This window comes from Myxosarcina sp. GI1 (genome assembly GCF_000756305.1).
Lineage (GTDB): Bacteria > Cyanobacteriota > Cyanobacteriia > Cyanobacteriales > Xenococcaceae > Myxosarcina.
Genome location: NZ_JRFE01000022.1, coordinates 173,015 through 230,685, shown reverse-complemented (window position 1 = coordinate 230,685; position 57,671 = coordinate 173,015). Strand labels below are relative to the sequence as shown.

The window sequence follows — 57,671 nt, the reverse complement described above, 5'->3', positions numbered from 1 at the left end:
TGTAGGAGAAGTTACTAGCGGTACGCTGTCACCGACTTTGGGTAAAGCGATTGCGCTGGCTTATGTATCGCGTCCTTTTAGTAAAGTCGGACAAAAACTACAGATAGAAATTCGCGGTAAAACCTATCCTGCTATGGTGGTAAAGAAACCCTTTTACCGTTCTCCTCATAAGTGACACATTGTTGTTTATAAGCATTAAACAAAGGATAGTGGATAAATTATATTCCACCAATCTCCCTTGCCCCCTGCTCCCTAGCAAAGCGATGCCCCCAATCTATCTAAGAAGAAAGCAGTGCTTTAGAGCTTTTTTGCCTGACGGAGAGGGAGGGATTCGAACCCTCGAACAAGTCACCCCGTTACAGCATTTCCAGTGCTGCGCCTTCGACCACTCGGCCACCTCTCCAGATTGAGCCGCAGTTTATAATTATACATGTTTAAATTTGCTTGTCAAAATGCTAAGTAATTTTTTAGACTGCATTAAGAACAAGATAAAAATTTAATGAGTAACTATCACAAGGTTAAAATTCGCGATCGCGCTAAAGACAAAGAATATACAGTAGAAGTACCAGAAGATCGCTACATTTTACAAACGGCAGAAAAACAAGGGAAAGAATTACCTTTTGCTTGTCGTAATGGTGCTTGTACTAGCTGTGCGGTACGAATTTTATCGGGGGAAATATATCAACCAGAAGCAATGGGACTATCGCCAAAGTTGAAGGAACGCGGTTATGCTTTGTTATGCGTTAGTTATCCTCGTTCGGATTTGGAAGTAGAAACCCAAGACGAAGACGAAGTTTACGAACTTCAATTCGGTCGCTATTTTGCCAGGGGAAAAGTTAGATTTGGGTTACCTTTGGATGAAGACTGAAATAAGTAGAAAGCGGCGAGACCCAGGGCGCACCCGCGCCGAGCCGTTTTGTCTGTTACTATTAAACGGCTCGCTCCTGTCGGAGCCTGAGGTTTCCTCCGCATGGGAACGCTCGCCAAGAAAGTATATTTTATTTTGAATCCTGTTGACATTTTGAAACGTGTCTTTCTCATAATTATTTTTTCAACTTTGCTACTTAGCTGTAGTTTAAAGCCAACCAACTCTAATTTAATCTCCGCTAAAGTTGAAAGAATCGTTAGCGGACAGACTTTAGAAGTTGTAGCGATCGCACCAGAGAATAGTTCTCAGACAACTAAAGTCAGAATTATCGGGATCGACGCACCAGACTTAAGACAATCTCCCTGGGGAGCAGCCGCCAAACAAAGATTGACCGAACTAATAGCAGATGAGACAGTCCAACTGGAATTAGAGGAGCGAAATACAGATAGTTTCGATCGCCTGCTGGCTCATGTCTGGCATAATAATATATCGGTTGGCGAACAGTTAGTTAAAGAAGGTTATGTTTTAGCCAATACCAGCTATTCCCACAAATATAGCCAGCGTTTTTTAAACGCCAGAGAATATGCTCGTTTGCTGGGGTATGGTATTTGGAACCCCCAACAGCCACTGCGACAAACACCAAGCCAATTTCGCTCTCAATATTCCCCATCATGAACCAACCCAATCTCGATCGACTGCAAGTTTTTTTAGACATCGCTACCGAAGCTGCTCTAGCAGGAGGAACGGTTTTAAAATCTCTGCGGGGTAAATTAGAAGATATTCAAGAAAAAGGAAGATCTGGCGATTTAGTTACCGAAGCCGACAAACAGTCAGAAGCCGAAATTTTAAAAGTATTGCACCGTCATCTACCCGAACATCAAATTTTAGCTGAAGAGTCGGGAGCGTTAGGCAATAGCGACAGTGAATATCTTTGGGCGATCGATCCCCTCGACGGTACGACAAATTACGCTCACAGTTTGCCCATCGCTTCAACGTCAGTGGGTTTGTTAATTGATGGCGTTCCTAGCGTTGGGGTCATTTACAATCCTTTGAGTGGCGAGCTATTTCGGGCTGCTAAAGGACTGCCTGCAACCTGCGATCGCCGTCCGATAAAAGTTTCTCAAACCTCAGAATTAGCCAATAGCCTCCTAGTTACGGGGTTTGCTTACGATCGCCGCGAAACCTCAGATAACAACTATGCTGAGTTTTGTCATTTAACTCACCTTACCCAAGGCGTACGCCGTCTGGGTAGTGCTGCACTCGATTTGGCTTGGCTAGCTTGTGGCAGATACGACGGTTATTGGGAACGAGGACTCAGCCCCTGGGATATTGCCGCAGGAGTGGTTATTGTCGAGGCAGCAGGTGGTACAATTACAGCTTACGATGGCAGTCCGTTCGAGCTTAATTCTGGGCGTATTTTAGCAACTAACGGTGCGCTGCACGATAATTTGAGTCAAGCTCTACTAGAAACACCTGCTTTGTCTAGTTGGAAGTAGTTTTAAAGAGAAGAATAAAAAAGATTCTCGATTTTTTAACTAAATACTAAGAAATGGTGAAGCCTGTTGAAAATGCCAAACAAATTATAGTCAAAACTAGACAAGATTTGAGAAACTGGCTGCAACAAAAACATCTGCAAACTGAAGGTATTTGGTTGGTGACTTATAAAAAAAATCATCAATATTACCTACCTTACAATGACATAGTAGAGGAATGTCTTTGTTTTGGTTGGGTAGATAGTTTGCCGCGCAAGCTCGACGAAAAACGAACGATGCTTTATCTAGCTCCTCGTAGACAAGGTAGCAACTGGTCGAAGGCAAATAAGGAAAGAGTCGATCGCTTAATTAAAAATGGTTTGATGCAGCCTGCGGGATTAACCAAAGTCGATCGCGCTAAGAAAGATGGTTCTTGGTCATTTCTCGATGATGTTGAAGCACTTATCTTGCCAGAAGATTTAAAAATAGCTCTTTCAACAGATCGAGCAGCAAACATGAATTTTAATGCTTTTCCACCCTCAACTAAACGAGGTATTTTGGAATGGATTAAAAATGCCAAAAAACCAGAAACTCGTGCCAAGCGTATTTTAGAAACAGTCGAAAAAGCCGCGCAAAATATTAGAGCCAATTATTAATTGTCGTTTTTAAAGTAACAATTTTAACAGTAGCGAACCGACTCCACCCATAAATTTACCAACGTTGGAAGCACCCTGTTCTCGTTCTCTAGCGTTGGCTTCTGCCTCACGAATAAAGTCCATTTTTTGCTGAAAATTCTGTACTGTTTGATAGCCTAATTTGTGTTCTTGAGTTTTAAACAACTTGGAGGCAATTTGGGCATTTTTTCTCGCCGCAGTTTCGTTATCGAATTGATATTGAATTATTCCCAAACCCAAATAAGCGGGGGCAAATTCGGGATCGAGACGAATTGCCGTTCGATAATGAGCGATCGCCGCATCGTAATTGCCTAGTTCTGCTTCTCTGACACCCCAACGATGAAACTGTTCTGGAGTGGCGGCAGTATCTGCTAAATTTTTAACTCCATCTACATAAGCAGCATCGAGATCGACATTGGTAAGAGTAGTATTGCCCATGTAGGCATCTCGCAAATCCGTACCGTTGAGAATTGCTCCAGTTAAATTTGCCCCCGTCAAATTGGCACCATTTAAAGAAGCACCAGTTAGATTAGCACCGCTTAAATCCGCACCCATCAAATTAGCCTGACTAAGATTGGCACTGACTAAATTTGCTTGTTGTAACTGCGCTCCTGCTAAGTTTGCCATCACCAAACCAGAGCTACTCAGCTCGCACTCAGAACACTCTTTAGTACTGAGTAGTTGATTGAGATCGCTGAGGTTTTCTGCTTGAGTAGGAAAGGATACTGTAGCTGATAATGCTGCGATCGCAGTTACAATTGTCAATTTCATAAGGTTTACTTCATCAGAGCGCGAAGACCCCGCTATCATAACCTCTCAAATTAAGAGTGACCAGTAATCTGTGACCAATCAATGAACAATGAACAGTGAACAATGAACAATGAACAATGAACAGTGAACAATGAACAATCTTTCATTTACCGACCTCAAATTCAGCAATCAAAATTTATTGCTCATTGCTCATTGATAAATGTTAAATGATAAATGAAATTAAGTTTACTCCACTTGTGGATAGAATTCGCTAGGAAAATATTCGGCACTAATGCAGGTTTCCATTGCCTCAGTTACAGATAAATCGGGAATATTGCTCTGTAAGCCCAAAGTGCAGTCAGCATAGCGAGTTGGTAACAAAGAGCGACGGCAATTATCGAGTGCGGCAGTTGGTTTGGCATCTTCTAAATTACCGCTGATATCGATGACGCAACTGGATAACTCTTCTGGTCTGCGAACTCGATAACATCCTGCAAGAGCATCTTCAACAGCAATCTCTGTATTACTCTGAATATCAGAGACACAAGCCGATAATTGTTGTGGTTCTAAAGCGTCCGCACAGGCGACCGCTGCTGCTTCTCCAGCAACACCATCAGCCACCAAACTGGAAGCACAACTACTAAAGTCACCTCTGGAAGCTCGATAATCTCTGGCTGTAGCTTCGCTAGGAGAGAAAGTTAAAAATAAAATTGCGGGTAGAGAAACTAAAGTAGAGGTACGAATAGTGCGTTCGATAATTTTCATCGTGGTTAACCATATATTCTATCTACACCTATTATTAAACGAGCAGATAGCTAAAATGGCTAGTCTTTAAAGTTGGGTAGAAGTTGAAATAGTAAAATCATTAATATCAATTAAATTTTTGGATTGAAGTAATTGCTAAACTTTTTTCTTCTTTAACTATTGAATAAGAAACGATATCAGTTAAGCTTTGAGCGCTCGCTTCACTCGCTCTCAGTAAATATGATATTTAATTTGACTATAATCACCATAGTCAATAGTCAATAGTTACTGAAGCTACGCTACAATAAGTTTTTAATTTGGCACTAATGTATAGTTAAACTAACTAAAAGCCAGCAGTTCGAGTCGGGAAAATTTTAATTTATTTAATATCGTGTCCGAACCAACATCATTATCCGATCGCTATTTTCAATTAATCGATCGCATTGTAGACAATACTCTTAAAGGCAAAATTGCCTCTACAGAGCGAGTCTATAGAATGTTATTACAGTCAGTAGAGGTAGGTACGGGAGAAATATTTGAACGCTGTCTGGCGCAGAGAATTAGCACAACTCAAACTCAGTTAGCTTCTAAGCTCAAGGCAACGCGAATTTTGAAAGCTTTAGAAACAATCGAAAAACAGTGGCAGAGGTGGCAACAGGAAAATCAAGCCACTGTAGAGGTAACTACCGCTGTAGAACAAATTTTAGCAGCAGAAAGAGAGCAATACTTTCAGGCGATGGTTGAAGCGCTCGATCCCAACCGAGAGCGACCTCTAAATCAAGATAAATTAGCAAAACTAGGGCAAGAGCTAAGTTCAGCAGCAAAGCGAGAAACCGATAGTCAGTTAGCCTCAGATTTACAGCAGTTAGCTGCTGGTATCGAGCGGGGTGTGCAATCTTTTACAGCTATAGAACCAGATTTAATAAGCTGGATTTATGATTCGGGAAGTCGCTTTAGTGGCTTTGGTGCCGAAAAACCCAACCCTTGGCGCACTTGGTCGCAAAAAGTAGATAGTCTGCTACCAAAACAGCTATTTCAGTGTTTGGCTCAAAGTCAACCTCTAACTAATATCGGACAAGTAGCGAACAATTTAGAATTAAAAGCCTGGGTGGAACTAGCAGTTTTGCTGCAATATTTGCAGCGAGGCTTAGTTACTTGGTTTGACAAACAGCCTTATAACTCTAAGTTTGGCAAACAGCTTTCTTACAGTACGTTTTTGACTTTTGCGGTTGTTTGGTGCGAGCTATGGCAGATGCTTATTAACAGTAGAGGGAAATTAGCACGGGGTTGTTTTTTAATGATGCTGCAAATTTTACGAACTTTTGCCCGACGGGATGATTTTCCTCTTTATAGCGGTGTATTTGTCTCGTTTTCAGGAGAATATTTACAAAACACTTTAGAATATTTTGACGAACCCCTCAAACAAGCGGCAGAAACTACTGAAAAAGCTCGTATTTTAACTTTACTTGGTTATTCCCAAAGAACTGTAGGACAGTATGCCAAAGCAGCAATCTTTCACGAAGAAGCTTTGGCGATCGCTAGACAGGCTAAAGATCTTGACTGTGAAATAGCCAATCTCAATCATCTTAGCCGTACTTATGCCAATCAGAAAGACTATAGCGAAGCGATTAATTCTAGTCAAAGAGCTTTAATTTTAGCGAGACAGGTAGGAGATAAATTAGGTGAAGCTAATGCGCTAGTAAATTTAGGTTACAGTCAGGTTTTGTCAGCGCGTCAGCTAGATAGCATAAACTCTGAAGTTTACAGTGAAGCCATTCAGTATCTAGAACGAGGCGTAGAACTCGCCGATTGGCAGGGGGATTTTCAAAGTCAGGCTTTTGGTTATAGCAGTTTGGGTATAGCATACGTAATTTTAACTCGTCCCACCGAAGCGAGCGCCGCTCTGACTAAAGGTGCAGAGTTAGCGCAATATTCAAAGGATGTCTATCTACAGGGACTGAGTTTTTCCTATATGGCTGAGGCTTGCTATACGATTGAAAATCGTGCCAATGCAGTGGGTTTTGGCAGCGTAGGAATGTATCTTCTCAAACAGATTAACTCTACAGAGTGGCGACAGGCTGCTGGTTTATTGACAATTTTACAAGGACAAATCGGAGAGGCAGAGTTTAATAGTTTATTACAGCAACAGCGATCGCAAATTATAGCTTTAATCGGCGTAGATGGTTATGACTACGTACCAGAGTTATTAGCAGAGTATCGGCAAAGATAATTCGATTGGCATTAGATTCAATAGCTTTTAAAAATTTTCCCGTACGGACAAGGCGCTGCTTTGCCTCTACCAAATACGCTACATTTAATTTGGTTCGATCGCACTATAAAAGATTTTGACTGCTAAAAGACGACTGCGAGACATTTTAGTTAATGCCCCTCAACTATTACGCCTAGTTTGGCAAGCTACACCCAGATACTTGTTACTTTCTTTAGGAGTAACTGCCTGTAGCTCTTTACTACCTGCCCTCATGTTGCTAGTCAATAAAGCGATCGTCGATTTAGTAGTTGCTAATTGGGGCAATAGCAATTTTGTTTGGCAACCCTTAGTCAAGCTAGTATTAATGCGCTTGGGGCTGAGCTTATTGCAAAGTATTTTGACACAAGCCAATCTCTATATCGCGCAAATTTTTAACGATCGCTTTGTCTTTCATGCGAATAAAGTATTGCTAGAAAGAGCGGCAAGTTTGGATTTAACTCATTTTGAATCTTCAGAATTTTACGACACTCTCAATCGCGCTCAAAACAGCGGTAGCGTCTATCCTAAAAGAGTAGTTGAAGTCTTAAATTCTCTGTTCGGACAGGGAATAACTCTAATAAGTCTTTTAGGTTTACTGCTACAGTTTAACTGGGCAATCGTGCCGCTTTTGGTGCTGACTTCTTTACCTGCTTTCTGGACGAGTATTGTCTATTCGGGTAGACGCTTTTGGATGATGCGCCGCGAAACCGAAAGCGGTAGATTATCAGATTACTTACAGCATGTTTTAACCGATCGCGCTTTTGCCAAAGAAGTTCGTTTATTTAACTTAGCCAGACATCTACTAGAACAGTGGCAGAACATTCGCACCGATTTTAATCGCAAATCTGCGGCGATCGCGGCTGAATACACCAAAATGCGTGGTATTTCGGGAATTTTAGTTAATCTGGGGTTTTATTTCGCCTATGGTTGGACTTTGGTTCAAACCATTAGAGGAGAGATTACTATAGGCGACTTCACTATGTACACTGGTGCTTTTAGTCAAGCACAACAGGTTTTTCCCAGTATTTTAGAAAGTTTGGCTCGGGTGTACGAATTTAATCTTTATGTCTCGCAATACTTTGAGTTTTTGAGCCTAAAGCCACGAGTAATCGATACCGTTCGTCCCCTATCTTTCCCCCAACCCATACGCCAGGGTTTGGTTTTAAAAGATGTTTCCTTTACCTATCCTGGAGCAACTCAACCTACATTACGTAACTTAAATTTAGAGGTAAAACCTGGGGAAAGTATTGCTTTGGTAGGATTGAATGGTGCGGGTAAAACTACTCTCTTAAAATTAATTACTCGTCTTTATGATGTCAGTTCGGGAGTTATAATCCTTGACGGTATTCCCTTACAGCAAATAAGCCTAAGCGAGTTACGCGATAATATTGGGGTACTAAATCAAGATTTTGCCCGCTATCAACTTAGTGCCAAAGATAATATCAGTTTTGGCAATCTATCGCGGCGAGACGATCTCGCCTCTATCGAACGAGCGGCAGTAGCCGCAGGTGCAGATCGAGTAGTTGCTTCTTTGGAACGGGGTTATCAAACTATTTTGGGCAAAATGTTTAAAGGCGGAATCGATCTTTCAGGGGGACAATGGCAAAAAATCGGTATGGCAAGAGCGTTTATGACCGATGCTCCAATTCTAATTTTAGACGAACCCACTGCCGCCCTCGATGCGATCGCCGAATACGAGCTATTTGCCAAATTTCGCGCTCTTACCGCAGGTAAAATGACCTTTTTTGTCAGCCATCGTTTTTCTACGGTACAGTTAGCAGATCGCATTGTAGTTTTAGAACAAAGTCGCATCGTCGAAGTAGGTTCCCATCGCGAACTAATGGCTCGTTCTGGTTTATATTCGCAGATGTTTCAACTACAGGCAGAAAGCTACAAATTAGATTGAATTATCTTTTCAACAATTGTCAATGAACAATTAAAAGTAGCAAGTAGCAATTTGCTTGTATTCACTTTGTCTATGAAGCAAAAACTTAAGTAGAAACGGACGCTGGAGCGTCCCGACGTTCTCCGAACGGCGGCGAGGATCGCCGCGCTACTTGTTATCTGTTAATTTCTTTAATTGCTCATTGTTCATTACTCATTGCTCATTGATATAGCGATCGCCAAGCTTAATTTTTACCCAATTGTTCGATCCATTGTAATAAAGGGAACAATAAGAATATCACGATTAAGTTTATTGACCGATCTAAATTAATTTTTACTAAATTCTATGTCCTTTGCGATCGAAAACGGGCTATTCAAACTCAAAATAACCGACTATCATGCAATTTTAGCGGTGTCATTGGATGCAGATGCCAAACAAATACGTTTGAGGTATTTAAAAATCGCCCAAAAATTACATCCCGATACTTGTAAAAGCAATAAACAGCTAGCTAGTGAAATTTTATCCAAGCTAGTCAATCCAGCTTACGAAAAATTATCTCGTCAAAATACTTTTGCCGAACATCAAATAGTTTTAACTCAGTTAGGTAAACGTTTGGCAGAAAAAAAAGACCAAATCGCCATATCTAACGAGTTTGCTAAAGAGCTAGCTCAAGCAAATGATAAATTAGAGACTATATACGATCGCCATTTAAAAAGTCTTGCTGCAAAACAATATGAATCGTTAGAGCAAGTATCGGAAAATATTGCGCTATTGAGCGAACTCAATCTAGTTTATTTGATGCTTAAGTGCGAGCGCGATGTTAGCCGAGAAGAGAAAGTAAAGCGACAACAACCAAAACCCAGTGCTTCACAACCAGCACCGACAAAGATTCAAAAAAACCCTACTCAATCTCCAACTGAGGAAACAACAGCTGAATCGATTGTCGATTCTTATTTACGTCGCGCCAAACAATATTTGGAAAAAAATAGTATTTTAGAAGCAATTGCGGAACTTCGAGACGCACTTAAAATAGAACCTCAGAACAGTTCGATTCACGCTTTGTTGGGTAAGGCATATCTTCAGCAAAGACAACTAACAATGGCAAAAGTACATATCAATAAAGCTTGTCAGGCAAACCCCAAAGATCCTGTAGCTCTAGAAAGTAAAAAAGAATTAGAAAAGCTAACCAAAAATACAGATAAATCTAAATCTACCAATCCAAATCTGAAAAATAAATCTGATTCATCTAATAGTAATGGATTTTTTGGTGGTTTATTTGGCTCGAAGAAAAAGTAGCTTTATGGGAGACTGAGAGACTAAGAGTTTCACTATGCTAGAGACTTCCCCCAGTCCTCCAGTCCCTTGTCTTTCGCCTAGAGCCTATAAATCTTGCTTTTCACTGTCTAAGGCAATTACTCCAAGATTTTTCAACTGAAATTTCTCAATTTGGTCTACGGCTTTTATTACTGAAGACTTTTGAGTTTGTCCAACTTTGACAACCATAATAATTCCATCTGCATGAGCGGCTAAAAAGCTAGTGTCCATATAAGTAAGAAAAGCTGACGTATCGTAAATTACCAGATCGAACGTTTCCTGAAACTTTTGGTTTAAATTTTGCATGCGATCGGAAGCCAGCATTCTGGTTGAATTTGGCAATACTTCTCCTGAAGTTAACACAAATAGATTTGCTCTTTGGGGATCTCGCTGAATAAAATCATTAAAATCTAAATCTGTTTGCTCGCAAAGCAAGTCGCTCAATCCTGTATTATTAGCAAGATTTAATTTGTAATGAATACTAGGAGTGCGGAAGTTGGCATCGACGAGTAAGACTTTTTGACCCATTGCTGCTGCTGTTTCGGCTAGAAGTAGTGCAATAGCAGATTTTTCATCTTTTTCCGATACAGAAGATATTATCAACGAATGTATTTGTCGGTCGTTGAAACGCAACTTAATGTTTGCATAGAGTGAGTCAAAAGCATCTAGAACTGAATAGTTAGAATTAACCTCTTCACGCTCGTCTTCGCTATTAAAAGGAATCACACCTAAAAGAGGTGAATCTACCTGCTCTACAATATCTTCGGCACTATAAAAAATATCGCGAGATTTTTCAAAAACAACGCTAGTTCCAACTCCCAAAAACAAGCTGCCCATAAACAGCATCATTAGTTTCTTTTCCGAGTCTCCAGGAAGCGGAGCGGGATTACCTGTAGCATCACTTAATAATTGAGGAGAAGATACGATTTCCCAGGGAACTTGACTTTGTGCTAATTCAACTCTTAAAGCATCTCTTTGAGTCAAAAGTTGCTCTAAAGTTTGGCTGGCAATAGCTAATTCTTTTTTAACTTCAGTGTATTGGCGAGATACTTTGGGTAATTGCTGTGACTGTTGTTCTAGCTTACTTTTAAGGCTTGCTAAAGAACTAAGCTGAATTTCTAATAGTTTTGCTTGATTTGTAGCTGCCACTAGCTGCTGAATCATATTTGAATTAACTGAACTTTGAAATTTCAGCAAAGGAGAATTTTGGAGTTTGCTATTATAGCTCTGTCCTAAAATGCGCTGGGTTTCTCTATCTAATAAAGTAAGCAGCTTTTGGCGTTCGTCGTACAGCGTTTGTAATTGAGGACTATCGTTTTGAAATAACGCTGTTTTGGCAGAAATATCAATTTCTAATGTCTTTAAACTGTCCAAAAGTTTTTGGTAGTTAGGACTTTCGCTAAGGGTGAGTGCTTGAGTCGCTTCTTGAGGACTCATATTTAATTGTTGCTCTAGATTTCTTTTTAGTGCTTTTTGCTGTTCTAATTCACTTTGAGTTTGTAAAAACTGCAAATTTGCATTATTGATTTCTTTAAGTAAATCTTCGCCTTTAGCTTCGGGATCGATAAATTTATTTTGTTCTCTTAATTGCTGTAATTTTATTTGTAGATTACTTACACGCTGATTTAGTTCTGGCAGTTGTTGTTCGATAAATTCAACACCCTGACTAATTTCGTTTTTGCGATCTTCAAGAGAGTAACTTAAATACTTTTGGGCAGCTTCATCTAAAACCAAACTCACCAATTCGGGATTTGAATCTTCATAGCTTACTTCGATAATTTTGGTTCTATCTAACATATCTTCGTCTTCTATGTTAAGTCTTTTTATTTTTAAATTATCTCGAAGTTCTTTTTGAGTAAAAGATGGATACTGAAGCCGCACGCGATCGCCAATAGAAGCCAGCATTGCAGGACTTTTTAAAATTGTGATTACCGTAGAGTAATCCATTTCTAAAGAACCTACATTTCCTGCTTTACTAGAACTAGTAAGAGTGCTAGGCTCAGAATATTTCGCTTCTGATGTCACTGGCTCTACCAAGAGTTGAAAATCGCCACTATAGGTAGGTAGAGTAGAACTGGCGAGCCAAGTAACCAAAGTTATAACGCCAGAAATTCCTGCAATAGGTAAAGCATTTCTTTTGACAGTTTTTAATAAACCAGAAAAATTAAATCCCTGCTGAACTGGAGCAATTGGTTCGTTTTCAAAATCATTAAGTAAGTTTTGCATTTTTTTATATATAACTTAGATTTTTTCAAGTAAGGCGTAACTTTTGTAGAAAATAAATATGTAGTTAAATTGTAACTTCATTTTTTTGTAACATCATTCCCGAGTTAATTGGATCGAAATCTTTGGGAAAAATAGTTTGATGGTTATATTTTGCTCTGTCTATACGTACTGCTTTTAAAATGGTTCCTTGAAGATTGGTTCCTCTAAGGTCTGCATATCTTAAATCGGCCCGCCAAAGATTTGCCTGTACTAAATTGGCATTTTTTAAATAAGCTTTTTGTAAGTTAGCTAAAGATAGATTAGCTTTCCATAAATAAGCATTTTTGAGGTTTGCCTCTTCTAAATTAGCTTCCTCTAAATTAGCTTGTCCTAAATCTACAAACCACATTTGGGCTTCTTTAAAAGTTGCTTTTTTTAAGTTGGCATAACCAAAATCTGCTTTATATAAAAAAGCTTTAGATAAATTTGCCTCTCTCAAGTTAAATCTGTTGAAGTTGGCTGATTCTAAATCTGCTTCTATCAAACTAGTTTTACTTAAATCGTTAACATAAAACAAATTTTCGTCAGTATTTTTATTATTGACTATATATTTTTTAAATAACTGCTCTATATGTTGCTTCATCGATAATTTATTATGTTTTAAAATAGTAGTTTAAATTTTTGACTATTGAAAAGACGAAAAGAGATATACGATGTCGGAAGTGTTGTTAATAGTCTCGATCGATAAAAACCAATTAAGTTCTGGCGGTACTTTTTGAAAGCTGACTGTTTGGAACCTCTCGTTCTGTCCGAATCCATTGCTGCTGAGGTTGATTGAAAAAAGCAAAATATATAGGAAGCTTCCAAAAGACATAGACAGGTATGCTTAACAAAGCTTTTAAAGAAAGTATTTGACGACCAAATTTAGCCCAGGCTGCCAAAATAGCCACGACTAAGAGTATTCCTTCAAAGATTGTCAGATAAATACCAAGGTTCCACTGTCCTTGTAAAATTCCTGCGGTTATTCCCATTACTGTCACCACGAACCAAATAGTAACCAAAAGAGATAGAGGAGGAACGGATAGATCCAATGCCATAAAAACTAAATCTAAACGTCGTTGCATCCATGCTTCTTTAAGTAGACGAGGAACTTGAGTGCGTAAAGTAGATAAATGACCGTGTTCCCAGCGAGTTTTTTGAATGGTAGCAGCCTGGCTTCTGCGAGGCAAAGCACCTATTACTTTTGCTGTCGAACAAAATAGCGGTGAATACCCCGCAATAGCTAAGTCTATACCAAGCTGCATGTCCTCAACTAAATTATCGTCAGCTAGTGGAACTTGACTAATAATTGACCAGGGAAAAGCCATACCCGAACCCGTAAGTAGGCAATGATATCCCAGACGATTTAAACCAAGCAGACGTACGAAGTTTTTGACCGTCAGAGCAAACATAGAAATACGGTCTTTGAGACTGGTTTCATCTGGCTGTTCCATTAAGTAAGTAGCTTGAACTGGTCTACCCGTAGCGATCGCTTGTCTTGTAAGGTGTTCGATAGTGTTTGGCGCGATAATACAATCTCCATCGAGAATTATCACAACTTCTGGGGGAAGCTTGCTAACAAACTCAATGCCGCAGTCTAACGCATATCCTTTTCCTCTATGAGAGGTATTTTTTCGTTCGATTACTGTAGCAGTATATTCTCTTGCTATTTCTACCGTGCGATCGCTGCAATTGTCGGCAATGACTATTAGTTCGTCTTGCTTGGTTAGCTGAGGCAGCACCGAAGCAAGAGTTTTTCCAATTAAGGCTTCCTCGTTATATGCTGGAATCAATACAGCAACTTTTGGTCGTGATTTCAAACTAGCTGCCTTTAGGTCAACTTGTTTTTGGTTGGGTAACAAAGCAGCCAGACATTCAATAAATAAAACCGCGATCGGTATTAATAATGCTAAGGCAAGCAAAATATAAATATGCTCTACCGATACTAATTGTGTGTAACTTAAATTCATTTACTTATAAATATAGATAGTAATTACAATAATGTTTTTGCGTTTGAAGTAAACCAAAACGCTTGCTTTTTAGTTAATTTAAAATTAACTTTTGGTTTTTAGATTTTGCCAAACAAATTTGTCAAACAAACAATATATAGACATGAGATCGGCAAAAAAATATATTTTTCATTCTCTTGTCTTAATTTGGCTTTAAAAGCTCTCACCAAAGTTTTTGCTTAAGTAATATACGTATGGCGTTTTAATTTTTGTTTTTTGTTAAACACTTTATAGGTGACAAAGTTTATCTACCTAGCCAAAAAATAACTGTATAGCTGCTCGTATTCGATAGATAGGGTTGGTTTGTATTTCTATTAAGACATATTTTTTTGAACATTCAAATGAAGATTCGATAAAAAGTGTTTGTAAAATATGTCGGCAATTAATGCTCGAAATATATTAAATTCAAGATAAATGATGGGTTTGCGGCATATACTTAAAGCTTTACAAAATCGATATGAATTCCGCCAAATAATAGGTTTTTAAAAGCTAGATAAATTTTTTTAATTTGCTTTATTCGTATTTTTACCTGAATTATGCAAAAGTCAATTAATCAGTAGCTTTGCAGTTTCGACTTGTAAAATTAAAACTTTATATAATTTTTATACAACTAAAATATACAAAATCATCGGTTACGATGTTTGGTATCAATCTTTTAATTTAATAACTATTAAGCACGTAGTTAAAAATAATAACTATTACTAATATTTCGTGATGAAAATTGCTTATTTAATAAATCAATATCCTGCGGTTAGCCATAGTTTTATACGACGAGAAATTCAAGCCCTAGAAGCAGAGGGATTTGAAGTTTTTCGATTTTCGATTCGCCGCTCTCCTTCTGAAATAGTCGATCGCGCTGACAAGTTAGAGTTAGCCAAGACTAGATTTGTCTTAGAAGTAGGCATAGTTGGTTTGCTTGTAGGTTTATTGCGGGTAGCCATAACTAGACCCAGACGATTTTTAATGGCAACCAAGTTAGCGATCGCCTGTGGTTGGCATAAAGATCGGGGAGTTTTAGTTCATTTAGCTTATCTAGCAGAAGCTTGTGTACTGCTAGGTTGGGTGACAGATGCAGGTATAGATCGCCTTCATGCCCATTTTGCCTTCAATCCTACCGCTGTAGCCATGTTGTGTCGCGTCTTAGGAGGACCGCCATACAGCTTTACCGTTCATGGACCAGAAAGCATCGATCGCGCAGTGATATTGTCTTTAGAAGAAAAAATTAAACGAGCGAGTTTTGTCGTAGCCATTAGTTCTTATTGTCAGAGCCAGCTTTATCGTTGGTGCGATCGACAATACTGGTCGAAGATACACATCGTTCGCTGTGGTTTAGACCGCTCCTTTTTCGAGCGAGAGATAACCCCCGTACCAGAAACTTCACAGTTAGTTTGCGTCGGCAGACTAAACGAACAAAAAGGGCATTTATTATTGTTAGAAGCAGCCCATCAGCTAGCTTTAGAAGGAATTAAATTTAAGCTGGTTTTAGTAGGAGATGGCGAACTAAGAGCGCAAATTGAAAGCGCGATCGCTCGATATAAGTTACACGATTGCATTACCATTACTGGCTGGGCAAACAATGATGAAGTCTGCCAACAGATGCTTAATTCGCGAGCTACAATTCTGGCTAGTTTTGCCGAAGGTTTGCCCGTAGTGATTATGGAAGCTTTAGCTTTGGGTCGTCCCGTAGTCAGTACCTATATCGCAGGAATACCCGAACTGGTAGAACCCGAAGTTTCAGGTTGGTTAGTTCCTTCTGGTTCGGCAGCAGCTTTAACTAAGGCGATGCGTCAGGTGCTGCAATTACCTACAGAGCAACTGAGTCAAATGGGTCGCAGCGGAGCGGCAAAAGTAGCTCGTCAGCATGATGTAGCGATCGAAGCTAAGAAATTAGCCGCACTATTTAGACAACAGGAATTTCAAATCAAACAGTTAACTACAGAAATAGCGATCGAGCGAGTACCAGTAAGTAGTTCTATTTAATCAATAATTCTTTTTTTTACTCATACACCCCACAACTACCCATGTCATCAGCTACTTTCAAAAAACGAGCGATCGCAGGAACCGTTTGGACTGTTTTTGGTTACGGAACTGGTCAAACCCTGCGATTGGGAAGCAATCTAATTTTAACTCGGTTACTCGTTCCAGAGCTATTTGGCTTAATGGCTTTGGTCAACGTTTTTATCATGGGGTTAAATCTCTTTTCCGATATTGGGATTGTTCCCAGCATCATGCAGAATAAACGAGGAGAAGATCCCGCTTTTCTCAATACTGCCTGGACAATTCAGATAATCCGGGGGTTTATACTCTGGCTTGGTTGTCTGGCAATCTCCTATCCAGTAGCTCAGTTTTACGAAGAACCCAGACTGCAATGGTTGTTGCCAATAGTTGGTTTAAATTCAATTATAGCTGGCTTTAACTCTACCAATGTTGCTACTCTCCAGCGTGAGATGGAAGTGGGTAAAGTAATCAGGTTTGAGTTGGGAGTACAAATTATTACGCTAACGGTTATAGTTATCTGGGCTTGGTTTAGCCCCAGCATTTGGGCTTTAGTAGCGGGAACTCTTACTTCAGCGATCGCAGAGTTAATCTGGAGTCATCGACTAAGCACTAAATTTTCCAATCGTTTTGCTTGGGATAAAGAAGCAGTCAAAGAACTTTCTTCCTTTGGTAGATGGATCTTTATATCTACTGCCATGACCTTTTTGGCTTCAGAAATAGACAGGCTGATGTTAGGCAAACTTTTTACTCTAGAAATGCTAAGTTTTTATATCATTGCCTTTACCTTTGCCGATATTCCCGAACAAATAGTAAGTAAAGTCAGCTTTCGAGTTTTATATCCTACGATCGTCAAATATGCCAGTCTACCCCGTAAGCAATTGCGCCGTAAAATTATCGAACAACGATGGTTAATTTTACTCGGTCAGGCAATCGCACTAACCATGATGGTTGGATTTGGCGATTTTCTAATTACCTTTTTATACGACGACAGATACGAGCCAGCTGCCTGGATTTTGCCCATTTTGGCACTAGGTCTATGGCCCTTGATGCTGTCGATTACTAGCGATAAAGCCTTATTTGCCATTGGTAAACCAAATTTTGTCGCCTGGGGTAATTTACTGAAGTTTATTTATATGGCGATCGCCTTACCTTTAGCATTTCAGTTTCAAGGTGTTTTGGGCGCGGTAATTGTAATTGCCTTTAACGATTTGCCCTTTTATGGCTTGACCGCTTATGGTTTATATCGCCAAAAATTATCTACGTTCAAGCAAGATATACTGGCGACTTTGGTACTTTTCGCCTTGCTAGGCGTAGTTTTGACAGCCAGATACATTTGGGGATTCGGACTTCCCATAGACAGAATTTTATAGTAAATAGGGATATTTTAAAAAATGAAAATTACATTTGTACTGCCTACTGTTAATCTTAGCGGCGGAATTCGGGTTGTAGCGATTTACGCTCGACTCTTACAACAGCGAGGACACAAAGTTTTTGTGGTTTCGGTAGCACACGAGCAGCCTAGCTTAACAGAGCAGTTTCGCTCTCTACTAAAAGGACAAGGATGGATCGATATACCCAAACATCTGCCCTCTCACTTCGACAATTTGGATGTACCCCACAAAATTATTCCTCAAGGACATCAGCTTGCAGATGAGGACGTACCAGATGCCGATGTAGTAGTCGCCACGTTTTGGTATACCGCCGAATGGGTAGCCAAACTTTCGCCACAAAAAGGAGCCAAAGCCTATTTCGTTCAAGGACATGAAGTTTTTGGTGGTGCTGGCGCGGCAACTTATCAGCTACCCCTGCACAAAATCGTTATTTCTCAATTTTTGCTCAAACTGATGCGAGATAAATACGGCGATCCCAATCTTTCCTTTGTCCCCAATAGCGTCGATCTCCAACAGTTTAATGCACCTATTCGTAGCAAACAAAAAGTTCCCACAGTGGGAATGCTTTATTCCACAGAAATAGAGAGGGGTTGCGACATAAATCTTCGAGCTATTGCTCTAGTACAAAAAGAAATTCCCAAACTACGTTTAGTTGCCTTTGGTGTTTCTAAGCCAAGTTCGGAATTGCCCTTACCGCCTAATAGCAAATATGTGCGACAGCCATCCCAAGATACGATTAAAAATATTTATGCACAATGTGATGCCTGGTTGTTTGGTAGTCGTGAGGAAGGCTTTGGTTTGCCTATTTTAGAGGCAATGGCTTGTCGTACTCCAGTTATTGCTGTTCCTGGCGGTGCCGCTCCCGAACTATTAGCAGATGGTAATGGAATTTTAGTCGAGCCAGACAACCCTTTAGATATGGCAAAAGCAATTAAACACGTCTGCCAGTTATCTAATAGTGAGTGGCAATCTATGTCCGAGCGGGCATACAGCAAAGCTGGCAGCTATAGTTGGCAGGATGCGACTTCACTTTTTGAAGTTGCATTACAAAGAGCGATCGAGAAGCAGCAGCCTTCTAGCCTGTCTACTGCTAGTGCCATAGCATGTAAGTAATGAGTAACGAGTAATGAGTAATAAGTAACGAGTCAAAATATTCTACTTGCTACTTGCTACTTGCTACTTGCTACTTTCTACTTTCTACTTTTTACTTTTTACTTGCTACTTTTTTTACTTTTTACTTTCTACTTTTATAAGTCTTATGTCTTTTCTCGTTTACCTGGTAATGTTCGGCTGGATACCGCTTATTTGTTATTTCTTTACCCGTTTTCCAGCCCGTCAAGCGGTTATTATCGGCTTTATCCTGGCATGGTTATTTTTGCCTCAAAAAGAATTTCCCCTACCAGGACTGCCCGACTATACCAAAATGTCTGCCACTTGCTATGGCATTTTAATCGCTACAGTTATTTATGATGTCAATCGTTTGCGTAGCTTTAAATTTAGCTGGGTTGACTTGCCCATGTTGGTATGGTGCTGCTGTCCTCTTGCGTCATCTGTAACTAACGGCTTGGGACTTTACGATGGCTTTTCAGAGGTTTTGATGCAAACTGTAACCTGGGGCGTTCCCTATTTTCTAGGTCGCATATATATTAATAGTTTGGCTGGACTTAGGCAGTTAGCAACAGGCATTTTTTTAGGTGGATTAGTTTATGTTCCTTTGTGTTTGTATGAAATCAGGATGAGTCCCCAACTGCATCGTCTAGTTTATGGTTTTAGTCCTTTTTCTTTCGCTCAAACAATTCGTTACGATGGGTATCGTCCATCGGTATTTATGCAGCACGGACTGGAAGTGGGCATGTGGATGATGGCAGCTACTTTTATCGGTATCTGGTTCTGGAAGTGTAATGTTGTTCGACAAGTTGGGAGATTTCCTATTTCCTGGTTGGTATCCGCACTGTTAATTACTTTTATTTTAGTTAAATCCACTGGAGCATATTTTTTACTATTTTCAGGCATCTTGGTAATGTTAGTTGCCTGGCAATTTCGTACTTCGGTTACGATCTTATTTTTTATTGCCTTTATTACTATTTACTTAGCCCAAAATAGTTTGACTGAAACTTATGTTTCCGATCAAATAGTTCATTCATTGTCAGGAATAGTTCCCGAAGAGCGTATCGAATCTATAGAATTTAGATTTAATAATGAAGAAATGCTGACAGATAAAGCTAGGGAAAAACTAGTTTTTGGCTGGGGCGGTTGGGGTAGAAGTCGAATATATGAATATAACTGGGAAAACAAAAAAGTTGATATTTCTATTACTGATAGTTTGTGGATTATTGCCTTTGGACGAAATGGATTAGTAGGTGTAGTAAGTGTATTTTTGAGTTTTTTCTTACCTGCGATCGCCTTTATCAGACGCTACCCTGCGGTTCATTGGTTTAATCCTAAAGTTGCTCCTGCTGCTGCCATATTGACAATCACGATTTTGTATATGGTAGATAGTTTGTTCAACGCCATGCTTAATCCTATCTTTATCTTCGCCTGTGGTGGTGTAGCAGGTGCGGCTATTAGTCAAAGCTATAAATCTCAAGTAAAACGAGCTTTAAACTATTCTAAATCCGAACAGCTCGTACATCAGCAAAAATTGAAGATTCAGTAAATATTTGGGTGAAACTACTTAGTTTAAAAAAAAGAATGACAAAATTGAAATAACAAAAAACTCTATTCAGATAAAAAATCAGCAAACTATTTTTATTGATATTAGGACTTAAAAATATTAACAGCAAACTCTATTAACTTGCAAGTAAATAAGCATTTTTTTTTATTAGTTTTTAATTACAAAAATATTTTAATTACAAAAATATAATCAGCGAGCAGATGCAAAGTATTTCTAGTACAACTCAAAAAAATTGGCAATATTGGCAACAAAAACTATCTGGTACTCTACCTGCGATCGAATTGCCAAGCGATCGCCTACGCACACCTACAGTTAACAGCAGTTATGCTTCCTATTCATTTAAACTCAAAACCGAACTAGTAGAGCAGCTAGAGCAGTTATCAGTTCGACAAGAAACACCGTTAGAAACAGTTTTGTTAGCGGCTTTTAAAATCTTTCTCTATCGCTACACCAACCAGGAAGACATGGTGGTGTTTGCTCCTAATCTAGCTAAAACTGAGAATAACGCGACTCCAGTTATTTTACGCTCTAGTTTGGCAAAAGATTTGAGTTTTACTGACTATTTAGCTACAGTACGCCAAACAGTATTAGAAGCTTTCACTCATAGAGAATATGACTTTGAACTACTAAAAGATAAATTGTTGTCGGTACAAGACTGGAGTTATTTTAGAGTATGGTTTGATGTTCGAGAAGAAAGTGCGATCGAGTTAAAAAGTAACGAATTCGATCTATGTCTAGAAATAGCCCACAGCAAAATTTTATCGGTCAATTTTAAATACAATAGCGATTTATTCGATCGCTCTACTATCGAACGCATGGCTAGACATTGGCAAACTTTAGTCGAGCAAATTTTAGCTACTCCAGATCGAGCAATTTCTCGGTTGCCTTTATTATTGCCAGCAGAACAAGAGCAGTTACTACAAAACTGGAATCAAACTCAAGTCGCATATCCCAGCGATAAATTAATCCATCAACTATTTGAAGAACGAGTAAAAGAAAACCCCTCAGCAGTAGCAGTCGTATTTGAAGAACAAGAAGTAAGCTACGGAGAATTAAACCGCAGAGCCAACCAGCTAGCACACTATCTACAAAGTCTGGGAGTAAAACCAGAAGTGCTAGTAGGCATTTGTATCGAACGTTCGGTAGAAATGGTAGTAGGTTTGTTAGGCATTATCAAAGCTGGTGGTGCTTATGTACCTTGCGATCCTAACTTACCCGAAGAACGCTTGAGCTATATGCTAAATGACTCTGGGGTTGAGGTATTGTTAAGCCAAAAATCTCTAGTAGCAGCTTTACCCAGCCACAATGCCAAGGTAATTTGCTTAGATAGCGATCGCGCTGAAATCGAGGCATATAGCCCAGAAAATCTCGATATAGATATAGATGCCAACAATCTCGCCTACGTCATTTACACCTCGGGTTCGACTGGCAAACCCAAAGGAGTGATGAATACTCATTTTGGTATCCACAACCGTTTGCGCTGGATGCAGGCAGAGTATCAATTAAATAGTAGCGATCGCGTAGTGCAGAAAACTCCCTTTAGTTTTGATGTCTCGGTATGGGAATTTTTCTGGACGCTAATGACAGGAGCGACTATTGTAGTTGCCAGACCTGAAGGACACAAAGACAGTAATTATCTAGCGAATTTAATCGCACAGCAGCAGATTACTACTATGCACTTTGTCCCTTCAATGCTGCAAGTTTTCTTACAAGAACCAAACTTAGAACGCTGTAGTTCTCTAAAGCGCGTTTTTTGTAGTGGCGAAGCTTTACCCTACGAACTTACTCAACGCTTTTTCTCGCAACTTAACTGCGAACTGCACAATCTTTATGGTCCTACAGAAGCGGCGATCGACGTTACCTACTGGCAGTGTCAACCACAAAACGATTCTAATATCGTGCCTATCGGTCGTCCCATTGCCAATACTCAGACTTATATTTTAGACGAACACTTTGAGCCAGTTCCTATCGGCGTTTTAGGCGAATTATATCTCGGTGGAGACAATCTAGCGCGTGGCTATCTCAACCGTCCCGAACTGACTCAAGAAAAATTTATTATTAACCCCTTAGCTAATACACCATCGCCACGCCTTTATAAAACGGGTGACTTGGCACGCTACCGCAGCGATGGTAATATTGAATTTTTAGGACGTATAGACCATCAGGTTAAGCTGAGAGGCTTTCGGATCGAACTGGGAGAAATCGAAGCAGTCTTAGACGCACATCCGCAAGTTCAACAGTCGGTAGTATTGGCAAGTGATGACTTGACTGGTAACAAACGCCTGGTGGCATATTTAGCTAGTAGCGAAACCTTGAGTAGCGATCGCCTGCGAGAACATCTTTTGGCCAAGCTACCAGAATACATGGTACCTTCAATCTTTATTACTCTAGATGCCATACCCCTTACCCCCAACGGAAAAGTAGATCGCCGCGCTTTACCCGCGCCAGACATCAGACAGGCGATGGAAAAATCCTATCAAGCTCCTAGTACAGTTCGCGAACAGTCCCTTGCAGACATTTGGAAGAGCGTTTTGAATCTAGAAAAAGTCGGCGTTGAAGATAATTTCTTCGAGCTTGGCGGTAATTCTATTTTGGCAATGCAGGTTATTGCACAGATGCGATCGCAGTTGGGTATCGATTTAGCTCTCGATGCTATTTTTAATGCTCCTACCATTGCTAAGTTGGCTCAAACTATCGAGCTTCAAGCTACATCGGAACAAAAAGTAACAATCCAACCTATAGAGCGCAACAAAGAATTATCCCTTTCCTCTTCCGAACGCAGTCTCTGGTTTTTTGAGAAGTTAAATCCGCAAACTGCTGTTTATAACATTCCTCTGGTTTTCAAACTCAAAGGTGCAGTAAATATAGAGGTTTTAGAACAAAGTCTCAATCGCATCGTGCAAAGACACGAAATTTTCCGCACTGCTTATCCAGAGGTAAACGGACAACCACAAAAGGTAATTGCCACAGAGCTAGCAATAAAATTAGCAGTTTTCGAGCTTTCTGACACTTCCGAGGCAGAAGCGTGGGCAACCAGAGAAGCCAAACAGCCATTCGATCTGGCTAAGGAACCATTGCTAAGAGCTATATTATTATCTTTAGAATCGGATGAATACTGGCTGGTAGTTACCTGTCACCACATTGTCTTTGACGGCTGGTCGATTAAAATTTTATTCGACGAGTTAGCAGGTTATTATGATGCGCTGATTAATAATTCGGCTGTTAATCTTGAAGACTTGACCGTTCAGTATGTCGATTATGCTCATTGGCAGCAGCAATGGTTGCAAAGCGAAGAATATACCAAACAGCTTGACTATTGGCGCAAGCAGCTTGAAGGTAGTGCGCCATTGATGGAATTGCCTACAGATAGATCTAGACCTGCGGTACAAACTTATTTGGGCGATCGCCATTATTTTCAGCTAACTCCAGAACTCACCCAGGCACTTAATGCTTTAAGTCGTCAAGAAGGAGTTACTTTGTTTATGACTCTTTTGGCTGCCTTTAAAGTCTTACTCTATCGCTATACAGGACAGTCCGATGTTATCGTTGGTTCTCCCTTTGCCAACCGCAATACGGCTAATACAGAGCAGTTAATCGGCTTTTTTGTCAATACTTTAGTGTTACGGACTAATTTAGGAGACGATTTAAGCTTCCGAGAATTATTGAGTCGTATTCTGGAGACAACATCGGGGGCTTATGCTCATGCCAATTTACCCTTTGAAAAATTAGTTGAGGAACTACAGCCAGAGCGGAATTTAAGCTACAACCCTATATTCCAAGTCATGTTTGCCTTACAAAAACAGTTGCCGACAGCGCAATCGCTGTCGGGTTTAACCTGGGAAGTTGAGGAAAAAGGCACTGGTAGTTCGATGTTCGACCTAACCTTAGATGCGATCGAAACTCCTACAGGAATTGCAGGGTATTTTGAATACAATAGCAACTTGTTCGATCGCGACACTATTGCCAGAATGAATGCCCATTGGCAGACTTTGTTAGAAGGCATCGTTACTAATCCCAAAGCGCAAATTGCCTATTTACCATTACTAACTCCAGCAGAACAACAAACTCTAATCGATTGGAATCAACTTTGGGTTAACAAAACCGACAAAAGTAAAGATGTTCGACAGTTATTTGAGGCACAGGTAGAACGTACCCCCGATGCGATCGCGGTTGAGTTTGACGGTCGCCAGCTTACCTATCGGCAACTAAACCAAAAAGTTAATCAGTTAGCGCATTATTTACAAACTTTAGGAGTTGGCGCAGAAGTACTGGTGGGGATCTGTGTGGAAAGATCTTTAGAAATGATTATCGGTTTGTTAGGTATTTTTAAAGCTGGTGGTGCTTATGTACCTCTCGATCCCAATTATCCGCAAGATCGTTTGGCTTACATGGTTGCCGATTCCCAAATTGCCGTATTGTTAACTCAAGCCAAATGGCAAGCTCACCTACCAGAAACTCAAGCACAAATCGTCAATTTAGACTCCGATTGGGAACAGATTAGTAACTACAGTACCGAAAATACGGTTATCAACATCACGACCGATAATCTGGCATACGTAATCTATACCTCTGGTTCGACAGGTAAACCAAAAGGTGTAATGATTACCCATCAAGGTCTAAGCTGCTTTAGTCAATCGGCAATTAGAAGATATCGCTTCACCTCTAGCGATCGCATACTTCAGTTTGCCTCAATTAATTTTGATGCTGCGGTAGAACAAATCTTTCCTGGTTTGTGTGTGGGAGCAACTATAGTATTACGCACCGATGCGATGCTGACAGACTTGAAGACCTTTTTCTCAATCTGTGAAAATTTAGCTTTAACTGTATTGGGTTTCACAACCTCTTACTGGCATCAGCTAGCGGCAGAATTAACTGCTAAAGATATTTCTTTTCCAGAATCTCTAAGATTAGTAATTATTGGTGGCGAAGCAGTAATGCCCGAACCCGTAAAACGCTGGCAGAAAAAAGTAATTGAATCTGGCAAGCGCAATCGCCTAGAGTTAGTTAACTCTTATGGTCCTACTGAAGCTACCGTTGTTACCACGTCCTATACAATTCCAGCAGATAATTCTCTTAAAGGTGAAGTTCCTATCGGTCGTCCCTGGGGACATCTGCAAACATATATTCTCGATCGCCATTTACAACTAGTTCCCATCGGAGTACCAGGAGAGCTACATGTTGGTGGCGATAGTTTGGCAAGAGGATATCTCAACCGTTCGGACTTGACCGCAGCCAAATTTATTCCCAATCCTTTTAGTGAAGAAGCTAACGCCCGTATGTATAAAACTGGCGATTTAGCACGCTATCTACCTAATGGAGAAATTGAATATTTAGGTCGCATCGATAACCAAGTCAAAATTCGTGGTTTTCGTATCGAATTGGGTGAAATAGAAGCCATACTCACACAGCATCCTAATATTAGTGAAGCAGCAATTATAGTTAGCGAGGATTCAACTTATGGCAAACGTCTAATTGCTTATTTAGTGAGTCGCTCGGAAAAACTGCAAACCAAAGAAGTACGTGCTTTTCTGCAAGAGCGATTGCCCAAATACATGGTGCCTAGTGGCTTTATGTTTTTAAAGTCTATGCCCCTGACACCCAACAATAAACTCGATCGCCGTGCTTTACCCGCTCCAGATATCTCTAGAGACGATACAGAAATAGCCAAACCTACCAATGATGTCGAACAAAAGCTAGTAGAGATTTGGTCTAATACTTTGGGTATCCATCCTATCGGTATTCAAGACAATTTCTTTGAATTAGGGGGACATTCCCTATTAGCAGTCAAGCTGTTTGGTGAAATCGAGCGGCAGTTCGATCGCAAATTACCTCTAGCTAGTCTATTTGAAGCTCCTACCATCGAGCAGCTAGCACTAATGCTGCAAACCCCTCAAAAGACTACTTCTTTTGATTCTGTAGTCAAACTCAAAGAAGGTACTACTCCACCGCTATTTTTAGTTCATGATGCCGATGGAGAAACAATTCTCTATTTAAATTTGGCACAGCATCTCAAACCAGAACAAACTGTTTACGGTTTAAGACCCTATAGCCAAGCTGGTTCGCCATTTCTCCATACTCGTTTGTCCGAGATCGTCGCCCATTACGTTAGAGAAATACGCAAAGTGCAGCCTCAAGGACCTTATGCCATTGGTGGCTTGTGTGCGGGTGGTGTCTTAGCCTTTGAAATTGCCTGCCAACTTCAGGCAGAAGGAGAGCAAGTTCCTTTGGTAGCAATTATCGATGCGATTAATCTGCAAGGAATAGAGCAAGATAACTTTAGTTCGGTTAACCAAGTCCGCAAACAAAACTTCCTCAAACTCATAGATTCCAAACAAGAAACTAACAAACTCAAATTTGTTACCAATATTTTGAAAGTTTTACCGAGAAAGGTATTCAATCTAGTTACTTACGAAATTAGTAGCAAGAGCGAACAGTTTACCGATAATCTGCGGATTAAGCTTTTAAGATACTGTCTCGATCGCCAACTTACTATACCTCGCTTCTGTCAAAATATTCCCCTCAGAAGCATCTATGCCTATGCCGAATCTGACTATCAGCCCTCAGTTTATCAAGGTCAATTAACCTTATGGCGAGCTACTGAAAAGTTAGAGCTAGACAATCCAGCCATAGACGATACGCCAGCAATCTTAGAAGTCAAAGATCCCTTACTCGGTTGGGGTAAACAAGCTACCAATGGAGTCGCAGCCCATGACATCCCTGGCGGTCACTCCAGTATGCTCCAAGAACCCCACGTGCGCGTTATGGCAGAAAAACTGCAACCATACCTCGATGCGATACTCAACGAGTAGCAAGTAGTTAGTAGGAGATAGTTAGGAGTCAGTGATTAGTGCTTAGTTGAAATAATACACCTGTTGCTTCCTATTTCCTACTTCTTATTTTTGACTTTTAACTTTTAACTTTTAACTTTTTATCATGTCCAACACCATTCAATCCGATGTACTGGTAGTCATCGTTAACTACCGAACACCAGACCTGACAATCAACTGTTTGCGCTCTTTAGTACCAGAAGTTCGTGCCGTACCAGGAATTACTGTTACGGTAGTCGATAACAACTCCGAAGACGGTTCGGTTGCTAAAATCCAACAGGCGATCGCTGCTGAAGGCTGGGAAGACTGGGCAAATTTATTACCATCTTCCCATAATGGTGGCTTTGCTTATGGTAATAATTTAGCTATGCGTCCAGCGATGCAGTCTGCTAATCCACCTACGTATTTTTTACTACTCAATCCCGATACCGAAATTCGTCTTGGGGCAATTAAAATTCTGGTTGATTTTATGGAATGTCACCCTCAAGCTGGTATTGCTGGTAGTGGTTTTGAATTAGCCGACGGCACTCCTTGGCAAACGATCCTACGTTTTCCCAGCTTGTTAAGCGAGTTAGATTCTGGTTTGCGCCTGGGTATAGTATCCAAACTTTTAAGCAAATGGGTTGTAGCTCGACCGAGCAATAATGAAATTTGCGAAACCGACTGGCTACCAGGAGCGAGTATGCTGATTCGCCGTCAGGTGGTCGAATCTGTAGGCTTAATGGACGAAGAATATTTTCTCTATTACGAAGAAACCGATTACTGTCTGCAAGTCAAACGGGCTGGCTGGACTTGCTGGTGCGTGCCTCAAAGTCTGGTGATGCACATTGGCGGTCAAAGTACTGGAGTAGATGTACCAGATTCACCACCCAAACGCCTACCAAAATATTGCTTTGATTCGCGCAGGCGATATTTTACTAAAAACTATGGCTTCTGGTATGCCGCGATCGCCGATTTACTTTGGATATTGGGGTTTTCTCTTTGGAAAATTAGACAAACCATTCAACGCAAACCCAACTACGATCCTCCCTACTATCTTCAAGACTTTATCCAAAACAGCGTTTGGCTTTACTGGCTACAAGGTTTGCGCTCTAAGCTGTCTGGTTTTAATTTTCGCTCTACCTAACTAATAAATAACTAATAAATATATGGACGCATTTAAAAATATCGTTCGSGAGCCAATCGTGTCGGTTATTATTCCTTCTTACAACAGTGCGGCTTTTTTACCAGCAGCGATCGCAAGTGTTTTAACGCAATCTTATCGCCACTTTGAAATTATCGTTGTCGATGATGGCTCTGTCGATCGTACCAGAGAATTGGCGACTAGTTACCCCGTAAAGTATATCTATCAACAAAACCAGGGAGTTTCGGCAGCAAGAAATCGCGGCGTTAGTGAAGCTATAGGAGAGTTGGTAGTTTTCCTCGATGCCGATGACATACTGTTACCCCAAGCACTAGAAATTGGTGTCGAAGCAATTACCTCCCATCCAGAATCTGGTTTTGTCGCTGGTTCGTGCCAAGAAATAGATGCTGGCGGAGCGATTATTTCTGAATCGAATTTAGCGTCAACTAGAATTGCTAATTATCAAACGCTATTGAGGGGGGAAGCGTTTGTACCTCCTTCAGTATTAATGTTTCGCAAAACAGCTATTAAATCAGTAGGAGGCTTTAATAATCGTTTTAAAGGAGCGGAAGACTACGATTTTTATCTACGTATTGCCCGCCAATTCCCGATTTATTGTCACAACCAAACTGTAACTTACTATCGTCGTCACGATAACAACGCATCTAACAACGCTATAGAAATGCTTGCGGGATGTTTGGAAATTCTCGATCTTAACTGGAAATTTGTTCGCGGAAATCGCCAATACGAACGAGCCTATCGGGCTGGTCGCAACTACTGGATACAGCTTTTTGGTCCTTACCTGATGTATCAGACAATTAGATATTTAAGGTCGAGACAATGGCATCGAGCCTTAAAAGCTTTGTTGTTTCAATTGCAAGTATATCCAAAGGGAATTAGTGAATATATCTTCGCTCATTCTTTAGTTAAATTTCGACACAGAAATTTTAAATTAAAAACACGAAAAATTTAATTAAACTAGTTAATTTTACTGATATTATAAGACTATAAACAGCAATGAATTAAATAAATTATTTATAGTCTGTCAACTATATTTTCGTTTTACGATTTTGGATAAACAATCACACTCGATTGGCAAATAGAGTTGGTTTTTAAGTCATATATTCTTATTGGTTTTTAATAAATAAACGTAAGCCAAATGAACAATCATATTATCAACAATACTCAAAATTCTCGAATTGCTATTTTATCGGAACGAGAACTCAACGATCATGTTGCTTCCTGCTGTATCTATGAATTTGAAGATGCGATCGCTAAATACGATCGAGTAGACTTTTTTACACCCAAATATTCTTATCAATCTGCTCACAGAAATTTTAAATGGGTAAAAAAATTTTCTAGATCGCCTCAGTTAGCCAATCGAGTTAAGTTCGACCGCAATTCATTTACTCTCGAACACGATTACGAACTTTTCTTCATGGTTTTAGATAATCCGAGTAAATTTATTGCACTTAATTCGATTAAAAATTGGCGGCAAAAATGCCAAAAAGCTGTCTGCTATATTATCGAAATTTGGGAAACTCAAATTCCACAGTGGAAACCAATTTTAGAATTATTTAAAGACTTCGACCATATTTTTCTAGGTCATGCTAGTTCTATTAAAGCGGTAGAAGAAATTACTGGTGTTCCCTGTAGCTATTTACCATTTGCTACTGATGCCATTAAATTTAGTCCTAACTCTATTGATTCACCTCGCGGTATTGACGTTACTAACATCGGTCGGCGTTCGGTAGTTACCCACCAAGCTTTATTAGAGCGAATGGAAGAAGGAGATTTCTTTTACTATTACGATACACCCAGAGATTTTTACATCCAAAAACCTCAAGAACATCGCACACTGCTGGCAAACGTAGCAAAAAATAGCCGCTACTGGATTACTAACAATCCCAATTTTAATGCCGACCCTCGCGAAAAGAAAGGACTGCAAAAAGAGTTGGGCTATCGCATTTTTGAAGGTACTGCTGGCGGTGCGGTTGCCATAGGCAATCAAACTGCTACAGAAGAATTTAAAAAACATTTTGACTGGGAAGATGCAGTGATAACAATTCCTGCCGATGCGGCTGATATTATCGATATTATTGCCCAACTAGATACACAAAGCGATCGCCTAGAAAAAATTCGTCGTCATAATGTTACCAATTCTTTATTAAGACACGATTGGGTATATCGCTGGCGACAAATATTAGAATCTGTCGGACTAGAAGTTACTCTAGAGGTTATCTTACGAGAAGCTCAGTTAAGAGAGCGGGCAGAAAGATTTACTCCCAGCCGTGTTTTGTCCCATGCAGCTTAAAAATAGCAGGTGCAGTATTTAGAGGTTACAGGTGACATGAGGTGAATGGTTTTTATAAGAAGTAGCGATTAGTAAGTAGACCGACAAACGGAAGAGACAGGGACAAAAAAGTTGGGATTTTTTTACTCTGCTTTTCCGAACTCAAGCATAACTCCTGGTTGCATACTTTAATATCTGCTTTCTTATTTCTAAATAGTGCCTGGCATTTAAAACCTTCTTATTAAATAAAACTTTAGTCTCAATGAAAACATATTCCGAATCAAAACTTTACTGCACAATTTCTGCGATCGAGCCAGACTGGGAACGCGAAAAAATAGACCGCTGGTGGAGTCCTAGCAAACAGCTACTTAAATCTATTCGTGATTATCAAAAGTGGAAAAAACAAGGTGGGCTTATGGCGTTTTTAGCCACTCGCACTAACGTTATCTGGCATCGATTCTGGAGTATAGTAACTGGTGCCGATATTCCACTCAACTGTCAGTTAGGAGGAGGATTACTGCTAGTTCATCCCAATGGCATTGTCATTCATCCTAATGCAACTATTGGCGTAAACTGTCTAATTTTTCAACAGGTGACAATTGTTGAAGGAGTCAAAATTGGCGGTCATGTCGATATTGGTGCGGGGGCAAAAATCATCCGTGCTGTAACTATTGGCGACCATGCCCGAATTGGTGCTAATGCAGTAGTTGTTAGCAATGTGCCAGTAGGGACAACCGCTGTAGGTATACCAGCCAAAATTTTGCCCAATTGCTAAACCTTTTATTTAAGAACTTGAGAGAACATAAAAATTATGATGGGATTGGTTGTTATCGGACGTAATGAAGGAGATTTACTACGCCAATGTTTGCTTTCGGTTATCGGCAAAGTAGATCGTATAGTATACGTTGACTCTGGTTCGACCGATAATAGTATCGAGATGGCTCGCTCTATGGGAGTAGATGTAGTAGAGTTGGATCTGTCCCAACCTTTTACGGCAGGGCGAGCTAGAAATGAAGGATTTTTTTATTTAGTGCGGAAATATCCCCAAGTTCGACTAGTCCAGTTTGTTGATGGAGACTGCGCCGTAGTACCAGAATGGTTGGATACTGCTAGAAATACTTTAGAGTCTCAAGCAAATCTGGCGATCGCTTGCGGTCGTCGTCGAGAACTTTTTCCAGAAAATTCTATTTATAATCGTTTGTGCGATCTTGAATGGAATACACCAATAGGAGAAGCTAAAGCCTGTGGCGGTGACTTTATGGTAAGAGTTTCAGCCTTCGAGAGAGTACGAGGTTTTAATGAAGTGATGATTGCTGGCGAAGAACCAGAACTATGCGTACGGTTGCGCCAACAGGAATGGAAAATTCTTCGTATTGATGCAGACATGACTTTACACGATGCCCGAATTACTAAATTTAAACAGTGGTGGCGGCGAACTTTAAGGAGTGGTTATGCCTATGCTGAAGGTGCTTGGCTTCATGGACGAACACCCGAACGACATTGGGTAAAAGAAAGTCGCAGTATCTGGTTTTGGGGGTTGATTTTACCAGTTATAGCGATCGCTTCAATCGTACCTTCTCATGGTTGGAGTTTGTTACTACTGGCACTCTATATTGTAGCTATCTGTCGCGTTTATTTCAGCGTTGTGCAGGGAATAGGCGATCGCGCGATCGCTTTGGCTTACGCTGTTAGTTGTATTGTGAGTAAATTTCCTCAAGCTCAAGGTCAAATTCAGTTTCATTTAAGTAGACTAACTGGAAAACGTCGCAAGCTTATTGAATATAAACTAATCGGTAGCGAGTAGACTCACATCTTGCACCAGTACAAGTAAACTTAATAATCAATTTATTATCCTTTACTTTTATACCACAAGACAGTTACGGCTTAGGTGCAAGATCTCAGTAGAGACAATTTGCAAATCGCTCTTACTAACCACTAACTACTAACTATTTAAATATCAGTCAATAACTTGGCTTTTCTAAGCAAGAATTTTAAAACGGTTTCTTCCCTAGTAACAATATCGGTCGTACCTTCCATTCCCGATTGAAGCAGACATTGATGCTGCTGGCGTTGGAGAAGATCTGTTTCAGGCGCGATCGTTACCTCATAAAAGGCTTTACCACTTGGAATATTAGCTTGAGCAGCACCTCGAGCATTGTCGGCTTGTGGGGCGATCGCATCTGGGGCAATTTTGGTTACCGTTCCTTTTAACGTGCCGTAGTCGGGATAGGGACAGGCAGAAATTTTGGTGCTGGTAGTTTGATTGGTTTTAATTTTGCCAATTTCTTTGGCAGAAATCATCGCTTTGAGGGTTAAAGTGGCATCTTTAGGGGCAATTTGGGCGATTTTATCTCCTGCTACTACAGTTTGTCCCGTATTGCGGAGATTGAGTTGAAAAATCGTACCGTCAGCAGTAGCGGTAATAATACTTTGCTGTAATTCTCTTTCTACCTGCTGTAGCTCGCTCCGATCGCGATCGATCTGATTTTGTAGTTCGATGCGCTGTTGCCCTAAAGCCTGCTGCTCTTTTTGTAGATTGGCAATGGTAGCTCTGCCTACTGCCTGTTCCTGGGCAATATTGCTACGAGCGATCGCCACTTCGGCATCGCTAGGGTTGAGAGCGGCACGAACACTATTCTTTCTCGCCTGTGCCGCAGCTACCGCCCGTTCTCTGCGAGTTATTTCCTGTTGCTGTCTTTTAATCGTTGCCTGTTTGCCATAAACTTGTTCCTGTAGTTGCACTACACTTAGTTTAGCTTCTTCTAAGAGGTCGCGCGATAAGGCTCCCGAATCAGCAATAGTTTGATAGCGATCGCGTTTGGCTACAGCAGCACTCAATTCTGCTTTACTGGAGTTCCAGTCGGCAGTAACGGTAACTAAATCTGTCTTGGCTTGGTTTAATTCTTCGGCAGCTAGTTGCAGGTTGGCTTCTGCTTCTTCTGCTTCAGCAGCAGTAGTGATCGTAAGGTTTTGATATTCTCTCTGGCGGCGAGCTAATTCGGCATTGGCAGAGATAACAGCGCGGTCGAGGCGATCGGTTTCTGCAAGTATACGGTTGTTTTGAGCGGCTATTTGGGCTTGTAGTTGTTGTAGCTGTAGTTTTGATTGTCTGATGTTGTCTTCTAACTGAGTCTGTTTGGTTTCCAAACGAGAACCGTCTAAAATAGCGATAATATCTCCTCGTTTGACCGCTTGATTTTCTTTAACTCGCAACTCGGTAATCGTGCCTGGAGTTGCTGCTTGAACGATACGTAATTCACCAGCAGGACGCAGACTAGCTGGAGCTTTGACAGTTTCTTTAAATTTAGCCACAGAAGTCAGAGGAACGGTTAGTCCTACAGTAGCAACAACAAACACGCCGCCAAAGATAATCCAACGACCAATAGGTGGCAAAAATTCGTTGTCGTTTAATTGGGGTAAAAAACCCGTGTGGGAATTGCTAGTCATGATTTTAATTAAAAATGGTTTGAGTTAGCAGTTTTGGCGTTACCGTTAGCTGAATTGCCATTAACAGCAAAGCTAGAAGAATTAAGTAATAGACTGTGAGTTGGAGGGACGATATTGTCTAAGAAATTTAAGTGTTCGCCAGCTACTAAAGCTAAATCTTCGGGAGTACCTTGTATTTTTAGTTTTCCTGTTTCGAGCATAATAATCCAGTCGGCACGTTGAATTACTTTGGGACGATGGCTGATGAGAATTGTAGTTTTGCCCCGTCGGTGTTCTAGCAATTGCTCTAACACCTTAGCTTCGCTAACGGGATCGAGCGCACCTGTAGATTCATCTAAAATTAAAACTGGTGGGTCGGTAACAATGGCTCTGGCTATTGCCAGTCTTTGCTTTTGACCACCAGATAAGTTAGCTCCAAACTCTCCTAAAACTGTTTGATACTTATCTGGTAGTTCGCTGATAAATTCGTCGGCACCAGCGATTTGACAAGCTCTAACAATTTGCTCGAAATCAACTTGAGGATAGCTAAAGCGAAAATTTTCTAAAATCGAACGACTCCAAAAATGAGGCTCTTGGGGTACTAGCACTATCTGCTGGCGCAAGCATTCTAAAGAAAGATCTTGCTGATTGTAGGCATCGTAGCGAACGTTGCCCGACTGCGAGGAATACAAACCAGCTAACAGTTTGGCAAGGGTACTCTTACCACAGCCAGATTGACCGATTAAAGCGATGACTTTACCACCAGGAATAGTTACCGAGAAATCTTCTAAAAGATCGACTCTTCCAGCATGATGAAAATTGAGCTTATTACAAGTAATATTGGCATCACCAGAAATTTCTGCCCAAGGCTTTTGGAAATCTTTTTCGTCTTCTGGCGTAGCGTCAATTACTTCGGTCAAACGTTGAATGACTACCTGTGCCGTAATAAATTCATCAATCAAGCCAATTGCCGCACCCAAAAAACCGAGAAAGTTGCCGCTCATGCCGTTAAATGCCAGTAATTGACCGATGGATAGCTTTTGACTGATTACTAAATAGCTACCCAACCAAAGGATGCTAATCGAAGTAAAAGTGGAAAGAATGCCAGTAATAGTACTGCTATAAAGCCCCAACTTCATCGTACTCCAGCCCAAGTTAGCAAGACGACCATAATTGCTTTGGTATTCTTCCCAAGCTTGGGGTGTGGCTTGGGTCGTTTTTAGTACCTGCACGCCGCGAAAAGTTTCTACTAAAAAGCCTTGGTTTTCCGTACCCAAAACGATCTGGTTGCGTGTTTTGCGCCGTAATGCCGGAAGAAACAGTAGGTTAATTAAGGTAACGATTACAAATGCTCCAATAGAAGCTAGAGTTAGTTCCCAACTGTAAACAATCATCACCGCCAGAGAAATTATGGCAATAAAGAATTGGCTGGGTAAACCCAAAACTATCTGGGAAACCAAAGCATTGATAGCATTGACATCAGCAATACGGCTGACTACTTCTCCACTGCGCCTTCCTTCAAAGTAAGATAAGGGCAAGTGCATTAATTTGCGTCCGTATTCGAGAATTAGCCCTAACTGTAGTTTTTGACCGAAGTGACCGATTAAATGTGACTGAACTAAACTAACTCCACTGCGAAACAGGTTCATGACGATAACAGCGATAGCTACAGTAGTTAGTAGTTGAGTATCGCCTCTGACCAAGACATCATCGGTAAGTAACTGCATCATTATCGGCGAAGCTAGAGAAAGCAGACCAATGGCACAGTTGATGAGTAGGGCTAAGAGCAGAATATTACGATAGGGCCAAACTCGTTGAATGTATTTACTAAAACCTCCAACTTTGTCATTTTCTTGTTGGTAAAAACGACTGTCATCTGGTGTTAGTAACAGCATGATGCCATTACCCCAACCTTCGACTAACTCTTGCCGAGTTAGGTAGCGAATGCCTACGCCAGGATCGGCAATAACGTATTTTTTGCCTTTTTTGCCGTATAAAACTACCCAGTGATAGCCTTTCCAATGAATGATGGCTGGTAGTGGTGCTTCATTGATGCGATCGATAATTTGAGCGGTGGCTTTGACTTGGCGAGCGTTAAATCCAAAGACTTCTGCTCCTCGACTCAAACCCAGCAGGGTGGTTCCTCTCGCTCCCGTCCCGACTGCTTCTCGGATGCGACCGATGGCAAAGGTGCGTCCGTGATGTTTGGCAACCGTGGCAATGCAGGCAGCACCACAGTCTTCTTCGCTATGCTGGAGAACAACTGGATATTTCATTATTAAATAGATTTAATTGGAGAACTTGCTCGATCTAACACAAAGCAATACAGTGAAGTATTAATAATTAACCTTACGTTTGCTGTTTCGTGTATTTATTACGACTAAAAGTTGGTAGTTATGCGTTTAAGCTATGGAAGTAGTCTAAGAAGCGATCGGGAAAAAGTAGAGAAACAGAAAAAAAGTTTTTTGGTATTGCCTCATAGTGGAATGCTAAATGAAGATTTTGTTTACTTATCAATATAAATTCATAGCCTTCTGCAACTATTAATCAACCTTTGCTTTTTTGGAAATAAAATTATTTTTTTTGTTACGATTTAGTTGCGATCGCGCGATCGATAACGGTAGCAATTTCAGACAAACCTTAGTTTTTACAATTTTTGAGACAAATTGTAAGTAACAAAAAAATTGCGACAATGGTGAATTTTTCGACCGCACCACCGCCGACTGTTTCAGAATTTTTTTGCTCTAAATCTACAAATAGGTCTTGTTGGTTAGCAGTCATTTTGTCAATATTTGACATGGTTTTTCTCCTTTGATAAAATTAGCTCAAGTTTTTTAGAAACTAGAATGTACATTGGCAGCAAGCAGTTAAAGTAATACAGCGAAGTATCAGTAAGTAACTTTAGTGTTTGCTGTCTTGTTTTTTTTCGTCAGAGAGTAGAAACTTATGCAAATATTCTCAGACCAAATGTTAGACAATCGGCTTCAAAGCTTTGTTTTTCAGTAATTATGAAAATTTATTTATTTTTGACAACAGCGTTGTTTACTATTTAAAATGAGCTATTGACTGGGTTTCCCTGGTTTATTCAAAGAAACCCATTATTGTTTTAGCTACAACAATCCATTTTTTACATAGCTACACTAGTGCCAAGGGTAGAGTACCAACTCTAAACTTGAATGATTACTGGATTGTTAAGTTTGCTACCGGACCTTCTTCGCCAGTGGTAAGAATTAAATAATCTCCAGTGCGATCGAAGTTATTGTAGCCTTTGGTTAGAGTTTCAGAATTCAATTCATAGCCCTTACCAATTTTGGCATCATAAGTAACATAAGGTTTGTTGAGAGCGTAGAAATAATCTTCTTTATCAGCTCCTACGTAATCTTTTTTACTTACCCATTTTCCATATTGGTTAAGGTATTGAATATTGTAATTAACACCCATACCAGATTTATTGCCAATAGTGTACTTAGACCAACTACCACCACTAATAGCAGACCCTTCTTCGGCAGTTAATTTGACAAACAGTTGTTCGTTGATTTGGTTTAGATTTGACATGATTTTTCTCCTTGAGTAAAGTGAGTTTGAGTTTTTTAGAAACTAGAGTGTACATTGGCAGCAAACATTTGGGATAATACAGCCACGTATTAGATAAGAAACCCTAGCATTTGCTGACCTGTGGAGCTATTACGTTGGGAGTTGTTATTTATGCAGATATTCTCAGACTACATTTTAAATAACTGACCTTAAAGCTTTATTTGACAGTCGTTATAAACTTTCGTTCGTTGCTGGCTACAGCGTATCTAATATTCATTCATAAGTTATTCACTGAGTTTTTTTGACTTTTGGATCTTAAATGTTGAAGTTTAACGTAGTAAGTCAATGGCGCAACTACTTACATTTGTTTGTGCGGTAGTCACTCTAAACTTAAAACTTGGTAGCGATCGCACAAAAAAACTTTTTAAAATGAATTTAAGCAAGCAAAAAAAATTGGGGCAAATACCCCAATTTTTCGATCTTATAAGCTATTAACTGAGTTTCGTTGAGTAATCCTAAGAAACCCAGTGTTGTTTTAGTTAGAACAACCCATTATTGGCGATGAGCGAACTAATGAAGGTAGATCGAAACCTCGAATCCTTGAATAGTTACTAGGCTGTTATATTAGCTATTGGACCATTATTTTCATTAGTCAGAGTTAAGTAACCCCATTTATCAATATCGAAGATATTATATCCAGGAGTTAAATATGCTTTTTTGGGTTCATATCCAGGACCAAATTTAGAATCATATTTGATATAAGCTTCACGAGCGTAGTATGAATCTTCTTCGTAAGGAGCTACATTATCAAAAGCTTTTTTCCAGTTTTTGCCTTTCTTGTAATAAATGGTGTAATTAACATCTTTGCCTGAATAATTACCGATGTAGAAATCATATTTATTATGATTACCTCCACTAATAGCAGAGCCTTCTTCGGAAGTTAATTCGGCAAACAGTTGTTCGTTGATTCGATCGATATTTGACATGGTTTTTCTCCTTGAGTAAAGTAAATTTGAGTTTTTTAGAAATTAGAGTGTACATCGGCAGCAAACAGTTAAGGTAATACAGCGAAGTATTAGTAAGTAACCTTAGTGTTTACTGTCTTTAGCTATTTCATCTGCAAGTATGCACTTAAGCATTTATTTGCAGATGTTATTAAATGCTCTCTCGTATCGGCACCGAATATCCAAAAATTGCAACTGTATTTTGAGCTTTAGAAAACAATATTTAATGGCATCATAACAGTTTCAATCAGGTCGGAAACCGCGATTGTAAGCTGTAAAACAAGCTTTTCAGCTATTTCTAGAGCATTTTTTATTTAAGCTATGAACATAGTTTAAAAAGCGATCGGGAATAAGTAGGGAAACAAACAAAAAAAGTTTTTAGTGCTGCATCATACAAGTTCATTCGTACAGAAATTATACTAATACTCTATATGTTGACTACAGATCGAAAACACCACCTCAATGTTGTTCGTTTAGACAACCAAAAAACACGCCATAGCCAGGAATTTCTACCGTACTGTCATATTGACGATTTTGAAAATCTACTTCGTCGGCTGCTGTACATTTGGGATAGGTAGATAGATCGTAGTGGAGAGGAACGGGACTGAGATTAAATAAGCACAGAATTTGTTGTTCTTCAGATTTACGAATAAATCCGAGTAAAGGTTCTGCGGTATCGAGTAAAGTTAAATTTCCCCAGAGTAAAGCGGGTTGCTGCTTGCGCCATTTAATCAAACGCCGATATTTGTTCAATAGAGAGTTGGAAAAAGTTTCTTGTACGTCTACGGCATGATGGAGATGTTCTTCAGAAATTGGCAACCAGGGTTCATTAGCTTGAGTAAAGCCAGCGTTTGCTGCCAATTTTTGCCAGGGTATGGGAGTACGAGAACCATCTCTGCCTAAAATTGAGGGATATCCAGCCAGTCCAAAAGGATCTTGCATTTTCTCGTAGGGAACATTGGCTTGAGTCAAGCCTAACTCATCACCTTGATAGATACAGCAACTGCCTCTGAGAGAAAGCAGCAGTGCGGCAAACATATGATCGAAAGCTTCGTGGCTGAATTCATCATCAATCTGAAACTTACGCCAGCGAGACTTAAGGCGAGGAAAATCGTGGGTACCACCAGTCCAACAAATCACGCCATCGGCAAACAATTTTTCTACCCGTGTAATTAGCTGGTACATTTTTTCATGACTTAGAGGTTCGTCGCTCATTAGCGAGGAGTTATAAGCCATGTGTAGTCTGTTGCTACCCCGTACGTATTCGCTAGCCGTCAAAATGCCATCTTCAGCAGAGCTAATTTCTGCCAGGGTAGTAGTTTCGGGATAACTATCCATCAACTGACGTATATCTTCTAGAAGCGAAAAAATTTCGGGTTGGCAAAAATTGTAGAGATTTAACTGGGAGAAAAAAGGGTCATTAGCTCCTGCACCGTCAGGCAAAGGGACATTATCGGGGCGAGACGGATTATCTTGAAGAGTGTGATCGTGCAAGAAGAAATTAACTACATCGAGGCGAAAGCCATCAACTCCCAAATCCAGCCAAAATTTCGCTACTGCTAAAATTGCCTCTTTAACTTCTGGGTTATACCAGTTAAGGTCTGGTTGTTCGGCAAGAAAATTATGCAGATAATATTGCTGTCGCTGTTCGTCCCACGTCCAGGCACTACCGCCAAAGGTAGCTAGCCAATTACTAGGGGGTGTGCCATCTGGTTTGGGATCTGCCCAGACATACCAGTCGGCTTTGGCATTGTTTCGACTACTGCGGCTTTCGATAAACCAGGGATGTAAGTTTGAGGTATGATTCCAAACTTGATCGATTAGAATTTTAAGACCGCGCTTTTTGGCTTCTTTGGTTAGCAACTTAAAGTCTTCTATAGTGCCAAAAATTGGATCGACAGCACAATAGTCTTCAATGTCGTAACCAAAATCTTTCATTGGCGACTTGTAAAAAGGCGATATCCAGACTGCATCTACATTTAAAGCCGCAATATAGTCTAACTTATGAATGATTCCTTGAAGGTCGCCAATACCATCGCCGTTGCTGTCAAAGAAACTGCGGGGATAAACTTGATAGATGACGGCACTACGCCACCACTGACGAGTTTGGAACTGTCGATTTGAGGATAAATTCATAAATAGTCACAACTGCAAATTGGCAAAAAAGACTCCATATTCAGGAAGCTTTAAAACATCTTGCCAAATTTTGCCGTCAAAACCCAAGCTAGTTTCTGGAATATATTCATCATGAACCGAGAGATCGTACTCTACAGGTTCGCCACTAAGATTGAACAAACATAGCAAACTCTGTTCGGCATATTCTCGAACAAATCCTAAAACTGGTTCTGGAGTATCGATTAGCCTGAAGTTACCGGCAATTAGGGCTGGCTGCTGTTTGCGCCAGTGGAGTAGTTTGCGCCAGGTATTAAGCAAAGAATTGGGATCGGCATTTTGACGATCTACTGCTTGTGCTAGATGCTTTTTGGGAATGGGCAGCCAAGGATCTTCGCTGTTGCTAAAGCCAGCATTGGGTCTGTTTGCTTCCCAGGGCATGGGAGTACGAGAGCCGTCGCGACCTGGTACGGTAGGATAGAGTGCCTGTCCGAAGGGGTCTTGGATTTTATCTTCGGGGATATCTTTGGGAATTTTAGCCTCGCTCAAACCTAATTCGTCTCCCTGGTAGAGACACAATGCTCCTGGTAAAGATAATAGTAAGGCGGCGATCGCATAATAAAATTTATCGGGATATGGCTGTCCTTCAGCATCAACTCCCGTCCAGCGCGATCGCAAACGACCATAATCGTGATTACCTACCATCCAGCATTGTCCACCTTCGGAAAAATGTTGGAGTACTCGCTGCATCGTTTCGCGCATTAGGTTAGCACTCATTGGTTCTTCTGCCATCAAAGCACTGTTATAGGCTAAATGCAGGCGATTTTCTCCAGTTACATACTCTCCCGACAGGGCAACAGAATCTTCGCACAGCGTTATTTCTCCTAATGTCACCGCATCGCCATAGCGATCGCACAACTCTCGAATGGGATCGATCGCTTCAAGATTTTCGGGACGGCAGAAGTTATATTGAAACATATGTTCGACCATCGGATTATCGCGATCGACTCCATCAGGAAATACACCATTTTCGGGACGAACTGGATTATCACGCAAGTGCTTGTCGTGGACGTAAAAGTTAACCGCATCGAGTCGAAAACCATCGATACCGCGCTCTAGCCAAAACTCAGCACGTTTGAGAATGGCATCTACTACTTCTGGGTTGTGCCAGTTGAGTTCTGGTTGACTGGCGAGAAAATTATAAAAATAATATTGTTGGCGTACTTCGTCCCATTCCCAGGCACTTTTACCCATAAACGCTGAAAGCCAGTTATTTGGTGGCGAACCGTCGGGTTTGGCATCTGCCCAAACGTACCAATCTGCTTTGGGATTATCGCGATTTTTCCGACTTTCGACAAACCAAGGATGTTTGTCAGAGGTGTGATTCCAAACTCCGTCGATTAGAACTTTTATTCCGAAACTATGAGCAATATTCAACAGGCGATCGAAATCTTCTATATCGCCAAACATAGGATCGATATCGCGCATATCAGTAATGTCATAGCCCATATCTTCCATCGGCGACTCGAATATCGGACAGAGCCAAATAGCATCTACCCCCAACGAAGCAATGTAGCCCATTCTGGCAATAATGCCGTCGAGGTCGCCAACACCATTACCAGTAGTATCTTGAAAACTTCTGGGATAAATTTGATAGATTACTGCATGTTGCCACCAGTGACCATTATGCTGTTGATTATTGGCATCTTCCCACGTCCAGGCTCGACGATTAATTACGGAATTTTTCCACCATTTAATGTTAGGCTTCATAGTGTTTGCTATTGTTTTATTAAAGACTTCAAATAATATATAATAACTTTGAGGTTGCTAACTCAATCTCGATTGTTATTTGACTTTAGTGTATTAATTATTCTGACAACATCTTTAATGACGCATCATCTTTCTCTAGGCATAAAAAAAACTCAGTCTATCGGTTGACTTAAAAGACAGGTAATAACTGATTTGTCATAAAGTTAATATTTATTATTATATTTTTTTGTTTTAAGGATATTTAAAAAAAATCGAGTTTATACAATTGGCAAACAGCTGTTAGTTGCCAGCCAAAAATAATAATTATAAAATGCCATTTAGCGACCGCTTCATGACAGCCAGATAAATAAGCAAACGTAATTAATACTAATTTTCAAAAGTAGCAGGAAAAATAGAGAGATTATTTTGTGCGATTGAAGAAGCCGAAACTTCAATCTTTGTCACATTTATTGCCTAATCTTCTCTTAAGTCGCTCGTTGTTTACGTAAATCAGTTTTACTATCCGACGAAGCTGAGAGAGCCATAACTTAAAATGTAACTGTTGAGTTTGTATTATGAGCTTTTTTATGAGTTCTCTTATGAGATTTATGAGAATCAAAGGTGGCAGCTCCAATTAATATTAACTGCAAAAGTTAAAAAACTTAGCTTCATTTACTTTTGAAGTCGAGGTTATTTATATGATTCGTCTTTTACTTGTAGACGATCGGAAACTTGTCTGCCAAAAATTACGGGCAATGCTAAATTTAGAGTCCGCTTTTGAAGTAGTCAAAATAGCTAAATATAAGTAACGGTAGAACTAAACTGGTTTCGGTTTCTATTATTCAAATTACAGCTGCTATGAACACATACAATCATAAATATTCAAGTCGAGAAGAATTAAAACAACAGATAGAGCGAGATAAAGGTTGGTACTTTATTACTTTTGTTGGCAATTTACCTCATAATCGCCCTTATGGTTTTACTCTTCATAACAAGCATTTTGTTTTACTAAAAAATAAACATGAGTTTAGATGTTATTTGCTGCCCTTAAATGAAAATAATGCTGACAATGTTTGCGTTATGGCTTTTCCAGTTGTAGAAAAACAAGGATGTATTTGGTTTTGGCATTCGAAAAATTCCGCAGCCGATCCTATGAAAATTCCTACTATAAACGAATGTGAATCACAGTCTGGTATGAAAAGTTGATTACTGTAACAAGACTTAAAAGTTTTTCGCTTGAGCGAGCGAGTGACAAATATCGGTTTTTAATTTTTACATCTAAGCTAAATCACTTACACAAACAGACAAAATATTAGGCGATCGTATTTTGGTTGCTATTGATTTGGCAGACGGGAGATCGCCTTCTAATTTTAAGTATGAATGCTGAAAGTCTCAAAGCCGAACCAAAATTATGACTACTGCATCACCCGTAGCTGGTTGGGATTCTAGTAAATCGCCCCAGGTGCAACCGCGCCGACACCCTTCGGCTAAAAATAAAAATTACGTTTTTGAGAAATAACTGGCAATTACACTGAAAAAATTGTTTAAAAAGTCCCAAAGATAAGCAAATTTACTGAGTAAATCAAGATAATTTAGTGATATCGTTTGGGAAAATTGACATATATATTGGCATATATAGTTAAATACCCATAAGTATATTATGATTTCTGCTGAATTAATCGCCGAACTAGAGAAAAATACTGAAGACTTGTTTGCTTTATTCGATGTTAAGCAATGCGATATTGCTACTGGTACTTGCGAAATGAGCTTTGGCAAATTTAAAAAACTCAAAAATCAACTTAAAGATTTGAAGCGATCGCTGGCAAATGCTCGTAATTCTGTACTGAACAACTACGATGTTGCCGAATCAATTCGTTTTGAGACGTTAGTGCGACTCAATTTTATTGAAGATTCGACTATCGACGTGCAGTATTTGCTTTCTGAATGGGATGTTTAGCTTTTATCTTATATAAGCTATTGAAAACTTGAGGCATAGTCGTTCTATGAAGATATAAAGGATGACGGGGACAATTTTGTTTGGTGATTCCCAAACAGTAAAGATGGGTATAGTTTTTTAGTAGGTTAAGAACATATAAATCTTGTCTTTGCCAAATTCCATGATTGCCCCAGGCTAAAACAACTTTATCGCTTCGCGAAACAGTTTCTAAAATATATTTGTCGTTATCTTTGCCAATTGGTGCTGCTGTTTGTTTGAGTTGTGATGGCTGCGAGGTACGATAGGCAAAAAGATTGACTACCTCTAATTTGCCGTAATCCCAAGATTTGGCAAAATTAATACAGCGAGTAATAGTCGGATCGTTGACTTTTTCATCGGCACGACTGGGATTTAACATGATGAAAGAAACGGTTTTACTATTACTATTCCATTCACGCCATAGTACATAGCGATAATTTCCAATAATTACTGCTCCATTGTGCATGGTTTTTTAATGCTTTACTAAAATATACTTCTCCTCATAGCAAAAGCGATCGCAGGTTGTGAATGAGAAAATCAAGCAATTGTCATTCATATCATTAGTAGAAATTGATATTATCTCAATAGATAATCTTTCTACAGTCGTTTATTTGCAACTAGTTCTTTCAGTTCGTCGAAATCAATCCAACACTTTTGACTTTTGGCATCAACAAAAAATTTTCAATCTAAAATAATTAATATATATTTATCAATAGTTTTTAAAAATATTTCCTTAAAACAATCAGTACAGTCCTGAAGCTGGTCATGGTAACTATCTTGTTTTGTAATTGATAATTTTAACAACATATAGCAGTTCTCAAATAGGTGAGGAATGATTTTGTATTTAATCTTGGATATCGAACAGCTTCGTACTAAGTATTTAACATTAGTAAATCAAGAACTACCCGCACAGGCAAAGCAGCGCGATTTTCCTGTAAGATTCAACCATTGTTTTGCCAGAATAATTCTTGATAATTTATTCAATCGCTGCTGGTATGAAGTCATCGATCGCAAAAGAGGTGCAGCTTACCAGCAACTATCGGCAGAACAGCTAAAACAAGCAATAGAAATAGCTGAGGCAATAATCCATCGCCCTGATAGCTATATTGACCAGCTAAACCGCAATAGTTTGCGCTGGCGTAATAAAATTTAAATTTTGCTAAGAGGACAAATTATTTAACTCGCCCGAACCACTCTTTAATTCCTTGGGCGATCGCAGCAGCTAACTTTTTTTGTTCTCTAGCGTCGGTAATCCATTCAAATTCTTGTGGGTTAATCATAAAGCCCAATTCCAATAAAATAGCAGGGGCAGTATGAGGACGAGTGAGAGCTAAATTATTCCAATATACGCCATAGTTGGGACGGTTTAAATTTTCGACCAAATAACTATGCAGAAACGAAGCTAGATCTTCTGCTTGGGGATGATACCAAAAGGTACTGATTCCCTGGGTGTTTAAGGCATCACCGCTATCTGGTAAAGCATTGTAATGAATGGAAATTGCCAAATCTGGTTTGGTATTGTTAATGATATCTACTCGCTCTTGCAGAGAAAGATCGGTATCGGTTTCTCTGGTTAAATAAACCGTTGCTCCCATTTTTTTTAACTCTGCCGCTACTAATTGCGACATAATTAAGTTAATTTTTTTTTCGGGATAGCCAGTAGGACCTATCGAACCAGACTCACTACCGCCATGTCCTGGATCGAGTAAAATTTCAATACCTGCTAAAGAGCGATCGCTTAAAAAACTAGAACTTGGTAATATTTGTGGCGAATGGCGTAAAGTAAAAATTAGGTTCGTTCCTTCATAGCGCAGATCGTAACCCCATTGCTGCTGGTTTTTTAGTTGAAAAGTATAGTCAATTTTGGTTGGCGTTACCTGTTGCCAGTCAAGACGTTGAATTACGGGATCGCTTGCGACTTTAATGGTATCGGTTTGGGCAGTGGTGTTATACAAACTCAGGGTAATTTGTTTTTCTCCCTGAGTTACCGCTACTGGTACTGGCGTTTGTAGGGGAAAAATAATTTCTGTGGCACCTGCAATTTGTCTGGAAGTAATACCCCGTATCAAAGAATGGGGCAGTGTGTTACCAACTACAGGTTTGGTTTCTTCGGCTTTAATCCAGCCGCCATAATCTAAACGCAACCATTCTCCTTCTCTGCCCGTTACTCTAGCTCTAGTACCTTTAGGTAGGGGAGTTAAACGCGAATAATCGGTACTCGCACCCGTTCTGGCTACCCCCTCATCGGCAGTGACTTCTACTACTTCGATCTCGGCGCGATCGAGAATAGTTATTTCTCCTGTGCCTTCTTTGGTTACGGTTTTTCCCTGTAAATCTAATTCAAAAATGGGTTTGCCCAAATTACCCGACGTTTCAAAGACGGTGCAGCCTTGATAAATGCCAGCAGCAACATTAACGGTATCGGCTTCGGCAGTTAAAACGGCTGAGTTAGGCGGAAGGGCGATCGCCCTTTGGGGTAGTAGGGCAATACTTTTACCGCCAATACTTACATTAACTTCAGCCTTCGGAGGTGCGATCGCGCCAAAGCAAACAAATTCTTCTGGCAATCGATCGATATTTACGGCAGGAGTAAGAGAATCTTCAGCGAATGCTATTCCCGTCGGAATTTCTGGTACGGCACTATTTCTAATGACAGTTATTTTTAATTCTGCGTTCTGGTGGCGCAAAGTAAAAACATTTTTACCCAACTTTAAGGGAAAGCTAGGAGCAAAATGTCCCATTTTACTTCTATTGGTTATTGCTTTGCCGTTGACTGATACTTCTGCCTCTGGAGATGCAGTACCAATCAAAAATATTTTCTCGGCAGTAGTTTGATGTTCTGGTGGAGGATAAGCTAAAAACAGCGAAGATTTTTTTTGTGCCAGCAAGGGAGTTGCCATCATACTACTGACTATCAAAATATCACTTATAGCTACCAAACCGAGAAAATGTTTCATAAAACTTAGTCGAACAAATCCTTTATTAAGCGAATCAGCGATTGGCTTTGCCGCCCTTCCCTAAAAACTCAGTTTAGCAATAGAAGATTAATTTAATTGGCGATTTTCTCTCTATTACTAGCTACAGGAATTGTGCGTTTTTTTGCTTTGTTTATTTCCACCCAGCGCGATCCATGATTCTAACAGCCTCGGCGTTATTTTCCCCGTATGCCGATACGTTGACCGTATCTTCTTTAAATTCGCCAAAGCTAGCTACAACATCGGAAATCGGCGTTCCTGCTACTACAGGGTACTCGTTATTACCGAGCGCAAAGAACTCTTGAGCGGAAGGACTGGCAAGATATTCTAAAAAAGCGATCGCTGTTTCGCGGTTGGGTGCATTTTGGGTTACGCCGCCACCGCTAATATTGACGTGAGTTCCCCTGCCGTTTTGATTGGGAAAGAATACCTTGACGCGATCGAAAATTTCTGGGTTGTCGGCATAGCGGGGTAAATAATAGGTATTGGCGAGGGTAAGATCGATCTCTCCTGCTGCTGTTGCTTCAATCTGCGATGTATCGTTACCTTGAGGCGGACGGGCAAAATTAGCGACAAATCCCCGACACCATTCTTCTGTAGCTTCTGCACCTAAAACTTCAATCAATCCTGCTACTAAAGATTGGTTATAGATGTTGCTAGAGGAGCGAACGCCAATTCTACCCTGCCACTGAGGATCGGCTAGTGCTTCATAAGTTGATAGATTGGTAGGATCGACTTGCTCTGGGTTGTACATTATTACCCGCGCCCTTTTGCTAAAGCCAAACCAGAGATTATCGGGATGACGTAAGTTTTCGGGAATTTTGCTAGTTAAAATTTCAGACTCTATCGGTGCAAAAATGTTAGCTTGTTCTGCTCGCCACAACCGCCCTGCATCGACAGTAATCAAAATATCGGCTGGACTGTTTGCCCCTTCACTGTTAATGCGTTCGATTAGTTCGTCGGCATTGCCTTCGATGAGGTTGATTCTCACTCCATTTTGCTGGGCAAAATCGCCATATAATTTATCGTCTGTATTGTAATGACGAGAGGAATAAATATTTAGTTCTTTAGTGGTTTGTTGGACATTGGCATTTTCATTAGGTTCTTCTGAGACTCGTTTGACTTGACCACAGGCAACCGCTAGAGTTGCCGTACCCGCACCCAGAAAGAAACGTCGCGAAAACTTATTCATAACTGTTATCGAGGGAAAAAATAAATTTTTGTATAGAATTTTACTATGCAGATTTTATATAATACAGCTTTTGAAAGTAATTCTCAATAAATTTCTAGCTTGAAACCAAAATATTTGAGACTTTTATCGCGGCAAGTGGTTTGATAACAATCTTAAAACGATAAAATAACCATCACTTACTTTCTAGCTTAAAACTTTTTGCCCTCAAGACAAATTATAATATTTTTCAATAAACAGCAAAACTTCTCAATGAGCAATGAGCAATGAGCAATGAATTTTGACTGCTGAGTTTAAGGTTAGTAAATGAAAAATTGTTCACTGTTCGCTGTTCGCTATTCATTGATGAATACTTACGAACAATCTAATTAACTCGTCCTAACCAATAAACTTACTGCGATAAATAGATGAAAGAAAGAAGGATGAAAAACTTCTTCTTTCTTCATCAAAAGATCGCATCTAACCATCGATCTCGATACGAACTTTTTGTACTCCAGGCTCTACGTCAAATTCAACTATTTTAGGCTCACCAGATTTGGTATTGAGACTAACCTGACCGTCACTTTCTAAGCGAGCAATTTCAACTTGTTCGATGCGATCGCTTTTAGCTTTAAGACGCAAAATCGATTGTAAATCTTGTTGGGTAATATGACTTTGCCTAATTGCTTTTTGGCATATTTGACCGTCTCTAATTATGACTCGCGATCGCCCTTTGATATACTTATCCAAACTAGGAAAATAATAAGCCAGGGAAGCGAATAGCCAGTGCATTGCTACCAAGACAAAACCCGCTCCAATTGAAGAAAAAAAAGCCGAGGAGCCATTGATAGCGCGACTGAGGGTAGAGCCTAAGATAATTCCCAAAACCACATCAATGGCGGCAAATTTACCAATAAAACGGCGATCGCCGCCAATTCTAACCATAACCAAAGCAGCAATATAAATTATTATTGCTCTTAGTCCCATCTGCCAAATATTTAACTTCTGGGCATCTAAACCCAAAGCCAGATTAACCCAATTATCCGATGACTCAAACATATTTGTTCTCTTCAGCCTAATGTTACATTATTGGTAAGATTTTTCATCATCCAAATTTTTTGCCCTGTTAGTAGTCTTGCTAGAGGCTATCGCTTCCCAAGTCCAGCCATCGTTGCGTATTAGAGCGAGTAAAAACCGCCGTCTTTTATTTACATACTTAATAGATCTTAAAAACTCAGCATCACTAAAGGTTGGAATGCCTGCCGCTCTTAGTAAATCCAAAGATGGCAAGGGCGGTTCGTCTACTGTAGGTTTGACATAGGCAGACTTAAGAGTATTGTTAAAGGCAGCAACAGAACGACGAGCCGTATCGAGAGCGGCAGGATCGAATTGACAATAATCGGCTATACCATAACGTAATAGGGTTAAAGCTTCATCTAATGCTACCAGACTCAAGGCAGTAGAGCGCGATCGCTCGCGACTGTGGAAATAGTGCAAAATTGGATAAGTTAAATGCTGCTCTCCTAGTTTTGCCACCATTGGAGCTATAGCAATCAGATGCTGGTCTAACTGACCAAAATCTTTACCGTTCCAAGCTCTAGTTAAAATTTCGTCTCCCGTACCGCCGAGAGAAGCAATGTAAACCGCAAAGGCGCGTTTTTGAGTGGCTGCCGATACAACGGGAAACAAATAGGCAATAGAGAGGGTGACGAGAAAAAAACCATTTGCTGCCGCTAATGCGGTAAATACATTCCAAATTATGCCATCGGGTCGATAATCTCCCCTGCCTAAAGTAGTAAGGGTATAAGCCGTAAAATAAATCCGCTCTAAAATACTGGCTGGCATTTTGTCAGTGGTATTAATAATGGCATTATTAAAAGAGCAAAATACCAAAGACCATCCCGTTAAGGTTAAAAGGTTCCAAATGACGACAATCTTAGCTAAGAGCATCCAACCAATACTTGCCAAGATGCGATGACGAAAATTTTGGTTGTTAATTTTCAGAGCCAATTGCCATACTTTAGTTGAGATTCTACTGGTAAGAGGTCCTCCCCCACCTACAGTCAGGGTAGTAATCAAGACATCAAAAGTAACGGCGACTAGAATTACTAGTCCTAAAAGGAGCGTAAAAACTGACATTAGGTTAGCAATAGATACAACAACTTGCCAAAATCAAACAGGCATTGAATGTTCGGCAAATGTTTCTATAGCTAGTATTATGTATCGTTCTCAATCTATTTATCTGTCTAGAGACTTATAATATCAATCTGGTTTTTAACTAATACACATTATTTATCTTGAAGTTATTAACTATTAGCTTTAAGAAATACTTCCAGCTTTATCCATATTTTCTAATTTCAAAAAAAATGCAGAAGGTAACTTAAGTTACCTCCTGCAGTAATAATCATGTGATTATTATGTGATTGTTTGAGCCTGTCTTAACGGTAATAACTCTAACCAGCTACAGATAATGCTCCACCCAAAGCCGAAGCAATTCCCGAGATCAGGGCGGTAAAAAATAACCACCAGGAAGCTGCGGCGGCTGCTTTGCGACTGGCATCTACCTGATGTTGTGCCTGTTCTTTGGCTAACTCCAAGCGTCTTTGAGCTTCGTACTGAATGCGTTCGGCTCGTTGCAAGGCGCGATCGCGAGTTCGTTCGATGCGGCTGACGATGCGTTCGGCATCGGCTTGAGAGACATCCTCGCGAGAACTCATTACGGCAATTAAAGTATCGCGGTCTAGTTGACCAAAGCGGTCTTTAAGTGCGTCAAAACCTGCCTGGGGATCGTCAAACAAGACTTTAACATCGCGTTCGATGCCGTCATAGTTGAGTTCGGGACGGTTTAAGCCATTAAGATAAGCACGGATTTTTGCCAAAATGCGATCGACTATGGATTGAACTCTTTCTTGTATGGCTTGTAATTGACCCAGAACGCGATCGCGTACTGCCAGAATTTGGTCTACAACTCGGTTAACGTCTTCTTCTGAGATATCATCTCGCTGAGAGAGTAGTGCTACCAAAGTAGAGCGATCGAACTGAGAGAGTCTTTCCTGCAAACTTTCCATTCCCGCACGCGGATCGTTGAGTAGTAGCTCGACATCTCGCTGAATACCTTCGGGATTGAGTTCGTCTTTATCGGTAGAACGCAGATATTCGGCGATGGAAGTTTGGAAATCTTCAACCTGCTGCTGAGTACGAACTGCCAGGCGACGGGGAAGCTTGGCTAGAGAGCGCAGATTGTACTGGACTTCATCAATGACTTCATTGACTTCTGCTTCGCTGAGATCGTTGCGTTGAGTTAGTAGTTTTACTAAAGTATCGCGATCCATTGCCGCTACACGCTGGCGTATGGCTTTAGCTCCTAGTTGGGGATCTTCAAACAATAGGGATAAATCGCGCTTGATGCCACGAGGATTGAGTTCGGCTTTGCCAGTGCTGCGTAAATAATCGGCGATCGCAGTTTCGGCGCGAGTATACTGCTCTTGAGCTTTTCCTGCCAGCATTTGCGGAGCATAACGCACCTGAAACCAAACTTTTTCTACGGAATCGAGTATTTCTTCGATTTGCTCCTGGCTCAAGTCTTCTCGTTGAGATAGCAACTGTACTAAAGTTTGGCGATCGAATCTAGACAATCTAGCTTTTAACGCTGAAGCACCAGCGTGGGGATCTTTAAGTAATAAGCTGAGTTCGCGTTCGATTGCCTGGGGGTTTAGTTCGCCTCTACCAGTATCCCTTAGATAGGACTCAACTTTAACCCACTGTCGTTCGGTTTTTGCTTGAGTTTGTCCGAGAGTTTGATGAAAATCTTGCAAGACGCGATCGCGAATCCTTTCTAACTCTCCCGCTACTGTAGAAACTTCGATGGCATCCATATCGCCACGCATTTCCAACATCCGCTCGAAAGTAGGACGATCTAGCTGTCTGAGACGGGTTTCAATTTGTTCTTTACTGGCATCAGTATCTTCCAAAATTGGTCTGAAGTTAATTTCTAACTTTTCTGGAGATAGTTCTGCTTTAGAAGCGGTAGTGATATAAGTTTCCGCTTCGGCAATCAGAGCGATTGTTTTTTCTCGTTCGGCTGCGGCTTCGGCAGTTGCCAAAACTTCCAAACGAATGGCATCGAGCAAGTTAGCTTTAGTTATAATTTGCTCTTTGGTTAATAAGCCTTTTTGCTCTAGCAGCTCTACAAAATCAGAACGATGCAGCCGTCTCAACTCATTGGCTACGACTTCGGGGTCGGCATCAACGTCATAAATCAAATCGCGAAATTGCAAATTGAGATTAGACTGATTTAACTGCCAGGGATAAGCGTTGAGTATATAGTTTTTGATGTCAGATTTAATAGTGCTTTTGGTAGGTTCGATAACCCCTACCTGCATTGCTGCCTTTCTGGTCTGTACGCCTAAATGATCTCCTAGTATCTGTAAACGCTCGACAATACTATCTACATCTATATCCGATAGATCGGTTCTACCCATCACCATACCAATTAAGCTATTCATGCCGAGGCTAGCACTTTGGGCTATGGGACTAGTGGATTTAGCCTGACGGTTGCGTCGTAATTCATCAATTAGGCGATCTAGTTTATCGTTGAGATCGCCTCCCGTAAGCTGCTCTCTAGTAGCAGATTTTAAGTAATTGCCCAAATCGCTTAAGGGATTGCCAGAACTTGAAGGTAGTTTGTTGAGGCTTTTTTGCCATACGCCTTCCATTTTGGCGGCGATGCGTCGGGCATCTTGTTTGGAAATATCGCTACGCTCGCTGATTAAATCGATAAAGGTGTTGCGATCGATATTTCTCAAACTCTCGCTGTTGGCAATTTCCTGTAGATTTTCATCGTCTAATAACGCCTCGAAATCTGTAGCAATTTGTTGCAAATTCAAATCGGGGCTTCTTACCGAGCGCAAAAAATCTTCGACATTCTCACGCATTTCTACAGGATCTATTGCCATTCCTAATTCTTTACGTACGGCAGCAGCAGCGGCTTCTGCGGTATTAACTATTTGATTGCCAGCAGTAGCAGCACCAAGCGCAGAGGTAGCAGTGCCAATAATTGACTGCAATCCAGAACTAGCAGTACTTACTATCGAACCCAAAAAAGAACCTACAGCAGTGGAACTCAACCAGACCATCAACGAAAAGAAAGTTGCCCAGATTACTAAGCCGACAATTGCTCCTGAAACTGCCGATTCAAACAAACTTAATTTAACCGCAAAGGTACAGGCTAGAAATAATGCCAGGGTTACGCTGATTAAAGTAGCTATACCCAAGGCTACGCCGATCTTTCTAACAGTTTTACCTAGATTACTCGAACTCGAATCGCTGTTATCGTGGGATTTTCCTCCTAGCGAAGAAACCAAAGCCGCAACGCCAAAATTAGTAAACAATAATTGAAAGGCAAAAGCTAACATAACTCCTGCTACTAAAGCAGCAAAAAAGTTAGGTCCGCTATTAGCCAAAGCTACATCTTCTAATATTTCTCCCGATGGTTCGATTTCTACGCCAGGAGCTTGTGCCAGCCACCAAACCGCACCTACAAAATCGGTATTGTGTATCATAATCTTTCTTTCCTGCTCATCGAAGTGGACTGCAATTTTAGAGTGTACGATATTAGGCTAAAATATCAAATCTTTAAAGTTAGAGAGTCCAACTGTTGCAAATTAGCATAGGTAATGCCTTTGGTTAGATCATCCTGCTTAAGACAGGTTGCAGTTATTAAATTAGATATTTATTACATTAATTATTAAGCGTAAACTTTCTTGACAAAAATCCCAAGCAAAATGCAACAATAGGATGCTATGTAAACTGCATTGCGCCAAATAATGAATTTAGATCGGATAAGCCGTGCCAAACGTCTTCACCAACTACCACCTTACGTATTTGCTCGTTTAGATGAGTTAAAAGCTAATGCCCGCGAACGAGGGCTAGATTTAATCGATTTGGGTATGGGTAATCCCGACGGGGCTGCTCCACAACCCGTAATTGACGCAGCAGTCTCTGCCTTACAGAATCCTCGCAATCATGGCTATCCACCTTTTGAGGGTACGGCTAGTTTTCGGACGGCAATTGCTAATTGGTATTACCGCAGTTATGGAGTCGAACTCAATCCCGAACGCGAAGCTTTACCGTTAATTGGCTCGAAAGAAGGTTTGACTCATTTGGCTCTGGCTTATGTCGATCCTGGCGATATAGTTTTAGTACCCACTCCGGCATATCCCGCTCATTTTAGAGGTCCTTTAATTGCGGGTGGTGAGATTTATCCTTTGCAGCTACAGGCAGAACGAGATTGGCTGATTGACTTAGATGCTATTCCCGAAGATATTGCCCAAAAAGCCAAAATTCTCTATTTTAACTACCCTAATAATCCTACTACCGCAACCGCACCCCCAGAATTTTTTGAAGAAATCGTGGCTTTTGCCTATCATTACGACATAATGCTAGTTCACGATCTCTGCTATGCCGAACTGGCTTTTGACGGTTATCAACCGACTTCTTTATTAGAAATACCTGGAGCGAAAGAAATTGGGGTTGAGTTTCATACTCTTTCTAAGACTTATAATATGGCAGGCTGGCGAGTAGGTTTTGTAGTTGGTAATTCTGATATCATTCAGGGTTTGCGGACGCTAAAAACCAATCTCGACTACGGTATTTTTTCGGCAATTCAAAAAGCAGCAGAAACGGCTTTGCAGCTACCAGATACCTATATCAAACAAGTACAGCAACGTTACAGTCAACGCCGAGATTTTCTGGTTAATGGCTTGAGAGAGTTGGGTTGGGAAATCGAACCGTCTGAGGCTACTATGTATCTTTGGGTAAAAGTTCCCCCGGGGACGAGTTCTACTGATTTTGCTCTCGATGTCTTTAAAAATACTGCGGTGGTTGTTACTCCAGGTAATGCTTTTGGTGAAGCTGGTGAGGGTTATGTCAGAATTAGTTTGATTGCCGAATGCGATCGCCTGGGTGAAGTTTTGCGGCGCTTTAAGCAAGCAGAAATTTTTTACAATAAATAATTATTAACTCGGCTGTTTACCTCCCTAACTATAAATAATGTCTCAACTATTTGGTATCTTCGCTTTGCTGCCTGGCTATTTAATCTTTCTGACAGTATTTTTAGTAATTTTACCCACAATAGCCGCTATTATTTTGCGCTACTGTCTGTATAATAATTTACATCGCTCGGAAATAGAAGCGAGAAGATTGCTAGGGAGCAGCGAACCAGAATTTGCACCGAGAATAATAGTTAGACTGGAACAAAGACTACAAACTATCAATTGCGATCGCGAACAAATTAATACACCAGCAATTGTCGAAGGGGCATATAGTCGAGAAAGATTCGATCTTTTTGGCTTGTCGTTAAACTACGAAGCTGTCGATAATTTCTGTCGCATACTGCCCAACTTGTTGCTTTCTTTTGGTTTGCTGGGAACTTTTTTGGGCATTACGATTAATTTAGCCAGCCTCAGTCAAACTATTACGCAAGTCGATCTAGACAATGTTAGAAGTTTGGTCGATGAATTAGATCGACCCTTACAGGGAATGGGAATTGCATTTATCAGCAGCTTAATTGCGATCGCCTGTAGTGCTTTGCTGTCGGTAATCAACATAATCTGGAATACTAAAATTGCCAGAGCCAGTCTGCTCAGTGTTATTGAAGACTATATAGATAATATCTATCTACCTCAACTTCAACCGCAAAATGGTATGGAGTCAGCTATAGACCGCTTTAGCCATAATTTTGAAGTAATGCTGGGAAATCTCAGCCATACTATCGAAAACTCAATCGCCAAGTCTTTTCGCAAAGTAGAAACCAGTGCCGATGCTTTTGAACGTGCGGCTAATATATTCGATAGCAGTCGATTTCCCGAAAAATTATCAACCGCTACTAACGAACTGGCGATCGCTCAAAATCAGTTTTCTCAATCTTCTTTAGTTTTGCAGCGTTCTACTCAATCGTTCGAGCATAGTTTTGATGCGATGCACCAGCTAACTCGCAAGTTTGTGACTTTAAACGAACGAGTTAACGACATCGAGCGTAAGTATACAAATTTAGTTAATTTAAGTCAGGAAAGAGCGAGCGACGAATCTAGTTTGAGACAAATCCAACAGGAACTAACTGAGTTGATTGCTAAAATGCAGCAGCTATAAGACAAAGTTGCTTTCTATCTCGGTAGCATACTCAATCAAGGAGGAAACTAGAGCGATCGTAAACCTGCAAGGCAATATCTTCCACGATTTCAAAGATTTGTCTTCTCTCTGTTAGAGATATGGACTCGATACTAGTTTTAAAAATGTCAGCACTATTTCTTTTAAAGTCTTGAACTTTACCTTTTCTAGCTTTAGCAGAACTATTACCAGTAGTCAGTTGGAGAATTTTGTTTTCGATCCCTTGCGACCAGGGCAAATCTAGTTTGTCGTAGAGATTTTTGAATACTGCAACCGATGACTGACTCAATTCTTCATGGGTAAAAACCAGCCAGCCTGGGTACTGGCTCGCCTGCGCCAACAGCACTTTATAACTAGCACGCCAGTATGCTGCTGCTTCCAGCACCCAATTGTCATATTTACCTTTAATAAAGTCTCGTTCGTCGGCAAAATAGTCCTCGATTAACTGTGGTTGATCGTTAATCTCTTCAAGTTTGGGATGCCAGTTTACTCGTTTGAGACTGGCAATAAAAGATATGGGATGTTTGATAACGATTACTGGTTTGACTGCAAAGTGACGATATAAATACTCCGTTGCTAAATTACCAGTAGGATCTTTGATTACTGCTGCTCGATGGAAAATATTCGGCTTTGCCAGACGCAAATAAAAAGGACCTCTGCTACCGAAGACTTGCTTGATAACTCTGGTATGTATGGGATTGCTCGGTGGATACCAGGTTCTAAGCTGGAGATCGTAGCTAAAAATAGATTTAGTCAGAGTATGAAACTGCCGCATTTCTGCCGTACTCAAACTAGGCTCGACGTAGCGATACCATTTGGTCATTCCAGGAATGCCGCAGAGAGGATTAAAAGGTTCGTGTATGTAATCTACCTGTAAGGGAAGACTGAGAATTTTGCCGACAAATGTAGTGCCGCTTCTAATTACACCCGTTACATAAATCCAGTTTTCAATTTTATCGACTGCTAACTTAAACATTGACTGCGAAAATTTGGGTTGGTTTAAAGTAAATTTTGTTTGTCCTCTAAGAACGTGTGGTTGTCGGTATTG

The 57,671-nt window shown here is 40.3% G+C and carries 43 protein-coding genes and 1 tRNA gene (2 of these 44 running past the window's edge); 23 read left to right on the top strand and 21 right to left on the bottom strand.

Annotated elements, in window-relative coordinates:
- Positions 1–175 carry the 3' portion of a glycine cleavage system aminomethyltransferase GcvT gene (gene gcvT / locus KV40_RS16410; protein WP_036483663.1) on the top strand. Its footprint begins 947 nt before the window's first position, so 175 of the gene's 1,122 nt are visible here — the last part of the coding sequence; its start codon lies off the left edge, out of view; the stop codon is at positions 173–175.
- Between the two features lie 141 nt (positions 176–316).
- On the opposite strand, the gene KV40_RS16405 is transcribed toward gcvT, so the two are convergent.
- Positions 317–403: transfer RNA gene (locus KV40_RS16405), tRNA-Ser, on the bottom strand.
- A 96-nt stretch (positions 404–499) separates the two neighbouring features.
- On the opposite strand from KV40_RS16405, the gene KV40_RS16400 reads away from it, so the two are divergent.
- The 4 genes from KV40_RS16400 (at position 500) to KV40_RS16385 (ending at position 2,996) form a co-directional block, all read left to right on the top strand.
- Complete coding sequence (locus tag KV40_RS16400) at positions 500–868, top strand: 2Fe-2S iron-sulfur cluster-binding protein (protein ID WP_036483661.1); 369 nt, start codon at positions 500–502, stop codon at positions 866–868.
- A 135-nt stretch (positions 869–1,003) separates the two neighbouring features.
- Complete coding sequence (locus KV40_RS16395; RefSeq protein WP_216595626.1) at positions 1,004–1,543, top strand: thermonuclease family protein; 540 nt, start codon at positions 1,004–1,006, stop codon at positions 1,541–1,543.
- Positions 1,540–2,364, top strand: a complete 825-nt coding sequence (locus KV40_RS16390) for an inositol monophosphatase family protein (protein WP_036483658.1) — start codon at positions 1,540–1,542, stop codon at positions 2,362–2,364. Before KV40_RS16395 ends, KV40_RS16390 begins: the two co-directional genes overlap by 4 nt.
- Before the next feature lie 53 nt (positions 2,365–2,417).
- The gene (locus KV40_RS16385; protein ID WP_036483655.1) at positions 2,418–2,996 is read left to right on the top strand and encodes a YdeI family protein; all 579 of its coding nucleotides are present in this window, start codon (positions 2,418–2,420) and stop codon (positions 2,994–2,996) included.
- A gap of 9 nt (positions 2,997–3,005) precedes the next feature.
- Here the strand turns inward: KV40_RS16385 and KV40_RS16380 are convergent, their stop codons facing one another.
- Together KV40_RS16380 and KV40_RS16375 are read right to left on the bottom strand one after the other, a co-directional pair.
- Positions 3,006–3,785: a pentapeptide repeat-containing protein gene (locus KV40_RS16380; protein WP_036483653.1), complete on the bottom strand. Its 780-nt coding sequence runs from the start codon at positions 3,783–3,785 to the stop codon at positions 3,006–3,008.
- 225 nt (positions 3,786–4,010) lie between these two features.
- On the bottom strand, positions 4,011–4,529 hold the full coding sequence (locus KV40_RS16375) for a hypothetical protein (protein ID WP_036483651.1): 519 nt from the start codon (positions 4,527–4,529) through the stop codon (positions 4,011–4,013).
- A 370-nt stretch (positions 4,530–4,899) separates the two neighbouring features.
- On the opposite strand from KV40_RS16375, the gene KV40_RS16370 reads away from it, so the two are divergent.
- The 3 genes from KV40_RS16370 to KV40_RS16360 all read left to right on the top strand — a co-directional run bounded on the left by KV40_RS16370 (position 4,900) and on the right by KV40_RS16360 (position 9,937).
- On the top strand, positions 4,900–6,738 hold the full coding sequence (locus KV40_RS16370; protein WP_036483649.1) for a tetratricopeptide repeat protein: 1,839 nt from the start codon (positions 4,900–4,902) through the stop codon (positions 6,736–6,738).
- 115 nt (positions 6,739–6,853) lie between these two features.
- The gene (locus KV40_RS16365) at positions 6,854–8,662 is read left to right on the top strand and encodes an ABC transporter ATP-binding protein (protein ID WP_052055694.1); all 1,809 of its coding nucleotides are present in this window, start codon (positions 6,854–6,856) and stop codon (positions 8,660–8,662) included.
- Between the two features lie 324 nt (positions 8,663–8,986).
- A complete protein-coding gene (locus KV40_RS16360; RefSeq protein WP_036483645.1) occupies positions 8,987–9,937 on the top strand; it encodes a J domain-containing protein in 951 nt (316 codons plus the stop codon).
- 84 nt (positions 9,938–10,021) lie between these two features.
- Here KV40_RS16360 and KV40_RS16355 read toward each other — a convergent pair whose 3' ends face one another.
- The 3 genes from KV40_RS16355 to KV40_RS16345 form a co-directional block, all read right to left on the bottom strand.
- Positions 10,022–12,181: a tyrosine-protein kinase domain-containing protein gene (locus tag KV40_RS16355; protein ID WP_052055693.1), complete on the bottom strand. Its 2,160-nt coding sequence runs from the start codon at positions 12,179–12,181 to the stop codon at positions 10,022–10,024.
- 64 nt (positions 12,182–12,245) lie between these two features.
- The gene (locus tag KV40_RS16350; RefSeq protein ID WP_052055692.1) at positions 12,246–12,803 is read right to left on the bottom strand and encodes a pentapeptide repeat-containing protein; all 558 of its coding nucleotides are present in this window, start codon (positions 12,801–12,803) and stop codon (positions 12,246–12,248) included.
- A gap of 112 nt (positions 12,804–12,915) precedes the next feature.
- Positions 12,916–14,169 (bottom strand): glycosyltransferase family 2 protein, encoded by a 1,254-nt coding sequence (locus KV40_RS16345; protein ID WP_036483643.1) that lies wholly within the window; start codon positions 14,167–14,169, stop codon positions 12,916–12,918.
- Between the two features lie 753 nt (positions 14,170–14,922).
- Between KV40_RS16345 and KV40_RS16340 the strand changes: the two genes are divergently transcribed.
- The 10 genes from KV40_RS16340 (at position 14,923) to KV40_RS16295 (ending at position 32,318) form a co-directional block, all read left to right on the top strand.
- The gene (locus KV40_RS16340; protein WP_036483641.1) at positions 14,923–16,188 is read left to right on the top strand and encodes a glycosyltransferase; all 1,266 of its coding nucleotides are present in this window, start codon (positions 14,923–14,925) and stop codon (positions 16,186–16,188) included.
- Between the two features lie 41 nt (positions 16,189–16,229).
- Positions 16,230–17,576 (top strand): oligosaccharide flippase family protein, encoded by a 1,347-nt coding sequence (locus KV40_RS16335; protein ID WP_036483638.1) that lies wholly within the window; start codon positions 16,230–16,232, stop codon positions 17,574–17,576.
- Between the two features lie 21 nt (positions 17,577–17,597).
- Entirely contained in the window at positions 17,598–18,710 is a 1,113-nt protein-coding gene (locus KV40_RS16330) for a glycosyltransferase family 4 protein (RefSeq protein WP_036483635.1), read from the top strand.
- 145 nt (positions 18,711–18,855) lie between these two features.
- Complete coding sequence (locus KV40_RS16325) at positions 18,856–20,253, top strand: hypothetical protein (protein WP_036483632.1); 1,398 nt, start codon at positions 18,856–18,858, stop codon at positions 20,251–20,253.
- Between the two features lie 203 nt (positions 20,254–20,456).
- Entirely contained in the window at positions 20,457–27,080 is a 6,624-nt protein-coding gene (locus tag KV40_RS16320; RefSeq protein WP_371260788.1) for an amino acid adenylation domain-containing protein, read from the top strand.
- A gap of 124 nt (positions 27,081–27,204) precedes the next feature.
- A complete protein-coding gene (locus tag KV40_RS16315) occupies positions 27,205–28,224 on the top strand; it encodes a glycosyltransferase family 2 protein (protein WP_036483629.1) in 1,020 nt (339 codons plus the stop codon).
- Between the two features lie 22 nt (positions 28,225–28,246).
- Positions 28,247–29,194, top strand: coding sequence for a glycosyltransferase (locus KV40_RS16310; protein ID WP_052055690.1), 948 nt, complete (start codon positions 28,247–28,249; stop codon positions 29,192–29,194).
- Between the two features lie 186 nt (positions 29,195–29,380).
- On the top strand, positions 29,381–30,535 hold the full coding sequence (locus KV40_RS16305) for a glycosyltransferase (protein ID WP_036483627.1): 1,155 nt from the start codon (positions 29,381–29,383) through the stop codon (positions 30,533–30,535).
- 241 nt (positions 30,536–30,776) lie between these two features.
- The gene (locus KV40_RS16300) at positions 30,777–31,289 is read left to right on the top strand and encodes a serine O-acetyltransferase (RefSeq protein WP_036483623.1); all 513 of its coding nucleotides are present in this window, start codon (positions 30,777–30,779) and stop codon (positions 31,287–31,289) included.
- A 36-nt stretch (positions 31,290–31,325) separates the two neighbouring features.
- Complete coding sequence (locus KV40_RS16295) at positions 31,326–32,318, top strand: glycosyltransferase family 2 protein (protein WP_036483620.1); 993 nt, start codon at positions 31,326–31,328, stop codon at positions 32,316–32,318.
- Positions 32,319–32,464: 146 nt separating this feature from the next.
- Here KV40_RS16295 and KV40_RS16290 read toward each other — a convergent pair whose 3' ends face one another.
- The 7 genes from KV40_RS16290 to KV40_RS16265 all read right to left on the bottom strand — a co-directional run bounded on the left by KV40_RS16290 (position 32,465) and on the right by KV40_RS16265 (position 42,360).
- The gene (locus KV40_RS16290) at positions 32,465–33,961 is read right to left on the bottom strand and encodes an HlyD family efflux transporter periplasmic adaptor subunit (RefSeq protein WP_036483618.1); all 1,497 of its coding nucleotides are present in this window, start codon (positions 33,959–33,961) and stop codon (positions 32,465–32,467) included.
- A gap of 8 nt (positions 33,962–33,969) precedes the next feature.
- Positions 33,970–36,216: a peptidase domain-containing ABC transporter gene (locus tag KV40_RS16285; protein WP_036483616.1), complete on the bottom strand. Its 2,247-nt coding sequence runs from the start codon at positions 36,214–36,216 to the stop codon at positions 33,970–33,972.
- A 364-nt stretch (positions 36,217–36,580) separates the two neighbouring features.
- A complete protein-coding gene (locus KV40_RS34990; RefSeq protein ID WP_156114053.1) occupies positions 36,581–36,739 on the bottom strand; it encodes a hypothetical protein in 159 nt (52 codons plus the stop codon).
- Positions 36,740–37,120: 381 nt separating this feature from the next.
- Positions 37,121–37,495, bottom strand: a complete 375-nt coding sequence (locus KV40_RS16280) for a hypothetical protein (protein ID WP_036483614.1) — start codon at positions 37,493–37,495, stop codon at positions 37,121–37,123.
- Between the two features lie 590 nt (positions 37,496–38,085).
- Positions 38,086–38,460 carry a hypothetical protein gene (locus KV40_RS16275; RefSeq protein ID WP_036483611.1) on the bottom strand — a complete coding sequence of 125 codons (375 nt, stop codon included), beginning with the start codon at positions 38,458–38,460 and terminating at the stop codon, positions 38,086–38,088.
- Between the two features lie 477 nt (positions 38,461–38,937).
- Complete coding sequence (locus KV40_RS16270) at positions 38,938–40,614, bottom strand: alpha-glucosidase (RefSeq protein ID WP_036483607.1); 1,677 nt, start codon at positions 40,612–40,614, stop codon at positions 38,938–38,940.
- A 6-nt stretch (positions 40,615–40,620) separates the two neighbouring features.
- Positions 40,621–42,360: an alpha-glucosidase family protein gene (locus KV40_RS16265; protein WP_036483604.1), complete on the bottom strand. Its 1,740-nt coding sequence runs from the start codon at positions 42,358–42,360 to the stop codon at positions 40,621–40,623.
- An 837-nt stretch (positions 42,361–43,197) separates the two neighbouring features.
- On the opposite strand from KV40_RS16265, the gene KV40_RS16260 reads away from it, so the two are divergent.
- Positions 43,198–43,545 carry a hypothetical protein gene (locus KV40_RS16260; RefSeq protein ID WP_036483601.1) on the top strand — a complete coding sequence of 116 codons (348 nt, stop codon included), beginning with the start codon at positions 43,198–43,200 and terminating at the stop codon, positions 43,543–43,545.
- Between the two features lie 454 nt (positions 43,546–43,999).
- Positions 44,000–44,296: a hypothetical protein gene (locus KV40_RS16255; RefSeq protein WP_036483600.1), complete on the top strand. Its 297-nt coding sequence runs from the start codon at positions 44,000–44,002 to the stop codon at positions 44,294–44,296.
- On the opposite strand, the gene KV40_RS16250 is transcribed toward KV40_RS16255, so the two are convergent.
- A complete protein-coding gene (locus KV40_RS16250; RefSeq protein WP_036483598.1) occupies positions 44,256–44,780 on the bottom strand; it encodes a DUF1643 domain-containing protein in 525 nt (174 codons plus the stop codon). The genes KV40_RS16255 and KV40_RS16250 overlap by 41 nt on opposite strands.
- Before the next feature lie 366 nt (positions 44,781–45,146).
- On the opposite strand from KV40_RS16250, the gene KV40_RS16245 reads away from it, so the two are divergent.
- Positions 45,147–45,467 (top strand): hypothetical protein, encoded by a 321-nt coding sequence (locus KV40_RS16245; RefSeq protein WP_036483597.1) that lies wholly within the window; start codon positions 45,147–45,149, stop codon positions 45,465–45,467.
- A gap of 19 nt (positions 45,468–45,486) precedes the next feature.
- On the opposite strand, the gene KV40_RS16240 is transcribed toward KV40_RS16245, so the two are convergent.
- The 5 genes from KV40_RS16240 to KV40_RS36710 form a co-directional block, all read right to left on the bottom strand.
- Positions 45,487–47,271, bottom strand: a complete 1,785-nt coding sequence (locus KV40_RS16240; protein ID WP_036483595.1) for an N-acetylmuramoyl-L-alanine amidase — start codon at positions 47,269–47,271, stop codon at positions 45,487–45,489.
- Between the two features lie 151 nt (positions 47,272–47,422).
- Positions 47,423–48,481: a Fe(3+) ABC transporter substrate-binding protein gene (locus KV40_RS16235; RefSeq protein ID WP_036483593.1), complete on the bottom strand. Its 1,059-nt coding sequence runs from the start codon at positions 48,479–48,481 to the stop codon at positions 47,423–47,425.
- Between the two features lie 456 nt (positions 48,482–48,937).
- Positions 48,938–49,516 carry a DUF421 domain-containing protein gene (locus tag KV40_RS16230; protein ID WP_036483591.1) on the bottom strand — a complete coding sequence of 193 codons (579 nt, stop codon included), beginning with the start codon at positions 49,514–49,516 and terminating at the stop codon, positions 48,938–48,940.
- A 27-nt stretch (positions 49,517–49,543) separates the two neighbouring features.
- On the bottom strand, positions 49,544–50,596 hold the full coding sequence (locus KV40_RS16225; protein WP_036483588.1) for an ion channel: 1,053 nt from the start codon (positions 50,594–50,596) through the stop codon (positions 49,544–49,546).
- Between the two features lie 314 nt (positions 50,597–50,910).
- Entirely contained in the window at positions 50,911–54,018 is a 3,108-nt protein-coding gene (locus KV40_RS36710; RefSeq protein ID WP_036483586.1) for a hypothetical protein, read from the bottom strand.
- 264 nt (positions 54,019–54,282) lie between these two features.
- On the opposite strand from KV40_RS36710, the gene KV40_RS16215 reads away from it, so the two are divergent.
- Together KV40_RS16215 and KV40_RS16210 are read left to right on the top strand one after the other, a co-directional pair.
- Complete coding sequence (locus KV40_RS16215; RefSeq protein WP_036483579.1) at positions 54,283–55,470, top strand: aspartate aminotransferase; 1,188 nt, start codon at positions 54,283–54,285, stop codon at positions 55,468–55,470.
- A gap of 37 nt (positions 55,471–55,507) precedes the next feature.
- On the top strand, positions 55,508–56,605 hold the full coding sequence (locus tag KV40_RS16210) for a hypothetical protein (protein WP_036483576.1): 1,098 nt from the start codon (positions 55,508–55,510) through the stop codon (positions 56,603–56,605).
- 31 nt (positions 56,606–56,636) lie between these two features.
- Here the strand turns inward: KV40_RS16210 and KV40_RS16205 are convergent, their stop codons facing one another.
- Positions 56,637–57,599 (bottom strand): sulfotransferase family protein, encoded by a 963-nt coding sequence (locus tag KV40_RS16205; RefSeq protein WP_036483573.1) that lies wholly within the window; start codon positions 57,597–57,599, stop codon positions 56,637–56,639.
- Between the two features lie 46 nt (positions 57,600–57,645).
- Positions 57,646–57,671: the 3' end of a hypothetical protein gene (locus KV40_RS16200; RefSeq protein WP_052055689.1), read on the bottom strand. It continues 1,405 nt past the right edge of the window; only the last 26 of its 1,431 coding nucleotides appear in the window; its start codon lies beyond the right edge, outside the window — the gene reads right to left on this strand; it ends in the stop codon at positions 57,646–57,648.

Coding starts and splice junctions, on each gene's coding strand:
- KV40_RS16400 (WP_036483661.1), top strand. CDS start 500: ATGAGTAACTATCACAAGGTTAAAATTCGCGATCGCGCTAAAGACAAA.
- KV40_RS16390 (WP_036483658.1), top strand. CDS start 1,540: ATGAACCAACCCAATCTCGATCGACTGCAAGTTTTTTTAGACATCGCT.
- KV40_RS16385 (WP_036483655.1), top strand. CDS start 2,418: ATGGTGAAGCCTGTTGAAAATGCCAAACAAATTATAGTCAAAACTAGA.
- KV40_RS16380 (WP_036483653.1), bottom strand. CDS start 3,785: ATGAAATTGACAATTGTAACTGCGATCGCAGCATTATCAGCTACAGTA.
- KV40_RS16375 (WP_036483651.1), bottom strand. CDS start 4,529: ATGAAAATTATCGAACGCACTATTCGTACCTCTACTTTAGTTTCTCTA.
- KV40_RS16360 (WP_036483645.1), top strand. CDS start 8,987: ATGTCCTTTGCGATCGAAAACGGGCTATTCAAACTCAAAATAACCGAC.
- KV40_RS16355 (WP_052055693.1), bottom strand. CDS start 12,181: ATGCAAAACTTACTTAATGATTTTGAAAACGAACCAATTGCTCCAGTT.
- KV40_RS16350 (WP_052055692.1), bottom strand. CDS start 12,803: ATGAAGCAACATATAGAGCAGTTATTTAAAAAATATATAGTCAATAAT.
- KV40_RS16345 (WP_036483643.1), bottom strand. CDS start 14,169: ATGAATTTAAGTTACACACAATTAGTATCGGTAGAGCATATTTATATT.
- KV40_RS16340 (WP_036483641.1), top strand. CDS start 14,923: ATGAAAATTGCTTATTTAATAAATCAATATCCTGCGGTTAGCCATAGT.
- KV40_RS16335 (WP_036483638.1), top strand. CDS start 16,230: ATGTCATCAGCTACTTTCAAAAAACGAGCGATCGCAGGAACCGTTTGG.
- KV40_RS16330 (WP_036483635.1), top strand. CDS start 17,598: ATGAAAATTACATTTGTACTGCCTACTGTTAATCTTAGCGGCGGAATT.
- KV40_RS16325 (WP_036483632.1), top strand. CDS start 18,856: ATGTCTTTTCTCGTTTACCTGGTAATGTTCGGCTGGATACCGCTTATT.
- KV40_RS16315 (WP_036483629.1), top strand. CDS start 27,205: ATGTCCAACACCATTCAATCCGATGTACTGGTAGTCATCGTTAACTAC.
- KV40_RS16305 (WP_036483627.1), top strand. CDS start 29,381: ATGAACAATCATATTATCAACAATACTCAAAATTCTCGAATTGCTATT.
- KV40_RS16300 (WP_036483623.1), top strand. CDS start 30,777: ATGAAAACATATTCCGAATCAAAACTTTACTGCACAATTTCTGCGATC.
- KV40_RS16295 (WP_036483620.1), top strand. CDS start 31,326: ATGATGGGATTGGTTGTTATCGGACGTAATGAAGGAGATTTACTACGC.
- KV40_RS16290 (WP_036483618.1), bottom strand. CDS start 33,961: ATGACTAGCAATTCCCACACGGGTTTTTTACCCCAATTAAACGACAAC.
- KV40_RS16285 (WP_036483616.1), bottom strand. CDS start 36,216: ATGAAATATCCAGTTGTTCTCCAGCATAGCGAAGAAGACTGTGGTGCT.
- KV40_RS34990 (WP_156114053.1), bottom strand. CDS start 36,739: ATGTCAAATATTGACAAAATGACTGCTAACCAACAAGACCTATTTGTA.
- KV40_RS16280 (WP_036483614.1), bottom strand. CDS start 37,495: ATGTCAAATCTAAACCAAATCAACGAACAACTGTTTGTCAAATTAACT.
- KV40_RS16275 (WP_036483611.1), bottom strand. CDS start 38,460: ATGTCAAATATCGATCGAATCAACGAACAACTGTTTGCCGAATTAACT.
- KV40_RS16270 (WP_036483607.1), bottom strand. CDS start 40,614: ATGAATTTATCCTCAAATCGACAGTTCCAAACTCGTCAGTGGTGGCGT.
- KV40_RS16265 (WP_036483604.1), bottom strand. CDS start 42,360: ATGAAGCCTAACATTAAATGGTGGAAAAATTCCGTAATTAATCGTCGA.
- KV40_RS16260 (WP_036483601.1), top strand. CDS start 43,198: ATGAACACATACAATCATAAATATTCAAGTCGAGAAGAATTAAAACAA.
- KV40_RS16255 (WP_036483600.1), top strand. CDS start 44,000: ATGATTTCTGCTGAATTAATCGCCGAACTAGAGAAAAATACTGAAGAC.
- KV40_RS16250 (WP_036483598.1), bottom strand. CDS start 44,780: ATGCACAATGGAGCAGTAATTATTGGAAATTATCGCTATGTACTATGG.
- KV40_RS16245 (WP_036483597.1), top strand. CDS start 45,147: ATGATTTTGTATTTAATCTTGGATATCGAACAGCTTCGTACTAAGTAT.
- KV40_RS16240 (WP_036483595.1), bottom strand. CDS start 47,271: ATGAAACATTTTCTCGGTTTGGTAGCTATAAGTGATATTTTGATAGTC.
- KV40_RS16235 (WP_036483593.1), bottom strand. CDS start 48,481: ATGAATAAGTTTTCGCGACGTTTCTTTCTGGGTGCGGGTACGGCAACT.
- KV40_RS16230 (WP_036483591.1), bottom strand. CDS start 49,516: ATGTTTGAGTCATCGGATAATTGGGTTAATCTGGCTTTGGGTTTAGAT.
- KV40_RS16225 (WP_036483588.1), bottom strand. CDS start 50,596: ATGTCAGTTTTTACGCTCCTTTTAGGACTAGTAATTCTAGTCGCCGTT.
- KV40_RS36710 (WP_036483586.1), bottom strand. CDS start 54,018: ATGATACACAATACCGATTTTGTAGGTGCGGTTTGGTGGCTGGCACAA.
- KV40_RS16215 (WP_036483579.1), top strand. CDS start 54,283: ATGAATTTAGATCGGATAAGCCGTGCCAAACGTCTTCACCAACTACCA.
- KV40_RS16210 (WP_036483576.1), top strand. CDS start 55,508: ATGTCTCAACTATTTGGTATCTTCGCTTTGCTGCCTGGCTATTTAATC.
- KV40_RS16205 (WP_036483573.1), bottom strand. CDS start 57,599: ATGTTTAAGTTAGCAGTCGATAAAATTGAAAACTGGATTTATGTAACG.